Below are 57,671 nucleotides of genomic sequence, written 5' to 3'. Positions count from 1 at the left end.
CGGTGGGTGAAGAAACTGTGCTTATGTACGAGATGATGGAGTTTGCCCTGCCACTTTTGCCGGAGGGTAAACCGCGCTACGTGATGGGGATCGGCACTCCGGAAAATTTAGTAGAGGGTGTGGCGCGCGGTTGTGATATGTTTGACTGCGTTATGCCGACCCGCAACGCGCGCAACGGCAATCTGTTCACCAACTTCGGCAAGATCAGCATCAAACAGGCGAAATACCGCGAAGATAAGCAGCCGATCGATCCTGACTGCGATTGCTATGTCTGCCGCAATTACAGTCGGGCGTACCTGCGGCATTTGTTTATGAGTGGAGAAATTCTGTCATCAGTACTTAACACGCACCACAATCTTTATTATTATCAACAACTCATGGCGGGAATTCGGTCGGCTCTTGAGAGCGGGAACTTTACTGAATTTCGAGCCGAGTTTTATCGGAAAAGAAACCAGTAATTTTTTTATTTTTGCCAGTCTCTGTTTTTGGCACTGAACACGCAACGGGAGGAACTCTACTTATGGCAACAGAAGCATTCGCAATGGCAGGGAACGGTGCAGCGCAAGGTCAGCAGGGGTATGAAGGGCTGATCATGCTGGTCGCGATGTTCGCGATTTTTTACTTTCTGCTGATTCGTCCACAGCAGAAAAGGGCCAAGCAACATAAGGAATTGGTTAGTAACCTCAAGCCGGGTGATCAGATTGTCACTGCAGGCGGCATCCACGGCAAAATCTCTTCCGTTGAAGAGGCCACCATCGTCCTCGAGGTTGCCACCGGGGTGAAGATGAAAATGAACCGTTCGGCCATCACCGAGGTCAAGCAATAGTCTTTTGCCCGACCGGACGGAAAACAGATGGTCTTTTGACCAGACATGTTGATATCTAAAGGGAGATACGACGCAGATGTCCAATAGTCTAAAACTCAGGGGTGGCCTAATAATCTTCTGCCTGCTCCTGTCACTTTTCGCCATGGCCCCGACATTGATGCGGGACAGCCTGCCGCAGTGGTGGCTTAATACTTTCGACCCGATTCATCTTGGTCTCGACCTGCAGGGCGGGATGCACTTGGTGCTGGGTGTCGATGTCGATAAGGCGGTGGAAAGCCGGATCGATACCATTATTGATCAGGTTGAAACACAGTTGCGTGAGAAGGATATTGTCTTCAAGCGGATTGAGCGCCGTCAGGGCGACCGCCTGGTGATAATCGTCTATGATCAAGAAGAGGGGGCCAAGGTCGATACCCTGATGACCGAAAATTACCCGTCTTTGGAAGCGGAAACCTTCAGTGGAGTTGGCGGTTATATTGAAAAGCATTATCGCTTGAGCGACAGTGAGATCGCCAACGTCAAGGACTATGCGGTGCGCCAGGCGCTGGAAACCATGCGCAACCGGGTTGACCAGTTCGGCGTCAGTGAGCCGACCCTGCAGCGTCAAAGTGGTAACCGAATTCTGATTCAGCTGCCCGGTGTCAAGGACCCTGAGCGGGCGATCTCGCTGCTCGGTAAAACCGCGCGCCTCGAATTCAAAATGGTGGCCGAAGATGCCAATGTGCAGGATGCCATTGCCGGAAAGCTTCCGGAAGGAACTCAGCTGCTTTACGAGAGGAGCACTAATCGTTCGACCGGTGCGGTGACCGAGACTCCACTGGTGGTATACGATAAAACCGTGTTGACTGGTGACCTGCTTTCCGATGCCAACGTGCGAATTAATACCCGTTTCAACGAGCCATATGTCGCCATCGATTTTAACTCCGTCGGTGCCAAGCGCTTCGATCAGATCACAGCCGCCAATGTTGGGAAGCGGATGGCGATTGTGCTGGATGACTCGGTCTACTCGGCTCCGGTGATCCGTGAGCGGATTGCTGGTGGCAGCGCGCAGATCTCAGGCTCTTTTACCTCCCAGGAAGCGACTGACCTGGCGATTGTGCTGCGGGCAGGTTCTTTGCCTGCACCGGTGAAAATCCTCGAAAATCGTACCGTTGGTCCGTCCCTTGGTCAGGATTCGATCGACAAGGGGATCAAGTCGATCCTGATCGGTGGCCTGCTGGTGGTTGTCGCCATGATCATCTACTACCAGTTTTCTGGTGTCGTAGCTGTCGTGGCCTTGGTTCTTAATCTGCTGTTCATCTCGGCGATGCTGTCGATGTTCGGTGCAACTCTTACCCTGCCGGGTTTGGCAGGTATCGTGCTGACTGTCGGTATGGCAGTTGACGCCAACGTCTTGATTTTTGAACGGATTCGCGAGGAGCTGCGGCTCGGCAAGGCGCCTAAGATTGCTCTCGAGGTCGGCTATGGCAAGGCGTTCCTGACCATTATCGATGCCAACCTGACAACCCTGTTGGCGGCCCTGGTCCTGTTCCAGTTTGGTACTGGGCCGGTTAAAGGTTTTGCCGTGACCCTGTCGATCGGTATTATTGCCTCGCTGTTTACTGCGATCTTCGTGTCGCGGGTTATTTTCGACTTTTTCCTGCAGGGCCGCGAAGTCAAGCGGCTAAGTATATAAGGAGGCTTTTGCGGCATGCAGCTGATCAAGCCTGATACAAATTTCGATTTTGTTGGCAAACGCAAACTGGCGCTGATTGTTTCCGCGGTTTTGATACTGGTCGGACTTGTCTCGTTGGTGGTCAAAGGTGGTCCCGATTACGGTATCGACTTCGCTGGTGGTACGTTGGTGCAGGTTCAGTTTTCTGAGGATACCGATCCTGCCGCGATTAAAAAGGCGCTCTCCGGGATCGAACTCGGCAGCCTGGTCGTGCAGTCGTTCGGTGATAACCAGAACGAGTTTCTGATCCGGGTTGAGAACAGCTCCGCTGAGTTGCAAGGACTTTCGGACCAGATTGAAAAGGCCTTGGAATCAACCTATAAAGATGGCTCCGTAGATATCCGCCGGGTCGAGATGGTTGGGCCGCAGGTTGGTAAGGACCTGCGTTCCAAAGGTCTGCAGGCAATTCTCTATGCCATGCTCGGGATTCTGGTTTATATTTCCTGGCGTTTCGAATTCCGCTTCGCCGTCGGTGCGATCCTTGCCTTGGCGCATGACGTGCTGATCACTCTGGGGGCTTTCAGTGTCTTCGGTAAGGAGATCGACCTACCGATCATCGCGGCTTTTCTGGCGATCATCGGTTATTCGCTCAACGACACCATCATCGTCTACGACCGAATCCGCGAAAATCTCGGCAGACACCATAAAGAAAATTTTTCGTTTATTGTCAACCGCAGTGTTAACGAGACCCTGTCGAGAACCTTGCTGACCTCGGGGACAACCCTGTTGGTTGTACTGGCTCTGTTTGTTCTCGGTGGTGGTGTGATTCACAATTTCGCATTTGCTATGCTGGTTGGTGTGTTGGTTGGTACCTACTCGTCGATTTTTGTCGCCAGCCCGGTACTGATCTTCTGGGAGCAGCGTAAAAAGGCATCTGCCAGTTCTTAACCGATCATCAGCGGAGGTTAGAGGATGAAGAAAGAGACGATTTTACTGGTCGTCGTTTCCTTGATTGTTGGTGGCTTGATCGCAGTCATATTCACCAATATGCAGGATAAAAACCCCCAGGTTGCAGGAAACGGCGCTCCGCCTGCGGCCCCTGCGGTCAACTATCAGCAACAGATTTCGATGCTGGAAGGGATCGTGGCTAAAGAGCCGTCCAATCGTAATGCCTGGGTTCAGTTGGGGCACAACTATTTTGACTCGGACCAAGCGATGAAGGCAGTCGAGGCCTATGAAAAAGCATTGGAACTGGACCGGAACGATCCCAACATATTGACTGATCAAGGGGTTATGTATCGGCGGCTCGGTTGGTTCGATAAAGCGATCAAGAATTTCGAAGAGGCGAATAAGCTGAATCCGAACCATCAGCAGAGCCTTTACAATCTCGGCATCGTTTATCGTTATGATCTGCAGGATATCTCCAAAACGATCGAAACGTGGGAAAAATTCCTGGCGATCAACCCAAGCGGCCCGGGTGCAGCGCAGGTCCGGGCGGATCTGGAAGCGCTGAAGAATCAACCAACGACTCAACAACCACAATAAATTGATCGACTCAGGCCGGGGTTCGCCCCGGCCTGACTTCTTTCTATGACGAGACTCTTGCTGCGTCTGCTGTTTTATATTTTGCTGCTGGTTCCATTAGGTTTGCTCCCCTCTTGTGCGATGAAGCCGATCGTTCAAGGCGATTTGCAGGGACAGATCGAATGGCGGGGGGAGGTTTATCTGCGGGGGAATGTTATTTTGGTTGAAGATGCCGTCCTCACTATTGCCCCTGGCACCAAAGTTTTTTTTCTGCCGCTTGCGCCAAGCGAAGATGAGCTGAGCGAGCATCCCTATTTCCCAGGAAGTGAACTGATAGTACGCGGGAAGCTGCTAGCGGAAGGCACCGCGGATGCGCCGATCTCTTTCCAGTATATTGAAGCCAGTGCTCCGCCAGGGAGCTGGGGAGGGATCAATATTGAAGGTTCGCCCCAAGCCCGGTTTGAGTATTCCGTTTTTCGCCAGGCCGACAGTGCCGTGCATGCACGCGAGTCTTGGGTGGTGGTGGAAAATTCTCGCTTTGCTAACAACTTGGTCGGTGTCCGTTTTCATGACACGAAAATGTTGATCGAGAAGAATCTGTTTGAGAACAACGGCGCAGCCATCCGTTTCCATTTCGGTGCTCCGGTCATCTGTAAAAACCTGATCCGCAATAACGATAAAGGCCTGTTCATCTCTTCGGCGCCACAAGACTACAAGATTGAAAACAACAGTTTTATCGACAACCGTATCTACGAAGTCAGTTTGGGTGAAGGGGTGCGTAAGCAGGTGGTGCTGAAGAAAAACTTCTGGGGAGGGCACACAGCAAAAAGTCTTCCGACCCGCTTTTATGACGGCCGGATCGATGACTGGCTGGGCATCATCGATTATCTGCCGATGCGCTCAAATCCAGACCCGGATGCGAGGGATCGATGGAACCGGTGAAGGGACGGCGCTGGCAGCTGCGGGACAGCGAACCGAGCCTGGCGGAAGTAAACTTTCTGTCTGAAAAGCTCGCTATCCAACCTCTGACGGCACGAGCTTTGTTGTTGCGCGGGATTTGTACCGCTGAGCAAGGTCAGGAATTCATCCATGCCCGTCTTGGAACCTTGCCAGATCCGAGTCTGTTGCCCGACATGGCAATTGCTTGCAGCCGCCTGGAACAGGCCTTGGTGCGCCGGGAGAAAATCGCTGTGCATGGCGATTATGACGTCGATGGTATTACCGGCTGCACGCTGCTGGTCGAAACCCTGCGCCAGTTGGGCGGGCAGGTCGAATACCATATCCCGCTTCGGATGAAAGATGGTTACGGACTTTCAGCTGATGCGATCCGTCAGGCTAAGGATAACGGTTGCCAATTGATCGTCTCGGTCGACTGCGGAGTTACCGCTCACGCCGAAGCCGATCTTGTTTCCGAGCTGGGGCTCGATCTGATCATCACCGACCACCATCAGCCTCCCGATGAACTGCCAATCTGTTTGGCGCTGGTCAATCCACATCTGCCGGGTAGTCGTTTCCCCTGGACAGAGTTGTCCGGCGTTGGAGTAGCCTTTTTTCTGCTGGTCGGACTGCGGCGACGTTTACGTGAAAACGGTTACTTCAATCATCATCCCGAACCAGATTTGCGGCAAGGTCTGGATCTGGTCGCATTAGGCACGATTGCTGATATTGTCCCGCTCAGTGGCGTCAATCGAATCCTAGTGCGTGCTGGGTTGCAACTTCTTCAGCAGGGGACACGACCGGGGATGGCGGCCCTGAAAAAGGTGGCTGATGTCAATCAGGTCACCTGTGGAGCGGTCGGCTTCCGGCTGGCACCGCGGTTAAATGCCGCCGGCCGTTTGGAAGATGCTGCTCTCGGCGTCAAACTTTTGCTCGGCGACGATCTGCAGGAGGTGCAGGAACTGGCTGAACTTCTCGATAGTTTCAATCGTGACCGCCAGCAGATAGAGCAGCAGACCCTGGAGCAGGCAATCAGCCGTCTCTCAGAACTGGAGAAAAAAGAGCGCTACAGCATTGTTTTGGCCGATCCGCGTTGGCATTCCGGCGTGATCGGCATCGTTGCCAGCCGCTTGGTAGAGCGTTATCATCGGCCGACCGTGATGATCTCTTTGGAAAAGGAGCAAGGCAAAGGTTCCTGCCGTTCCATCAGTAACTTTAATCTCTATCGCGCTTTGCAGCAATGTGCCGAGCCACTGTTCGGTTTCGGCGGCCATGCAATGGCGGCCGGTCTTTCTTTATCCGTGGAAAAGCTGGAAGTTTTTACCGAGCTTTTCGAGCAGGTCGCTCGCCGGGAATTGACTGCTGAAGATCTGGTGCCGAAAATTTCCCATGACGGGCAATGCCGATTGTCCGATTTGAGCATGAGACAGGTTGCGGAGCTGGAAACTTTGCAACCCTTCGGGGCAGGAAATCCGCAGCCTGCTTTTTATGCCGAAAACTGCAGCGTGATTGCACCGAGGATTTTAGGCGAGAAGCATCTCAAGTTTGACGTCGAGCGGGATAATCTGCAACTTGGTTGTATCGCCTTCGGTATGGCCGAACGATTCGAAGAACTGTCGGATGAAGTCGATCTGTTGTTTCGGCCTGGCATCAACCGCTGGCGCGGGCAAAGTTCAGTTCAACTGCAGGTGGTCGATTTTCGTAGGGCCAACAGATGACGGAAGGACTACAGAAAATAGCTGCCGCCGGGGTCGGCAAGATCACTGAGAACGCTCCACTGGCAAAACACAACAGCTGGAAGATCGGCGGTTCTGCTGACCTGTTTGTTGAACCGGAATCGGTTGCGCAGGTTGCAACCGTAGTGAAGTTGGTGAAGGAATACCAAGTTCCACTGGTGGTGATCGGGCAGGGGACCAACCTGTTGTTCGACGATGCCGGGGTACGTGGCGTTGTAATGAAGATCGGTGCAGCGCTCGGTTCGATCCGTATCGAGGGGCAGAAGATTATCGCCGGTGGCGGAACTTGGGTTCCGCAATTGGCGCGTTTGTCGATGCGTGCCGGGTTGACCGGGCTGGAACACACGGTCGGTATTCCCGGAACCCTCGGCGGACTGGTGATGATGAACGGCGGCAGCCAGCGCAAAGGGATTGGAGAGAACATTGTGCGGGTGACGATTGTCGATGCGCAAGGAGAAGTGCGGCACTTGAACCGAGAGGACTGCGCCTTTTCCTACCGGCACAGTGATCTGCAGGGGACCGGCTGCGTTGTGGTCGAGGCTGAGCTTGAGTGCCCTCAGGGAGATTTGGATGAAGTGCGGCGTGAAATGATCGATGATTTGCGTATGCGTCGGCAGAAGTTTCCGCGTAAACTTCCGAACTGTGGTTCAGTGTTTCTCAGTACCGCTGAAATGCATGCCAGCGTTGGTCCGCCAGGGAAAATCATCGAGGATGCCGGCCTGAAAGGAACCCGCGTCGGGCAGGCGGAGGTTTCTCGCCAACATGCCAACTTTATCGTTAATCAAGGCGGTGCCAGTTCCGCTGACGTTTTGGCGTTAATCGAACTGATTAGAAAAACCGTGCATCAGCAGATCGGATTCGAACTTGAATGTGAAGTACGCTATGTCAGTCCTGAAGCCGTGCTTAAACCCGCCCATCTGCAAGCTGAAATCGGTTTTCAGAAGTCATTGTATCCTTGTTAATCTCTGAGCGGTCTGCTTGGGAACACTTTTATTTTTCTTGCACGTTGGCGAATAATCATGTAAATAATCTAATTTAACTGCTACGGAAAAGGAGCAGATGATGCCGTTTCCTCGCTTCCGCTATCCACTGAACGCTTTGCTGGTATTTTGCGTCCTGTCGATACTGGTCTCTTCTGCATGCTGTGACGAGATTGATCTGAAGAACAAAAAGATTCTGGTCGTCATGGGGTATCATGAGGATTATCCTTGGCATGAGGAAACCAGAGTCGGGATCGAGTCGGTACTCAGCACAGCGCAGCTCAATTATTTTTACATGGATACGAAAAGAAATCTGGCGGATGGGGAAGCCAAGGCCAAGGAGGCCTTTGAGCTTTATCAGGCCCTGAAACCTGATGCGGTAATCGCTGCGGAAGATAACGTCCAGTCAATGTTCGTTGTTCCTTATCTGATGAACAAGGTTAAAACACCCGTGATTTTTTGCGGGGTCAACGATGATGCAACAAAATATGGGTATCCTGCTAAAAATGTAACCGGCATCTTGGAAAAAAAGCATTATCGCGAAAGTATCAGTCTTCTGCAGTTGATTTCACCCATGGTCAAAAAAATCGCGGTACTTTATCGTGAAACACCTTCAAACAGGACCAACATCGCTCAACTTGAAAAAGAAGCAAAACTGTATAAAGCGGAAATCTCAGAATTTGTGAGGATTGAAAACGAGCACCAGCTGGTGACAGCACTGGCTGATCTTCAACTCCGTGCAGACGCCTTGCTGGTTCTGAATCTCTCCGGAACACCGGCAAAAAGTGGTAGCCCTTTGTCTTCGGAAGAGGTGATCAACCTGGTGAATCGGTACTGGGGAAAACCGACGCTCGGGGTTTCCGCCTGGGAGGTGGAAGCCGGGCTTCTCTGCGCTGTGGCAAAGCTGGGGCAAGAGCAGGGGGCTGTTGCAGCAAGAATGGCTGTCGAGCTAATGTCCGGGACCGATATAGAGTTGTTGCCCATCACCCAAAATCGCAATGGTCATCGCGTGATCAATGTTGGAATTGCCGAGCAGCTTGGACTCAAGCTGAAACCGATCGCATTAATCGGTGCCGAACTGGTGAAATAAACATCTTGAGCTGCGGGCAATCGACGTTGATGACGAGCGAGGAAGCGCCGAATGGCAAACGCGCCATTTTTTAAAACGAAACCTGCGATCATCTTTTTGCTGGTCGGAATTGCTTCGCTGACCGCAGTCGGCCTTTCCTTGGCCTATCTCGTCTACAATATCGACAGTATTCAACAGCTCATTGTCCGTGAGATGGGAAATCAGTACCAGATCATGGCACTGAATTCACCTCTGGAAAAAGTCATCTTCGATCTTGAACAGGATGTGCAGAACGTTGCTGTGCATAGTAACGAAGATCTCTCCGCCTCAGAGCGTTCCAGTCAACATTTCCTGCAGGAAATTGCCGATCTCAGAGGGGATTTTGATCTGATTGAATCAACTGAGCAACGGCAACTGAGACTTGAATTACTCAGCGATTACGGAGATGATTTCACGCGCTACGCCATGAACAATATCGGCATCAGCCAGCTGTTCTCTCGCTTGCACGAAACGCATCAGTTTTTTTTAGACCACCTTGATGCGATGGAAGAGAAAACTGGGCAGAAGATGATCGAGTATACATTGTCCGGTAAAGATCCGTTGGTGTTGCGGCAGATGTTCGCCATCATTCCGCTTTGTCGGGAACATGTGCTCAAAGCCCGCTATCTGATCGAAGTCGAAATCTCTGGCCGGGGTGGCATGAATGAACCGGAAAACGCGTCTGCAGAAGAGACGTTGTCGGCTGGAGCCTTGGAGATACTGAGGCAGGCACTCGATACCTTGACCGATGGATTTGACGAAATCTCTAGACATGCAGATGTACTGTTGGCGCGTATTCCAGCCTACGCAACTGATGTGGCGCAGTTGCAAAGTGCTCTTGTACAGCAACGGAGTCTGCGCAGCAAACTGAATTCTTCGCGGGCAGAATTGATAGCCGTTCTGCAGCAGTCACGTGACAAAATGCTGAAGAATATGGATCATTTCCCCACGGCGACCGAGTCGTTTTCCCGGCGGGCGCTGTTGGTTTCTTATGGCGTCAGCGCGGTTGTTTTGAGCATCTTCATGCTGGCCTGGCTGGTGATGAGGCGCGTTAGTAGGCGGATGGAGCGATCGATGCACGCTGCGATTGACCTCAAGCAAGAGTTGCAGGAGAAAAACCAGGCGCTACTGCAGGAGATGGCCGCTCGGGAACGCGATGAAGAGTCCCGCAAAGAATTGGAGGCGCAGCTTCGACATTCTCACAAGATGGAAGCCATTGGCACACTGGCTGGCGGTGTCGCCCATGATTTTAACAATATCCTGGCTGCCGTTCTTGGCTATACAGAGCTGGCGATTATGCGCGCCGGTCAAGGGCGGGACAACGGCGCGGCACTTGCCGAAATCAAGAAAGCCAGTATCCGCGCCAAGAATCTGATCGGGCAGATCCTGGCTTTTAGCCGGCGCAGTGAGCAGAACTTTTCGCCTGTATCATTGGGGCCGGTGATTTCCGAAGCGGTTATGCTGCTGCGTTCGACCCTGCCAACGACTATCGAACTTAAGCTGACCCTTGATGAGTCGGCGGATGGGCTAGTTGTGCTGGCCGATCAGACTCAGATCCATCAGATTGTCATGAACCTCTGTACCAACGCCTTTCATGCCATGCGGCAATGCGGTGGGCGGCTTGATGTTGACTTGAAAAAAGTGGATATCACCAGCTCATGCGTGGTTTCGGAAGGGGACAGTTTGCCTGTGGGAAGTTACTGCAGGATTCTGGTCAAGGATACCGGGGAAGGGATCGATACACATCTGGTGGAAAGGATTTTCGAGCCTTATTTCACGACCAAAGTGCGCGGTGAGGGAACCGGCATGGGGCTGGCGATGGTACATGGCATTGTCCAAGCTCATAACGGCCGGATCAATTGTCAGAGCACCCTTGGGGTAGGAACCAGTTTTGAGGTGTTGTTACCGCTGGTCTGTGCTGATCAAATAATAAAAGGCACCTACCGAGAAGAAGAGCCTATCGGAGGGCATGAGCACATTTTGCTGGTTGATGACGAGGTCGAAGTGATTGAAGCGCATCGGCAAATGCTCTGTGAGATCGGCTATCGCGTCTCGGTTGCCGTTAACGGTCTTGAGGCTTTGACCTGCTTTGAAGTACAGCCTGACCAATTCGATCTGGTGTTAACCGATATGACCATGCCGCGAATGACGGGAGCTGAATTAGCGGTCAAGCTATTGGAGATTCGGCCGGATCTGCCGATTTTGATGTTTACTGGTTTTAGTGATTCGATAGACGAACGCAGATCCCGTCAGCTTGGGATCGGGGGATTTCTGTTAAAGCCGGTGAGCTTTGAGGACATGGCACGCAATATACGACAGTTACTTGACCAGTCGTCACGGGACGCCCAGAGCAGGGCATTTTCTGCCCCGGGCGCAATAGCAGGTGCTTAGAGCCCGACCTCTTTTGCCAACTCTTCCCAGCGGGGCAGACTGCGCTCAATCATCTCATCATCAACACAGTAAGCGATGCGGAAGTAGCCTGGGACGCCGAAACCGGAGCCAGGAACCAGCAGGATACAGTACTTCTGAGCAAGTCTTATAAACTCCATTTCGTCAGTCAGCGGTGATTTCGGAAACAGGTAGAAGCCGCCACCCGGCTTGATCATCTCAAAACCAAGGGCGGTCAACTTATCGTAGAGTAGGTCGCGTTTTCGGCGGTAAATTTCGCTGTCAACGCTGCTGTGCTGCAGCTTGGTGACCAGGCGTTGCATCAGTGCTGGAGCGTTGACGAAGCCGAGCACCCGGTTACAGAAGATGGCGCCTTGCATGAACAGAGCGACATCGGTCATCGCCGGGTTGGCGGCCAGATAACCAATCCTCTCGCCCGGTAGAGCTAGGTCTTTGGAGTGCGAGGTGACGATCACGGCGTTTTCAACACAGTTGAAGATACAGGGAACCTCTTCGCCGTAACTGATCTTAGCGTACGGTTCATCGGAAATCGCTGTGATGCTAGTGCCGAAGTGCTGTTCTTTTTCTTTTAACAGCACCCCGAGGGCTTTGAGGGTTTCCTCCGGATAGATCACCCCAGTCGGGTTGTTCGGCGAGTTGATGATGATCGCCTTGGTCCGTTCGCTGATGGCGCAACCGATTGCCTTCAGGTCGGGCTGAAAGTTGTCATCAGTGGCAACGGTGACAGGAATCCCCTGGTGGTTGTCGATGTAGAACTTGTACTCGACAAAGAAGGGAGTCAGGATGATGACCTCGTCACCCGGATTGAGCAGGGTTTTCAAAACCACGTTCAGTGCCGCGCCGGCACCGCAGGTCATGACCACATGGTTGCCGGTTACCGGCTGCGTGCAGTTCTCGGCGATTACCTCGGCGACTGCGGCGCGGGTCTCGTCGAAACCGGCGTTGTTCATGTAACGATGCATGCCCGGAACTGGGTTGTTGGCGATTTGTTTCAGCTCTTCGTGGAGTTCCGCGGGTGGTTCAATGGTCGGGTTGCCGAGGGTGAAGTCGAAGACCTGGTCGGCCCCGTACTGCTCGCGCAGAGCAGCCCCTTCCTCGAACATTTTGCGAATCCAGGATGCGCCTTTGACACATTCATTGACTTTTGTCGAGATGGCCATTAATTCTGTCCTTTCAGATGTCCTGCCGGGGATACCCCGATGTTGAATCTGCAGCAGTTTAACTGCGTGTTTACAGTGGGTCAAGGAGGTTCATTTCATTGATGCTGGTTCAGCGAAAAGAAAGATTCGTTGGTGCAATTCTGGGGTGCGCTTTCGGTGATGTGCTTGGTGCTGCGGTTGAGATGCAGTCACGGCAGGAAATCCTGCTGCAGCACCCGCAACTTGTTCGTGATTTTCTTCCCTCGCAGCAGGGCCTCGGGTTCGGCTGCTATACTGATGATACTGAGATGACCCTGGCGCTGGCACGTTCGATTTTGCGCAAAAAGGAAGTTGACGGGGCTGATTGTGCAGCTGCCTACGCCGAGACGTTTACCCCGGAACGGGGATATGGGCGCAGCGCGGTGCAGGTACTGACTGCGTTGCAGCAAGGTGCAGACTGGTTGAGCAGTGGGAACATGTTATTTGCCGATGGCTCTTTCGGTAACGGCGCAGTAATGAGGATCGCGCCGATCGGTTTGCTGTATGGTCTGCTTGACCACCAGCAGCTTTACCAAAAGGTGAAGCTAGCCGTCTGGATGACCCATACCCATCCTGAAGCAATTGATGCTGCTTTACTGCAGGCTAGAGCGATCGGCCTGATGCTGGCGGCTGATGAATTGCCCGACGCGCAGGGTTTCCTCGAAAAATTGTTTTGTTTTGTGCCTGAATCGACTCTGAATGTGAAGTTACAGGGTTTGGCCCTGCTGCTGAACCGGTTCGCTACGGCGGATGAAGTGGTTGCCGAGTTTGGTTGTGGAGTGCGTAGCGCCGATTCCTGGCCGCCGGCACTTTGGGCCGCGCTACGGTTTATCGATGATCCGGAGGAAGCGATCGTTCAGGCTGTTAACCTAGGTGGAGACACTGATACAATTGGGGCGATGACCGGTGCTCTGGTTGGAGCCCTGCATGGCGACCAGTGGTTCCCGACGCGGTGGTACGAGCAACTGGAGAACGGAACGGCCGGGCGTGACGAGTTGATCGAAGTCGCTGAAAGACTGGCGGAATTTTCAGCGTGCTGAACCAAAGGTTTATTGTTGTGAAAACTACTGGATTCGTTGATTTTCAATGCTATTTAGGCTAAATTCCTGCATTCCATCATTCCTTTTAGACAGAGCAGAAAATTATGGCAAATGACAATTTGAAAAAATTGCGCGAGCAGATCGATGCGATTGACGATCAGATTCTTGAGCTACTCAATCAGCGCGCCGAAGTGGTTATCGGGGTCGGCAAGGCGAAAGAGGTCGGCGACGGAACCTTTTATGTGCCGAGTCGGGAAAAAGCGATTTACGAACGTCTGACCGGGCAGAATCAGGGACCCTTCTCGAACGAGGCGGTAGTCAAGGTGTTCCGCGAGATCATCTCTGCTTCACTGAACATGGAACTGCCGATGCAGGTTGCCTTTCTCGGGCCGCAATCGACCTTTACCCACATGGCGGCGATGCAACAGTTTGGACTTTCAGCACTGCTGGTGCCGCTCAAAAGCATTCCGTCGGTGTTTGAAGAAGTCGAGCGTGGCCGTGCCCATTACGGGGTGGTTCCGGTGGAAAACTCCACAGAAGGCGTGGTCAACCACACTCTCGATATGTTCATCGGTTCCGATCTGCAGGTGATTGCCGAGGTTATGCTGGAAATTTCACATAACCTGTTGTCGAAAACCGGCAATATCGATCAGATCAGTAAAATTGTTTCCCATCCTCAGGCGTTGGCCCAGTGTCGGCATTGGTTTGAAGCAAACCTGCCGGATGTGCCGCTGGTCGATGTCGGCAGCACTGCTGCTGCGGCACAGTTGGCCGCAGAGGATGAAACCGCTGCGGCGATCGCCAGCGAGGCGGCCGTGATTCAGTACGGTCTGAAGATTGTCAAGGCGAAGATTGAGGACAATCCGAATAATTTCACCCGTTTTTTGGTGATCGGCAAGAAAACGCCGGAAAAGAGTGGTCAGGACAAGACCTCGATCATGTTCAGCGTCAAAGATCAACCGGGAATTCTCTACCGGATGCTCGAACCGTTCAGCAAACGGCAGATCAACCTGTCGAAGATCGAAAGCCGGCCGATGAAGCAGAAGGCCTGGGAATATATCTTTTTCCTTGATCTGATCGGGCACATTGACGACCAGCCGATTTCAGATGCAATCGAAGAGTTACGAGTCCACTGCCATTTTTTAAAAGTGCTCGGTTCCTACCCGATCGCCCGTCAGGAAAAGCTAAATGGTGCGAAAGGGGAAGGGTAAGATGGCTGATGTTCTGATTCCGCGGTTGGCAATCATCGGCGTCGGTCTGATCGGTGGCTCTTTGTCGCTGGCACTGAAAGAAGCTGGCGCTGTTGGCGAAGTAGTCGGCTGCGGTCGTGGTAAGCCGAACCTGGAAAAAGCGCTCGAACTGGGCGTGATCGATTGGTATTCGCGCGATCCGCTCAACGCGGTCAGGGATGCAGATGTTGTTTTTCTGGCGACGCCGGTGAAAACGCTCGCGACTGTCACCAAAGAGCTGCTGCCCGGCTGCAAGTCAGGGGCTATCATCACAGATGGTGGTAGTGTCAAGGGGGCTGTTGCCGAGATGATTGAACCGCTGATACCGGAAGGGATCCATTTTGTTCCCGGTCACCCGATTGCCGGGACTGAAAAGAGTGGTGCTGAAGCGGCCTTTCCCACTTTGTATCGGGGGAAACGCTGCATCTTGACGCCGACGGAAAATACAGACCCGGAGGCGCTGGCGCTGGTGGAAAAAATGTGGGAGCTGGCTGGCAGCGAAGTGGTAAAGATGTCGCTGGAAAAGCATGACCGAGTGCTGGCGTCGATCAGCCACCTGCCGCATATGGTTGCATATTCACTGGTCAATGCCGTCGGTTCTTACGATCACTACGAAGAGAATATTCTCGAATATTCGGCTGGCGGTTTCAGAGATTTTACCCGTATCGCATCCTCTGATCCGACTATGTGGCGGGATATCGCTGAGACCAACCGGGATGGGTTGCTGGAAATGATGGAGCAGTTCGAGACCTATTTTGCCGAACTGAAGGCGGATATCGCCGAAGGCAACAGCGAGAAACTGTTTGAGTTTTTTAATCGTTCCAAACAGCTGCGCGACGCGATTTTATAATTCAGCGGCCGATTCGAAGAGTTGCCTGCTAGCAGAAAAAAGGTTGAAAATGCACAAATACGAAACCAGAACAATCATTCAGACGAACTCGCTGCGTGGCGAAATAGTTGTTCCTGGCGATAAATCGATCTCCCACCGGGCGATCATGTTTGCTTCGCTAGCCGAAGGTGAAAGCCGTGTCCGTGGGCTGCTACGGGGCGAAGATTGTTTATCGACACTCAAGGCATTTCAAGCGATGGGCGTTGCGGTCGAGGAGAAAGGGGATGACGAACTGATCATCCAGGGGCGCGGTATCGGTGGCTTGCTGGAGCCGGAAGACGTGCTTGATTGCGGCAACTCCGGAACCACCATGCGTCTGATGAGCGGGATTCTTGCCGCTCAGCCATTTTACTCGGTGCTGACCGGAGATCAGTACTTGCGCAAGCGCCCGATGGGAAGGGTTATTGGTCCATTGACGGAAATGGGAGCGAAAATCCTCGGGCGCGACGGTAATAAAAAGGCACCCTTAACCATCGAAGGCGGTGGTTTGCAGCCGATAGAGTACAGGTCGCCTGTTGCTAGTGCCCAGGTGAAATCGGCAATTTTGCTTGCCGGAATGCAGGTTGAGGGCACCACAACTGTTTATGAACCACATCTGTCGCGTGATCACAGTGAACGGATGCTACGTTACTTTGGCGCAAAGGTTAAATCATTCGATGGTGGCGCACGGGTGACCGGTCCGGTTGCGCTGCACGGGCGTGAGGTGATTGTGCCAGGCGATATCTCTTCGGCGGCTTTCTTTCTGGTTGCCGGCTTAATCGTCCCCGGCTCCGAGCTGCTATTGAAGAATGTCGGTATCAATCCAACTCGCAGTGGTATCATCGATATTCTTCAGCAAATGGGCGGTTCCATTAAGCCGCTCAATCAGCGGGAGGTTTCGGGAGAGCCGGTTGCAGACTTGCTGGTCAAATCTAGTCCACTTAAAGGGATCGAGATCAGTGGTGAGTTGGTGCCGCGGGCGATCGACGAGTTCCCGGTTGTCAGTGTAGCTGCCGCCTTTGCCGAAGGGGAGACTATCATCCGGGATGCGAAAGAGTTGCGGGTTAAAGAAACCGACCGGATTGCGGCGATGTGCGACACGCTCGGTAAACTTGGGGCGCAAATCGAACCGCTGGAGGATGGCATGCGCGTCATTGGCGGCAAACCGCTAACTGGTGGCATTGTCAATTCGTTTGGTGATCACCGTATTGCCATGAGTATCGCGGTTGCCGCTTTGTGTGCGAGCGGAGAGGTGCTGATCGAAGATACCGGCTGCACCGCGACTTCGTTTCCGAACTTTTGGGAACTGCTGAATGCGATTCGGGGTTGATTTTTCAACCCCGTCCTCTGCTATAGTGGCTTTCAGATAATTTCAACCGGCATCAGCTTTACAGCTTTTGCCGGTTTTCACTTGCCTGAAGGAAGAAATAATTGAGTAACCAATTGATCGTTGCCATTGATGGGCCGTCTGGGGCCGGTAAGAGTACCCTCAGCAAAGCTTTGGCCAAGCAAACCGGCTATACCAATATCGACACCGGGGCCATGTATCGTTCTGTCGCGCTGCTGGCCAAGAGGCAGAAGATAGATATCGAAGATGGGAAAGCTTTGTCGGCACTGTGTGCCGAACTTCAGATCGAATTTGTTCGTGATGGGGAAGTGGAAAAGGTGTTGGTCAATGGTGAGGATGTCTCTCGACAGATTCGTACCCCTGAGGTGAGCTTGTTGACCGCCAAGATCGCTGCGCAACCGGTTGTCCGCGAGGCGATGGTGCGTATGCAGAGACAGATGGGAGAGGCAGGTGGTGTTGTCCTTGAGGGTAGGGATATCGGGACGGTAGTCTTCCCGAACGCGCAAGTGAAATTTTTCCTGTCCGCGACCGCCGAGGAGAGGGGACGTCGCCGTTACGAGGAATTGCGCGCTAAAGGGGGCGAGGTTGACCTTCTGCAGACTATCTCCGAAGTTGAGGAGCGAGACGCTGCAGACTGTGCCCGGGAGCACGCTCCGCTGAAACGGGCCGCGGATGCGATCGATATCGATTCGACCAGCATGTCGATCGAAGAAGTCCTTGATTTCATGCTGCAGGTTATTACCAAAAGACAGGATTAGAGGGCGGCTCATGGAAATTTTTCTGGCGAAAAGTGCCGGTTTCTGTTTCGGAGTCAAGCGGGCAACGCAGATGGCTTTTGACGCGTCGTCAAAACATGAGAAGATTCATTCGTTAGGGCCGCTGATTCATTCGCCGCAGGTAGTCGAGCAGCTTGAAAGGCAGGGGGTGCGGGTCTGCAAACAGGTCTCGGAGATCCCAGGCGGTGCCGTTGTCGTGCGCTCACATGGCATCACAGCGGAAGAGATGCACGAAATTGAAGCCCAGCATCTGGATGTTATCGATGCGACCTGTCCGTTTGTGAAAAAAGCCCAGGATTTTGCCGCCAAGTTGAGCGAGGATGGTTATCTGGTTGTGCTGGTTGGCGAGGCGGATCACCCTGAGGTGCAGGGAATTTTTTCTTATGCAAAAGGGGAGGCGGTGGTGGTGACTAGGGCCGAAGAGGTGCAGGCTTTGCCGAACTATAGCAAGATAGGCATCGTTGCCCAGACGACCCAGCCGCTGGAGAATCTACAGGTGATTGTTTCGGCCTGCCTGTCCAAGGCGAAGGAACTACGGGTCTACAACACGATTTGTGACGCCACGACCTTGCGTCAGCGGGAGGCTCGGCAGATTGCTGCTAAGGTCGATCTGATGCTGGTAATCGGTGGTTTCAACAGTGCTAATACCTCGCGTTTGGCTCGGCTTTGTGAGGAACAACAACCTTGTACCCACCATATTGAAACCGCAGCGCAGCTTCAGGAGGAGTGGTTTGTCAGCAAGGAGCGGGTTGGGATTACTGCTGGTGCTTCCACGCCTGCCTGGATTATCGATGAAGTTTTGCAGCGACTTAAGAAAATTTCTAAAAGGTTAGCCTTTTAATAGGGATTAAAAAGAATAACTGCCTGAAAAATATTGGTTTGTTTTTTGTCTGAGGCTGTGTTATCGTCCGCAGTCTCGAGAGAGTCCGCCGCCGCAAGGTGTCGGGAAATACGCAAGGGGGTTTCAACCCAATGGTAGAAGAAAAAGAACTGCAAGATGATGAAATGAACGAGTTTGAAGGCGAAGAGGAAAGCTTCGAGGAGCTGCTCAAGGATTATGAGCAGGGCGGTTTTGAACTCAAGCGCAATGATGTTGTCGAGGGGACTATTGTTCAGGTCAATCCTGACTCAGTGGTTGTCGATGTCGGCTATAAATCGGAAGGGGTTATCCCGATCCGCGAGTTTGCTGACGAAAAAGGCGAAATCAATGTCAAAGTTGGTGACGTTTACGATGTCCTGTTCGGTGGCGGGGAGAGCGACAGTGGTCTGATCGTTCTCTCGAAAGAGAAAGCCGACCGGCAGAAGATCTGGAATTCGCTGGAAGAAGGTGCTGTTGTCGAAGGTAAGATCGTTAGCCGTATCAAGGGCGGTCTGTCTGTCGATATCGGCGTTAATGCCTTCTTGCCAGGCTCTCAGGTTGACCTGCGTCCGGTTCGTAACCTGGACAAGGTGATCGGTGAGTCCTTCGAGTTCAAGATCATCAAGCTGAACAAGCGTCGTGGAAATATTGTTCTCTCCCGCCGAGTTCTGCTCGAAACAGAGCGTGAATCGCAGCGTGGTGAAACCCTCAAAACTCTGGAAGAAAATCAGATTGTCGAGGGTGTGGTCAAGAATCTCACCGATTATGGTGCGTTTATCGACCTTGGCGGTATCGACGGTCTGCTGCATATAACCGATATGTCCTGGGGCCGGGTCAAGCATCCTTCCGATATCCTGGCTGTCGGCGACAAGATCAACGTCAAGGTCCTTAAGTTCGACAAGGACAAGGAGCGCGTTTCTCTGGGACTCAAGCAGATCGCTCCCGATCCGTGGCTCAATGTTGAGGAGAAGTACCCGGTTGAAGCCAAGGTCACTGGCAAGGTTGTCAGTCTGACCGATTACGGTGCATTCATCGAGCTGGAAGAGGGTGTTGAGGGCCTGATCCACGTTTCGGAAATGAGTTGGACCAAGCGGGTTAAGCATCCGAACAAGGTCTTGAACATCGGTGACGAGGTTGAATCTGTAGTTCTGGCACTCGATACCGAGAACCGGCGCATCTCCCTCGGCCTCAAGCAGGTTGAGCCGAATCCTTGGGATATTATAGGCGAGAAGTTCCCGATCGGTACCATCATTGAAGGTCAGGTCAAAAATATTACCGATTTCGGTATTTTTGTCGGTGTCGATGAAGGAATCGACGGTCTGGTGCACATTTCCGACCTGTCTTGGACCAAGCGAATCAAGCATCCTTCAGAAGCTTACAAGAAAGGTGATCTGGTCAAAGCGGTTGTGCTGAACATCGATCGCGAGAATGAGCGTTTCTCTCTCGGCCTGAAACAACTTGCTTCCGATCCTTGGGAGACCGTCCCGACCCGTTATGCTCCGGGGACCATCGTCAAAGGGATTGTCACTTCGGTGACCGACTTTGGTATTTTCCTTGAATTGGAAGAAGGGATCGAAGGTCTGGTGCATGTTTCCGAGTTGAGCAAAGAAAAGATCGACGCTCCGAAGGAATTTGCAACTGTCGGTGATACTCTGGAAGCTGCGGTGCTGCAGGTTGATACTGTTGATCGCAAGATTGCACTGTCGATCAAGAACATCGACGAGCAGAAGGAGAAGGCTGAAGTCAACGAATTCATGGGGGCACAGAAGAGTGCGACCTCGAATCTCGGGGCCCTTCTCCAAGGCGCCCTGGACCGTAAGTCTGAAGACTAATCCGTACACTTATATCAAGGGACTCCGGCGTATGTCGGAGTCCTTTTTTTTGCGTGAAGTTCGATGAAAAAACGCCCTTTTTTGATGGCTTCAATGACCATTGGAGCCATCTTCCTGTTCTTTCTTCTTGTGGTATTTACTGCAGGCATTTTCAGTGGCCGTACTGTAGTTGTGCCGGTAGGAAAAAAAATCGGGATATTGGAAGTTTACGGAACCATCATTGATGCTCAAAAGTTGATTGAGCAGATTGGTGAGTTTCGCGATAGTGCTGTAATCAAGGCAGTTGTGTTGCGAATTGATTCGCCTGGTGGGGGCGTTGCTCCTTCGCAGGAAATTCATGCGGAGTTGCTAAAACTTGCCAAGGAAAAGCCGCTGGTCGTTTCGATGGGAGCGATTGCAGCTTCCGGTGGTTACTATCTGGCTGTTGCTGGTGAGAGGCTGTTTGCTAACCCTGGAAGTATTACCGGGAGCATCGGTGTCATCATGTCGTTTCCTGATTTTCGGGAGTTGATGGGTAAGATCGGGGTGAAGACCGAGGTCGTGAAAAGTGGGCAGTTTAAAGATATTGGGTCACCATCGCGTGAATTTACCGACTTGGATCGGGAACTATTGCAAGGCATGATTGACGATGTGCATGCGCAGTTTGTTCAGGCGATCAGCGAAGGACGTAACCTGCCGGTTGATCGCTTGCGGCCTTTTGTTGATGGTCGGATATTTACCGGTCGGCAAGCTTTGGAAATCGGCCTAGTTGACGAACTTGGCACATTTAACGATGCGATAGATTATGCAGCTAAGGTGTCCGGAGTGGGAGAGAAGCCTGATTTGGTTTATCCGGATCCGGGGCGAGAAAATTTTATTGAAAAATTGATTCAGGGGGCGGCTAATCGCTATTTGGGTGTGGATGTTAGTCGAAAACCAATGATTGGCCCGCAATATTTGTGGCAAGGCTATTGAGATGATTAGCCGATTTTCGATATGTGGAAGGTGAAGATGACCAAAAGTGAATTGATTGAACGGCTTTCCGATGAGCATGAAATGCTCAATAAAAAGGACGCAGAGGCAATTATCAATCTGATCTTTGGCGGTATCGGCAATGCCCTTGCTGATGGTGATCGGGTTGAAATCCGTGGTTTTGGTTCTTTTTCTGTTCGAGAGAGGGAAGCACGTGAGGCTCGGAATCCAAAGAGTGGCGAACTGGTAAAGATCCCATCACGTAAGACACCGTTTTTCAAAACGGGAAAAGAACTGCGGGAGCGGGTTGACGAATGAGGTTCGATGCAAACCAGAAAAGCCCTGGAGTTCTCCAGGGCTTTTTTTATGGTTTCGACAATTGGCTTCGACTCTTGTCCTTGCCGACGTCCTACTCAGAAGATCCGGAACAGCCAGTGCTGGCTGTTGCGCGATCAATGTTTCGGTAGCCGACTCGCTCTACTGTGCCGAACAAGGCCGATGCCAATTGTCAAAGACGATCCGGGATGCCGGTATGGTGCGGGACAAATGACCTGAAAACTACTCTTGTCTTCGGAAATGACTTCAGGCTTCCTGCTCAAGGGCTGGCTTGCTCACCGTCATTCCACGATTTGACAGGTCAAACTGAACGTTGGTCAAGGTACCGCAACCGACCCGTGCATCCCAGAAATCAAAGATCTTTTTAAGTTACTTTGAGCATAGCAATTTTGTTTTTCTTGTCAAGAAAAAATATTAGATGCTATAAGTAATATATCTTAAAAAACAAACCCTTAGAGTGGCTTATCAGTAATGAAATGGACAATTTATCGCCCTAACGTTAGTGTGGAGAATAGCCAGCAGAGGCTAGATATTTTTCTGGCTGAAAATTGTGCGGAGATGTCGCGCACATTGGCAAAAAAAATCATCGATCTCGGTGGGGTTCATGTAAATGGGCGGCGGGTTCGTAGTTGTTCTCTGCAGGTTAAAAATAACGATCAATTGGAAATATATATCGACCATTTGCCCACCGACCCATACCGGATCACCAAGGACGATATAGTTTTTCATGATCAGTATCTGATCGTGCTGAATAAGCCTCCCTTTATTGATACTCAGCCAACCCATGCACGGTATAAGGGAACACTTTATGAGGCTTTGCTCTGGTATCTGAAAGATCCTTTTCGGCCACAACGTAAACCGGATCTCGGTATGATACAGCGTTTGGATCGTGGTACTAGTGGCCTAATCGCTTTTTCGATTCACCCTCGTGCTCACAAGCGAATGACAGAGATTATTGTGGGACACCAGGCGGAGAAACGTTATCTTGCCTTGGTTGCGGGCATTCCCACAAAATCTGAAACTGAAATACGTTCATTTTTGGCGCGGACACGTAAAGCCAACAAAGTAATGTCAGTAACTAAAGGGGGTAAGGAAGCAGTCACCAGGTATCAGCTGTACGAATCGCTGCAGGGGGCTGCATTGCTTGATATTGAGCTGTTGACTGGTCGCTCGCATCAAATCCGTGCCCATCTTTCCGAGCACGGATACCCGTTGCTTGGAGATGAACGTTACGGTGGGCCCTTGGAGATCACTGGAGTTGCTGTCAACAGACCGATGCTACATGCTGCAAGGCTTGCCTTTAACCATCCGGTGACCGGTGAACCCCTCGATTTTACAGCGCCGTTGCCGGAAGACATGAATCTGTTGCTTAATAGATTGAAGAAATAACAATGACATATCCTCAGATCGACCCAGTTATTTTCAGGATTGGACCCCTGGCTATTCGTTGGTACGGCATGATGTATCTCCTCGGTTTTATCGGCGGATATTTTGTTATGAGCCATATTGCTCGCATGCGGAAGTTCCCGATAACGAAAGAACAGATCTCGGACTTGTTGTTTTATGGCGTTATCGGTGTGGTTGCAGGTGGCCGGATTGGCTACACCCTATTTTATAATCCCGAATACTATATTTCCCGGCCGTGGGAGATTTTCTACGTTTGGGAAGGTGGGATGAGTTTCCATGGCGGATTGCTAGGGGTTTTTGCAGTTTTATTGTATTTTTGCAGAAAGTATAAATTCTCTTTATTAATGATGGGAGATTTGGTGGTCGCTGCCGCACCGATCGGCCTTTGTTTCGGACGGCTCGGCAATTTTATAAATGGAGAACTCTGGGGTCGCTCGACCGATTTGCCGTGGGGGATGGTTTTTCCCGGTGCCGGCTCCGAGCCGCGGCATCCGAGCCAGCTATATGAGGCTGGGTTGGAAGGAGTGCTACTGTTCGTTATCATCTATAGCCTGCATCGATTGAAAGTTCGTTCCGGTATTGCCTGTTTCAGTTTTCTGTTTTTCTATGGCTTGTTCCGATTTATGGTCGAATTTGTTCGTCAACCGGATGCGCATCTAGGTTTTCTTTGGGGAGGGGCAACCATGGGGCAGCTGTTATCTCTGCCGATGATTTTGCTTGGTTGTGGAGGGGTTTTTTATCTTTGGAAAAGGTCGCAGGATGAATCGGATTGAAGGAATTATCTTCGATTGTGACGGGGTGCTGTTTGAGAGTAAGAATGCAAATTTGGCCTATTATAATAGGATCATGGAAAAATTTTCCTACCCGCTGGTCACCGCAGAGCATAAAGATCTTGCCCACCTCTGTCACACGGCCAGTTCCCCGGATGTGCTATCCGCTTTAGTAAAATCGACCGATCTGCAACAAGCACTCGAATATGCGGCTACTCTCGATTATCGTGAGTTTATTCCGTATATGGAACCGGAACCGCATCTGGCTGATGTGTTGCAGCAGCTTTCCTGTAAATATCCGCTGGCGGTGGCGACCAATCGCGGGACCAGCGTCGAACCGATTTTAGAGCATTTCGGTTTTTGCGGTTATTTCCATACGGTTGTTACGAGTAAAGATGTCGCTCGACCGAAACCTGCTCCCGATATGCTATTGTTGGCTTCCGAGCGTCTCGGTTTACTTCCGGAAAATTGTTTGTTCGTGGGGGACTCGGAGCTTGATCAACGAGCCGCACAGGAGGCTAAAGTGCGTTTTGTTGGTTATGGCGGGATAGGTTCCGGAGAAATTTCGCTACAGAGTCACCTGCAACTGCTTGAGTATCTACCGATTATGCAGATACAAAAAAGGCAGGAAGTATAAGCCTCCTGCCGTCGGTTGATCTGATCTGACGGTCAATGAAGATGTTTGGTCATCTCCAAGACGTGTCCGGCGCCACTTTTCAGATACTTGACCTGATCCATCAGTTTAAAGATGATCTGCACACCCCGGCCCCCTTCGTCAGTAGCTCGAACTTTTGCTTGTGCCAGCTTTTGGATGTCGAACCCCTGTCCATGGTCGAAAACCCGTATAGTTAATTCTTTATTGCTGGCACTGATTGATACTTTCACCTCTTTACACGGGTCGCAGGCATTTGCGTGACAGATGGCATTTGCAAGAGCTTCAGTCAGTACCAAGTTGAGATGATAGGCTAGCTCCTCACGATCCCCTTCATAATTCGCTAGCGTGTGGGCAAGGCTCTCCCCAATTTTGCCGATCATCCCAAGGTACTTGGTTTGGTTGGGTACCCTGATGTCTATGTCAACCTGTTGCGACATTTATTGTCCCTTTGCGAGCAGCAAAGCCTAGGGGTCAGTAACTCTCCAAAGCCTCTTCAATCGAAGCGAAAATTTCGAAAACCCTATGCAGCCTGGTTAGTTCGAACATGGAACGAACCTGTGGCTGTAGGCAGCAGAGTTTCAAGCTGCCCTTGCGCGCACTGGCATTTTTGAAACCGGAGACCAGGGCACCAAGGCCGGAAGAATCGACAAATCTGACCTCAGACAGGTCGATGATCAGGTTACATTTTCCATCATCAAACAGTTGCAGCATTTGCTCTTTGAGATCACCACTGTTATGGGCGTCCATTCGTTCTTCCTGAACTTCTATTTTTACGATTTCACCCTGTTCGGTTATGTTTAGTTGCATGGAATCCTCCTTATATTTAGACCATTTCTGGTGTGGCCAAGATTAATAAACATTATACCTCATTTTAGGGCCTTCATCACGACTAGAGTGATATCATCATTAAAATGTCGCAGGCCGGTAAAAATCCGCACCTGATTCATTATTCGGTCGATTGTTTCCTGCGGTGAAAGCGCGTCGCATTCTTGGAGTAACTTGCCAAGGCGATCGATGCCGAAAAATTCACCTTGGGTGTCTTCAGCCTCTATGATGCCGTCGGTATAAAGGAGTAGAGTGTCGCCCTCTTCAAGGGTTTCGGCCTTTTGCTCAAAATCAACTTCTGGGCGGATGCCGAAAATCAAACCATCGGCATCGAGCAGTTCGATTCTTTTTTTATGCTTGCGCCAGAGGATCGGGGTGTTGTGGCCAGCGCTACTGTAGGTGAGACAATGTACATTCGGGCAATATTGCAGGTAGAACATAGTCACGAACAGATCTGAGCAATCCATATTGTCGAAAAAGAATCTGTTCAGGGAGTGCATCATTTTCGCCGGTTGTTTTATGTTGTCAGCACGAGCATGAATAAAAGTGCGGGTTTCCGCCATGATTAACGCCGAACCGATATTGTGCCCGGAAACATCGGCGACGATCAGGTCGAAACAGGACTCTTCCCGTGGAATGAAATCGAAATAATCCCCGCCGATCTGGTGTGCTGGAACACAGAGCCCGGAAACCGATACCTTCTCCATGGCCGGTATGTTGGTTGGCAATAGGCTGATTTGAATATTTCTGGCGATTTGCATCTCCCGTTCTTGCTCATGTACTTCAAGCAGGCTATGCAGCTGTTTGTCGTTGCGCCAAGCGATGGCTATCTGACCGGCGATATTTTCGAACAGGGCAATAAATTCTTTGGTGAAAATTCCTTTGACGGTACGCGAAAATGCCGAGAGTACTCCAACCGGCTCCCCTTCCATCGTAATTGGGGTGTGCGCAAAGCAGGTGATTCCTTCGCGGTAAATGATTTCTGCTGAGGTTGGTTTGTCGAGAAACTCAGTATCGTTGACCACGGCGGTTACATTGGATAGAAACGCTTGGCCGATATATGTCTCCATGTTCAAGTTGCGCTCAGATTGTCCGAAGTGAACTGAAGACATCCCCTGCTGACTTTTAACTGTCAGTGTCATGGTTTCTTTTTCCAGAAAACGGATAACACAGAGATCGAATTTGAACTGCGCGGAAAGCAGTTGCAGGATGTTATCGAGGATGTCCTTAAGTTCATTTCCGCTGGCAACCAACTGCGAGGTATCGTAGAGTACGCTGAGCTGTTCCCGGCTGGATGCATGGCTGATTGTGATAGAACCGAAAATGTCGAAGACATCCTCCATTTTGCTGCCGCGGGTCGACAGGTAGTTTTCCAGGATAATACGAGCCGGTGCCGCACCGACATAACCAGCCAACGTTCGTTCAGTAAAGGTCTTCAACTTTGGAATCTCATGATCGGAGAGGGTGCCGCGGGAACTGATCTCCCTGTTTTCCAGAAACTCTGAAATTGCAGCGTTGGCCGGTTTTTCACCGATAAATTTCGACATCAGCTCAACAAATTCCATAATCGTTGGGGCTTTGCTGAGTCGTTTCAATTTCGTCGGAGAGGGTCTGTCGCTACGTAGCGCATTGACAAACTTATCGGCCTGAATTTCTTCTGTTGCGCTTTGTTTGGCAAAAAAGGAGAAGGTCAAGTAGGCGGCGATATTAAACAGCAGGCTCCAGAACAGGCAGTGGGTGTACATGTCGAAGCCGTGCAGGCCGAACAGTTCTAGCGGCTTGAGGAGTTCGATACCGGACGGGCCGTGTTCCAGAATGCCCTTGTCCAACCAACCGGAGAGAACGAAAGATGGGATTAGGAGGGTATAAAACCATAAAGCGAAGCCGAGGCAGAGTCCGACTGTTGCCGCTTTTCGGTTTGCTCTTTTCCAATAGAGGCCTCCGATAACCGCCGGGGCGAACTGAGTTGCGGCCATAAAGGAGATCAGGCCCATATTCACCAGCGCATAGGAATCACCAATGATTTTGAAGTAGAAGTAACCGAGAAAAACTACACCGAGGATGCCGAGTCGTTTCAGGTTGATTAGCAGGCCGGAAAAATCCTGTCCCTTGAGTTTTATCCGCAGGAGGATCGGCATCACCAGGTGATTATGGATCATTGTCGAAATTGTGACCGAAGATACCATCACCATTCCTGCTGAAGCGGATAACCCACCTAGGAATACCAGTAGCGCCAGCCATTTGTGTCCGGCGGAAAGGGGTAGGGTCAAAACAAAGAAGTCTGCTTGGGAAATGTCGCCGGCCGTGAAGATTAATCCACCGAGGGCGATCGGGATGACGAACAGGTTGATCAGGAAGGTGTAGGCTGGGAAACGCCACATTGCTTTTTTTATCTGTAGCTCATCCGCGTTTTCCGTGACCATGATATGAAACTGGCGAGGCAGGAACATGATCGCCATCATTGACAGGAAAATCAGCGAAAACCATTTCGTGTAAGGCGTTTGCTCCGTTCCCAGTCGGAACATGTTTTGACGTTCCGGAAACTGTTCGAAGAATCTTTGGAAGATGTCTTGGAAACCGTCGAACAATCCGTAGGTGACAAAAATACCGACCGCAATAAAGGAGATCACCTTGATCAGAGATTCTAAGGCAACGGCTACGACCAAACCTTCGTGTCGCTCGGATGAATCGAGGTGACGGGCTCCGAACAGGATTCCGAACAGGCCAAGCACTAGAGCAACAAGGAAGGCAGTATCGATGTAAGATGGTATTTTTGCGGCCAGTCCCCCTAGCTGGTCAGGCGCTAAAGCCATGGGGTTGGAGAGGATGTCGATGGTGTTGGCGACCGCTTTCAGTTGCAGGGCGATGTAGGGTGTGATGCCGAACACTGCAAAAAGGGTGACGATAGCACCAAGCAGGGCGGATCGATCATAGCGGCTGGAAATGAAGTCCGCGATACTTACAATGTTTTGTTCTTTGCTGACGCGGACCATCTTGCGCAGGATGAACCACCAAGTAAAAGCCATTAACGTCGGACCGATATAGATAGGCAAGAATTCCAGGCCGCTGGTTGCTGCCCGGCCGACGCTACCGTAAAAAGTCCAGCTGGTACAGTAAATGGCAATCGCCAGAGAGTAGATATAAGAATTGGTCAGCAGGCTTCTGCCCTGTCGTCGGCGCCGGTCAGCGTAGAAGGCGACTATAAAGAGCAGGGCAAAATATAGCAGGGATATGATCAGGACAATGTGACCGGGAATCATATCAGGAGTTATTCCATCCTTTCTTCATCATTGGCAGCGCTTTCTTTGTTTATCTGTTTGACGAACAGCCAGGTTACGCCGATCGACGCTGGCCAGCCGATAAAGAAATACAGGACCAGCGGCGGAATACCAAAAATCAATCGATCATTGTCGAAAATATGGACAAATGGAAAGTTGATAAATATGACGCCGAGAATCAGGCAGAGGATCCAAGCTTCCTTGGTCGAGTCACCTTGGTGATCTTTCATCGTAAACCTCAGCAGGTGGTTCAGGTAAAATCTGCACCGTTATCCCGTGTCTGTTGCGTTCTGTCAACATGTTTGCAATGCTAACAGAACCGATCGGAAAGACAGGGATTTTATAATTGCCTTATTTTGAAATTTATCAGAGATTTCACGCCTGTAAAGTCAGAAAGGGGGCGCGGGAAAGGGTTTGACGCATTTTGTTCGTGTATGTTAATTATCAGAAGAGGCGGTGGAAAATCCACCCAGCCATTTAGCCCAGCTTGCGGGCTGTCATGAAAGATTGGACTCTCGCACCAAATGATCAAGAAAATTTCTCCGTTTTTTACTCGTTTAATCCCTGTCGCGGTCTTTCTTCTACTGCCGATCGGTTGTGCCGTAAAACAATTGCCGGAAGCTTCTGTCGAATCTGCTCCAGCATACCGCTCCGAACTGGCCGATCCTGAAGCTAAAGCTCTTTACGCTTATACGCAATACCGTTTATTGGCGGTCGATAACCGTTGGGATGAGGCAATCAACGCCTTGCGCCGAGCAGTAGCCTTCGATCCTGCCAGCACTTACTTACACATGAGTTTGGCAAAGGCTCTGTTGCACAAGGATCTGCCCGAGGAGTCGAGCGAGATTTTGCGCGAGATATTACAGCAGGCTCCGGATAATTTTGAGGCACACGAACTGTTGGGTGACCTGCTCGGTTATCAGGGACAAAATGAGGAAGCGGTCGAGCATTTTCGACAGGCGTTGACACTTGATCCCGAAAACGAAATGGTGCGGATGCGGCTGGCAATGGCGCTTGGCCGAATGGGAGAGAATGACGAAGCGATCAGTTTGCTAGAGGCGATGGTCGCGAAACAGCCGGAGGCGAAGCTGGCGCATCTGTCGCTAGCGCGCTTTTATCTGGAAAACAGGCAACCGGAAAAAGCGAAACAGACCTACCAAAGGTTACTTGATCGTCACCCCGACCAACAGCAGGCGATTCTGGAGTATGGACGCCTTCTTGAGGAGCAGGAGCTTTTTCCCGAGGCATTTGCTCTCTACCGGGAAGGAATTCGGCAGAATCCCCGCACAGTTTCGGTGCGCCAGCAGCTTGCCTTGCTTTATCTGCATCAGGGGCGCAAAGCGGAGGCGCTCGAGCAGTTACAGGCTGTAAGGCAGCTTGCGCCGTTAAACACGCAGGCGCTCAGTCGGATAGGGCTGTTGCATCTGGATTTGGAAGACTGGGCGGAAGCGGAAGCCGATTTTCATCAATTACTTCAATTTGGGGAAGATGATGGGCGCAATCGGTATTACCTCGGATTGGCTCTATTGGGACAGCAGAAGTACCAAGATGCGATCAAGGTCATGGCGCCGATCGAAAAAACGTCGCCGGTCTTTGCAGAAGCGGTCTTGCAATTGGCTTATATTTACCGTCAGTCAGGTCAATTGGAACTGGCGATTGACGCATTGGAAAAACTGCGGGAGCTGAATTTTCAACGGCCAGAGGTTTATTACTATCTGGCCTCATTTTATGGCGATGGTAAGCAGCTTGAACAAGCGTCCGCGGTGGTTGCTGAAGGGCTTTCCCGTTACCCGGAGAATATCGAACTTCTCTACCAGTCGGCGATTCTCGAAGAACAGCAGGGCCGACGCAAGGAAGCTCTCATGCTGATGGAGCAGATTTTAAGCCTTGATCCTGAGCATGCCGATGCCCTCAATTTTATCGCTTACCATCATGCCGAGAAGGGAACCGAGCTTGATTCCGCTTTGAATCAGGTACAAAAAGCTCTGTCGACAAAACGGACAGGCTATATTATCGATACTCTTGGTTGGATCTATTTTAAAATGGGCCGTTATGCAGAGAGCCGTTCGCAGTTGGAAGAAGCGACCAGTTTGTTGCCGGAGGATCCAGTGATTTTGGAACATCTGGGGGATCTTTACCGTGCACTTAACCTGTGGGAACGAGCGGCCGAGGCCTACCGTAAAGCGCTGGAACTGGATTCGTTGGCTGTGGGCGTGCAGCAAAAACTGGATGAATTGCCGCTGGAGCACACAGAGTGAAGCTTTTTTTCCCCCTGTTTTTTTTGCTGTTGCTCACTGCCTGCGCGAAACCACCGAAACCGGTTTGGACCGAACTGCCGAGCAGTGAAGAATTAGTGCAACGACTTACCTCGACTACCGGGCAGGCTTTCTCCTTGGACGGCGCCGCCACTGTGGGGTTGACGGTCAATGGCAAACATTTTTCCAGTCAGCAGTTCCTGCTGGTGCAAAAACCGGATCGGTTGCGGGCAGATGTGCTGACCGGTTTCGGCCAGTTGATTTTGCAGCTCAGCAGCAATGGCAAAGAGCTTTCGGTGTTCACCAATACTACCGTACCTGGTCATTTTTATCGTGGCCCGGCGACGGCGGAAAATATAAGTCGTTTTACCCGTATCCCGCTGGCGACAAGGAGTATGGTTCACCTGTTGCTTTACGATCCGCCGTTGATCGACTATCAGCAATCGACAGTGAGTACGGATGAAAACGGGCTGTTACTGCGGTTGGAAAATCGACAGTTGCAACAAGAACTGTTGTTTGACAATCAGTTGCAGTTAGTCGGTTGCCGTTATTTCTCCGGTAACGAATTGATGCTCGAGGTTCTCTATCAGAAATTTGATCAAGAAGAACACTTTCCGCGCACGGTGCGCCTGAACCTTTTTACCGAAAAGACCCGTGCGACGTTGAAATTTTCTGAGTTACGGACCAATATCGAGATTGCGCCCGAACGTTTTCAGTTGAAGCAGCCGGCCCATATCCCGGTTGAAAACTTGCCCAGATGATCCAGAGGACTGCCATGCGTTTTCCACTGCTCGGAGCTTTACTTCTTCTTCTTTTGGTTGCATGCGATAACCCGGAAACGACCAGTTTGCCCGGAGTGGAGCAAGCGCTTACCCCGGAGTATGGAGATACCTTTATTGAAGCATCAATCGGCGACGCCAGCACCTTGTTGCCGGTGTTAGCCTCCGATTCCGCTTCGAGTGATATTAATGGTTTGCTCTATAACGGTCTAGTTCGCTATGACAAGAACCTGGTCATCGAGGGAGAACTGGCTGAATCGTGGCAGATATCCGAAGACAACCTGACGATCACCTTCAAACTGCGCAAAAACGTTAAGTGGCATGATGGGGTTCCTTTTACTTCGGCTGACGTGAAGTTCAACTACGAGCTGTACATTGATCCCCATACACCAACAGCTTATGCCGAGTCTTTCAAGCAGGTGACTAGTGTTGAAGCGCCTGATCCCTACACCTTTATCGTCCATTACGACAAGCCGTACGCCCCGGCACTGATCAGTTGGGGAATGTCAGTACATCCGAAGCACCTTTTAGAGGGACAGGATGTGACGAAGAGCCCGTTGGCCCGCAAACCGGTCGGCACAGGACCCTATAAACTGGTTGAGTGGCAATCGGGGGAGAAGATCGTTCTGGAGTCGAACCCAGATTATTTCGAGGGACAACCGTACATCAAGCGGGTCGTCTACCGCATTATCCCCGATACGGCCACCCAGTTTCTCGAGCTGCAGACTGGCAGTCTTGATTTTATGGGACTGTCTCCGTTGCAATATGATCGCCAGACAGATACCGCGGCGTTCCGGAGGCTCTACAACAAATACCGCTATCTGAATTTTGGCTACACTTACCTTGGCTACAATCTGCGTCGCCCGCTATTTCAGGATAAGCGGGTTCGGAAGGCGCTCTCTTTTGCCATCAATAAACAGGAAATCATCGATGGGGTGTTGCTCGGGTATGGGGTGGCGGCGACCGGCCCCTACAAACCGGATACCTGGGTTTATAACCCGAATGTTCCCAGGTATGATTACAATCCGGAGAAAGCCCGGGCATTACTGGCCGAGTCAGGTTGGTCTGATAGCGACAATGATGGCATTCTGGATAAGGATGGTCAGAAATTCTCATTTGTCATCGTCACCAACCAGGGCAATGATCTGCGTTCTAAGACCGGTGAGATTATCCAGCGTCGTTTCAAGGATATCGGGGTTGAGGTCAAACTGCGGGTGATCGAATGGGCGACGTTCCTCAAGGAATTTATCAACCCCGGTAATTTCGACGCGACGATTCTTGGCTGGTCAGGGGGACCGGAACCGGACCAGTACAATATCTGGCACTCAAGCAAAACAGGGCCGCGCCAGCTGAACTTCATCAAATTTGAAAATGCCGAGGTCGATAAACTTTTGGAGGAGGGACGGAGGGTATTTGATCAGCAGCAGCGAAAAGCTTATTATGATCGCTTCCAGGAGGTTCTTGCCGAGGAGCAACCCTATACGTTTCTGTATGTCGGGGAAGCTTTGCCGGCGATCTCTAAACGATTCCGAGGGGTTGACCCCGCACCGGCAGGAATTCGTTATAATTTCACCGAGTGGTTCGTTCCCAAGGCGGAACAGAAATATTCCAGGTAAAAGCGGACTAGAGCGATGTTGCAATACCTTGTTAAACGCCTGTTGCTGTTGATTCCGTTGTTGATCGGGATTACCCTGATTTCGTTTGTCGTCATCCATTTGGCTCCGGGGGAGCCGACCGATTTGCAGACCCAGATGAATCCGCAGGCCAGCGCCGAATTGCAGGAAAGATTGCGGGTACAGTACGGTCTGGATCAGCCGCTCTATGTGCAATACGGCAAGTGGCTGTCGCGGTTGCTACAACTCGATTTCGGCGAATCGTTCGCGACCGATCGGCGCCCGGTGTTCGACAAGGTTACCGAGCGTCTGCCGGTGACCATCCTGTTGAATATCCTGTCAATTGTTCTGATCCTCGCTGTCTCTGTGCCTCTCGGGATCATTTCTGCGGTAAAGAGAAATTCCGGCTTCGATCGCACCACTACGGTGTTTGTTTTTGCCGGTTTTGCCATGCCCTCCTTCTGGCTGGCACTGCTGCTGATGGACTGGTTCGGGGTACGCCTCGGGTTGCTGCCGATTTCCGGGCTCAAGTCGCTCGGCTACGAATATCTGGGTTGGGGCGGGCAACTTCTCGATCGCCTGTCGCACCTGATTCTACCGATATTCGTCTCCGCTATCGGCGGATTGGCTGGATTTTCGCGCTATATGCGGTCCAATATGCTCGAAGTCGTGCGTCAGGATTACATTTTGACTGCACGGGCAAAAGGGCTGTCGGAGCGGGTGGTGATTTATAAACATGCCTTGCGTAACGCCCTGCTGCCGGTGATTACCATTCTCGGCCTGTCGGTACCCGGACTGATCGGTGGCAGTGTTATCTTTGAGACCATTTTCGCTATTCCGGGGATGGGGAAGCTTTTTTACGATGGCGTCATGATGCGCGATTACCCACTGATCATGGGGATACTGGTGATGGGGGCGGTGTTGACCTTGCTGGGCAACCTGCTGGCGGATATCTCTTACGCTCTGGCCGACCCGCGCATTCGTCACAGTCAGCAGGGAGAGGGATAAATAATGAACCAAAGATTGATGTGGATAGAGGGGGGAGAAAATTGAAAGCGAATCGTCTTGGGGAAATGTTATTTGAGGCAGGGTTGATCGATCAGTTTCAACTCGATTCGGCGCTTTCGATGCAGCGCAATCTGGGGGGGCGGCTCGGAAGCGCGCTGGTGAAGCTTGGCTATCTGCCGGAGGAAACCATTATGGAATTCCTCGAATCACAGTCCAAATTTTCGCGGGTTTCGCTGCATGATCTGGAAATCCCCCTGGCGGTGATGAGCATACTGCCGGCGCAAAAGCTGAAACATCTTCTTGTGGTTCCGATCGAAATGCGGCAAAGCGGGCCGGAGAAGACCTTGCGGGTAGCGATGACCGATCCGACCAACCAGCAGCTGATATCTGATTTGCAGTTCGCAACCGGTTGTCGGGTGTTGCCGGTGTTGGCCTCGGAGGATGAAATTCGCCAGGCGCTAGAGAACAACCTGCCCGCCGAAGTGCCACAACTTCCTAAAAGCAATGGGCCGACCGGCTACGGCGATTCGCATATGGTAGATTTCGGTGATGCGGGGCAAGTCGATTTTGAGGGCGCGGGTCCGGTTGCGTTTGATGAGTCGCTGCTAGGTGGTTTGTCGGGGAGAGATCCGCGCCTCGATAAGCTGCTTGATATCCTGCAAAAGAAGGGAATATTAAGTGCTCTCGATGTTGAAAGGGTAAAGTTCGATTGACCATGCTCAGGACACGAAGTGCATTTATCCGAGACGTTGTCTGGCAGCGGTTACGCCACAATCGGATGGCTTTGTCAGGTGGGGTGATTGTCCTCTGTATGTTCCTGATGGCTTCTATTGCCTCCTTTGTCAGCGACGATCCTTCGGTGATTAATGTCGGTGAAAGTTTATTGCCGCCAAGCTGGGCGCATCTTCTCGGGACTGATGACTTGGGCCGTGACGTACTGGTGAGGATGCTTTACGGGGCGCGTATCTCCCTACTGGTCGGATTTGTCGCCGTTGGGATCTCCTGCCTGATCGGCATTTTTTTCGGAGCATTGGCCGGTTATTATGGTGGCTGGGTTGATGCTCTGATTATGCGCTTTGTCGACATTATGCTTTGCTTCCCGACTTTTTTTCTGATTCTGGCGGTGATCGCGTTCCTCGATCCTTCCATCTGGAACATAATGATCGTCATCGGCCTGACCAGCTGGATGGGGGTGGCCCGATTGATCCGGGCAGAATTCCTCACCCTACGGCAGCGCGATTTCGTGCTCGCGGCGCAGGCGCTCGGTTCGTCCGATTTCCGTCTGATTTTCCGTCACATTCTACCGAATGCCATGTCGCCGGTTCTGGTTTCCGCCACTCTCGGCGTAGCCGGAGCAATTCTGACTGAAAGCGCCCTTTCTTTTCTCGGCATCGGGGTTCAGCCTCCGACGCCTTCCTGGGGGAATATGCTGATTGCCGGCAAGCAGACCCTCGGTAGCGCCTGGTGGCTGTCGGTGTTCCCCGGTCTGGCTATTCTGATCACTGTGCTTGGCTACAACCTGCTCGGTGAGGGGATTCGTGATGCCCTCGATCCAAGGTTGAAAGAATGACCGCAGAAAGATTATTGGCAAAGCGTTTTGCTGCTTTAGAGGCTGGAGATTTCGCTACAGTATATGCCACGTATCACAAGGACTCCCCTTTTACTCAGCAGTTTTCCAGTCGTGGGACCTATGTCCGCTATGCCGAACAGAACCTAAGTGCGATCCGGGTGAAAAACTGGTGTCCGTTGCGGCAACGGCAACTAGATGATAAACAGCTGGAGTACCTGTTGGTTATGGAATTGGAGGTTGCCGGCGAGACGAAACACTTTTACGAACTGGCCTTGCTGATTAATACCTCAGACGGCTGGCGCTACCATTCGGCCCAGAAACTGACTGTCGAGGATTACCCCGGTCCCCCCGAGCAGATTCAGTTTTCCCATTTCGATCAGGTCGAACAGAAAATTCGCTACTGAAGCTCTGGAGCCCCTTTCCTTGCCTGAACTTCCCGAAGTCGAAACCACTCGTCGCGGAATTGCTTCGCTCATTACGGGTTGTCAGATCGCAGAACTGGTCTTGCGGACGGACAAGCTGCGCTGGCCGCTTGAGCAGAGCCTCTGTGATACCCTTCCTGGACAGTCGATCCAGTCCGTTGACCGACGTGCCAAGTACCTGCTTTTGAAATGCAGCCAGGGAACGCTGATCATCCATTTGGGAATGTCGGGCAACCTGCGGGTGGTTGACGCCGAAACAACCGAAAACAAGCACGATCATGTTGATCTGCTGTTCACCAATGGCAGTTGCCTGCGCTTTAACGACCCCCGCAGGTTCGGCACATTCATCTGGTGCGCAGGCGATCCGAACCTGCATCCGTTGTTGGTGGATTTGGGGCCAGAGCCGCTGTCGGAACGGTTTTCCGGCGATTACCTGTGGACTTTATCCCGTAAGCGGAAGATTGCTGTCAAACCGTTTATCATGGACCAAAAACTGGTGGTCGGGGTTGGTAATATTTATGCCAGCGAGGCGCTGTTCCGTGCCGGGATCCGTCCCGATGCGAAGGCGGGCAAAGTCAGTCGGGAGCGTTACCGAAAGTTGGCGGCGGCGATCAGGGAGATTCTTGTGCAGTCGATAGCCGCTGGCGGAACCACTATCGCAGACTTTCGCCAAACTGATGGCAAACCGGGATATTTCAAACAGGAGTTGCAGGTTTATGGGCGGGAAGGGGAACCCTGCCCAGTATGCGCCCAGCCGATTGAAATTGTCCGCCTGGGGCAGCGTTCCACTTTTTTTTTGTCGAAACTGCCAGCGGTGTTGATTTTCCCATGACGGTCGGAGCGTATTTCTGGATTTTTGAGTGGGATTTCCGCTAATGTCAGATCTTTTCTCGCTCAGCCTTTACTTCTGATAAAACAGGGCTTTCTCCTTGACGAAACGAGTCCGCAAGGGGTATGGTGCGCAGCAAAAAAATAGACCGTTTAAGGAAAGCTAAATATGGAAGAACTTAACGAATTATTGCAGCAGCGCCGTGCTAAAATAGATAACTTCCGGGATGTCGGAGTAAACCCGTTCGCTAACGACTTCAAGGTGACCCATACCACCGCTCAGGTTGTTGAGGCACACGCTGCGGACGATAAGGATAAACTGGAGGATTGTGAGCTGGAATACCGTATCGGTGGCCGGATTATGGCGCGACGCGATTTCGGTAAAGCAGCTTTTTTGCAGCTGCAGGATGGCGGCGGCCGGCTGCAGGTTTATGTTGCCAAAAATCAGGTTGGTGACGAGGCGTTCGAGCAGTTCAAAAAATACGATATCGGTGATATTGTCGGTGTCTTAGGGGCACCATTTCGCACCAAGACCGATGAGCTTTCCTTACGCGCCGGCGAGATTCGCCTGCTGACCAAGTCGCTGTTGCCGCTGCCGGAAAAATGGCACGGTCTGACCGATGTCGAAACCCGCTATCGTCAGCGTTACCTCGATCTAATCGTCAACCCCGATGTACGCGATACTTTCCGCAAACGCAGCCAGATTGTCAGCATGATTCGAGAGTTTATGATCGACAACGAGTATCTCGAAGTCGAAACTCCGATGATGCATCCAGTTGCCGGCGGTGCCACCGCTAAACCGTTTGTCACCCATCATAACACCCTGAAAATGGACCTCTTCCTGCGCATCGCGCCAGAGTTGTACCTGAAGCGCTTGGTGGTTGGCGGCTTTGACCGGGTTTTCGAGATCAACCGTAACTTTCGCAACGAGGGGATCTCGATTCAGCACAACCCGGAATTCACCATGATGGAATTCTACCGGGCTTACGCCTCCTATCATGACCTGATGGATTTTACTGAAGAGTTGGTCTGTCATGTCGCTGATAAGATCTGTGGCGGACTGGTGATCCCGTATGGCGATAAGGAGGTTAACCTGACCCCGCCATGGGATCGCTTGACCTTGAAGGAATCGATCGTCAAGTATGGTGAGGTCGAGATGGCAGTGCTCGATGATCACCAGCAGGCGCTCAATTACGCGAAGTCGGTCGGGATTGAGATTGAAGGCGAGATCGGTCATGGCAAACTGCTGACCGAAATCTTCGATGAAGTGGTCGAGCCGAAGCTGTGGCAGCCGACCTTTATCACAGAGTACCCGACTGAGGTCTCACCGCTGTCGCGCAAGAACGACGAGCGTCCTGAAGTGGTCGATCGCTTCGAGTTGTTTATCGTCGGTCGCGAACTGGCCAATGCTTTCTCCGAGTTGAACGACCCGATTGATCAGAAGGAACGCTTCGTTAAACAACTAGAAGAGAAGGCGGCCGGCGATGAAGAGGCGCACGATATGGACGAGGATTATATTCGTGCTCTTGAATATGGTTTGCCGCCGACTGCCGGTGAAGGGATCGGCATCGACCGGCTGGTGATGTTATTGACCAATTCTTCGTCGATTCGTGACGTGATTCTTTTCCCGCAACTGCGCCCCGAAGTCGGCTGAAATCAAGCCGGAACGGACGAAAATGTCTTATGAGTGGTTTGTCAGCCTCCGCTACTTAAGGGCGAAGCGGAAGCAGACCTTTATCTCTGTCATTTCATTTATCTCCATCGCCGGGGTTACTCTTGGCGTTGCCGCACTGATTCTGGTGTTGGCGGTGATGACTGGGTTTACCGATGGCGTGCGGCAGCAGATCCTCGGTAATGTCCCACATGTGCTGGTGCAGAAATTTGGCGAAGGGCTCAACGACCCGGATAAGGTTGTCGCCGCAGCGGGAAAAATAGATCATGTGGTTTCCGCGACACCCTTTGTCTCGAAAGAGGCAATGCTGCTTTCGCACGGTAACGTTGCCGCAGTCACGGTGAAAGGCGTCGGGAAAGGGCATAAAATTTTCGGCCAGCCGTTGTTGACAATTGATGGTCAGCCGATTGCTGACAGCTTTTTCGATGAAAATACCGATCGGCCGGGGATCATTATCGGTGTTGATACGGCGACCAGCGTCGGCGTTACGGTCGGCGATTCGCTCAATGTTATCCCGCCGATGTTTAATATCACCCCGTTCGGCATGGTCCCTAAGATGAAACCATTTCGGGTGGTTGGTATTTTCGAGAAACAGAGCAGCATAGTCGATAGCTTCTTCGCCTACATCCCGCTATCGGTAGCACAGAAATTTCTCGACTCCGTAGGGATTGTTAGCGGGGTAGAACTAGAGGTTGAACGTTTCGATCTGGCTCCTCAAGTCGCAGAAAAGCTAAGCGCCGAGCTGCCTTTCCCATACGTGGTGAGACCTTGGCAGACGATCTATGGCTCCTTCCTGTCCGCTCTCAAACTGGAAAAACTTGGTTTATTTATTGTGCTAGGGATTATCGTCCTTGTCGCAGCCTTCAATATTGCCACGACATTGATTATGGTGGTGATGGAGAAAAGTCGGGATATTGCCATTCTGAGGGCTATGGGGGCGAATTCAAGCAGCATCATGAAAATTTTTGTCCTTGAGGGTTTCATCATCGGCTCAGTAGGGACGGGCCTCGGGGCATTGCTGGGGGTGGCGCTTGCTCATTATGCTGATGCCGTTATCAAGTTCCTGGAGCGTACTTTCCATATCCGGATCTTCGATCAGGCGGTTTATGGGATGGAGCATTTTCCCTCCGATATCATTGTCAGCGACGTCATAACAGTGATGGTCATGGCGATGAGTATTTCGTTGCTGGCGACCATCTACCCTGCATGGCGTGCCTCCAAGATGGATCCCGCTGAGGCGCTGCGTTATGAGTGAGCGGGCGATGATCGAAATCCGCGACCTTGACAAGAGCTTTGCGACTCCCGGGGGGGAAGTTAGCGTGCTGCGGCAGGTCAACTTGAAAATCGTCGCCGGTGAGCGGATCGCTGTGGTTGGCACCTCTGGGGCGGGGAAGACAACTCTTATGCACATTCTTGGGGGCCTAGACCATCCAACTTTCGGAGAGGTCCTGTTTGAGGGGGAGAGCATTTTCGCTCTGCGTGGCGCTGCACTCGATCGATTCCGCAATCGTACGGTCGGTTTTGTTTTTCAGTTTCATCAGCTGTTACCTGAATTCACCGCTCTGGAAAATGTCATGATGCCGTTGCTGATTGGTGGCTTATCCAAATCCGAGGCTGCCGAGAAGGCCGAGACTCTGCTGGCGGAAGTTGGTTTGGCGCATCGCCTGACCCACAAGCCTGGAGCATTGTCAGGCGGTGAACAGCAGCGGGTCGCGATCGCCCGGGCGCTGGTGCGGGAACCGCGATTGTTGCTCGCCGATGAGCCTACTGGGAACCTGGATAGCAAGACTTCCGATGAAATCATTCACCTCCTCAATCAGATGCATGAAGCGCGTGGTTTGACCATGATTATTGTTACCCATAATCGTGAGTTGGCGTCCAGTCTCGACCGGGTTTTGCAGATAGAAGACGGACATTTGGCCGACGATATTTTAAATTGAACTCCCTTGGGTGATTTCCTATAATCCCCCTTTTGGTTTTCTAATTCAAAGCTGAGGGAAGCGAATGCTGAAAAAATTGTTGCTGACACTTTGTCTGTTGCTGATCGCGGCGGTAGCAGGAGCCGAAGGGTTCAAGGTGTCCGATGTCCAGATTGAGGGGAACGACCGAATCGAAACCTCTACCATTCTGGCCGTTACACCGATTAAGCCCGGCGATCAGGTGACACTTGAGGATGTCGATGCAGCGTTACATAATATTTTTTCCCTCGGTCGCTTCGAAGATATCTCCGCGGAGTTGACGGAAGTTCAAGGAGCCAAGGTCATCACTTTTGTTGTGGCTGAATTGCCGCTGGTGCGAAATGTCTTGTTCGAGGGGAATGAAGAGCTTTCGGATGAAAAGCTGCGGCCGCTGGTCAGCGTGAAAATTCCGGAGATTTATAACCACGCCAAGGTCAAGCAGAGTGTTTTAGAAATCGAGAATGCCTACGCTGAAGATGGCTACAATGCGGTGGTTGTGGAGCCGGATGTGGATGTGGATGAAAAGAACGAGGCGGTTCTGACCTTCAAAATCAAAGAAGGGGAAAAGGTTCTGATCGACGAAATCCGTTTTGTTGGCAACACCGCGATCGACGCGGATGACCTGAAAGATGTCATGGAGACCCAGGAGCGCTGGTGGCTTTCTTGGTTGACCGACCGTGGTGTTTACCAGGAAGAGGTCATGGAGCTAGATATCGAGCGGATCAAGGCTGCTTACAAAGATAAGGGCTACATGGATGTCAAGGTGAAACAGCCGGAACTGACCTTGATTAAGGAGAATAAATATCTCGATATCCTGATCGAAATTGATGAAGGTTCGCAATATACTGTCGGTACACTCAGGGTGAAAGGGGATTTGCTAAAGGAAAGCGATGAACTTTTGAAGCTGGTCAGCATGAAGACGGGGGACATCTTTAATCGTTCGGAATTGCACAAAAGTATCGAGCGGTTAACCGATCTTTATGCTGATGAAGGATATGCGAACGTTAATGTTGCGCCGTTGAGCAGTAAAAATGAAGAAGATTTGGCGATCGATTTGATGTTCGATATCGATCAGGGCACCAAGGTTTATATCGAGCGGATTCAGGTTCGTGGCAACACCCAGACCCGTGATAAGGTTGTGCGTCGGGAGGTGACGTTGGCCGAGGGTGATCAGTACAGTGCCAGCAAGATCAAGGAGAGTAATCGTCGGGTTCGTAACCTTGGCTTTTTTGAAGAGGTGAATGTAACCACTGAGCCCGGTTCAGATAAGGGTAAGTTGGTTCTCAATGTAGATGTCAAAGAACAACCGACTGGCACCTTTTCCGTTGGCGTCGGTTATTCTTCGGTCGATCAGTTTATCACCCAGGGATCCGTATCTCAGGACAACTTCCTGGGGCTCGGTCTGAAACTCAAACTTTCCGCCGCATTAAGCGGCTCCAGCCAGACCTTTTCCCTTGGCCTGACCGACCCTTACTTCCTCGATACCGATTGGACCATGGGTTTCGAGGTTTATAAAACTGAGCGGGAATACGACGATTACGACGAAGCTCGAACTGGTGGCGCGATCAAGGCGGGCCACCAGATAGGGGAGTTCACCAAGGGCTTTGCTACCTATCGTTATGAACAGAGCGAGATCCTGAATGTCGATCCGACGGTTACCAGTCAAATTATCAGGGATGCAGAAGGCAAGTCGACTCATTCGTCGATCATGGGGGAAATCGTTCGCAACAGTACCGATTTTCATCAGGACCCTTCACGGGGCGGGATTTCAAAATTCACCTTGCAGTATGCGGGATTGGGCGGTACAGAAAAATTCCTAAAAACAATCCTTGAGCATCGCCAATTCTGGTCTTTGTTTTGGGGGACGGTTTTCTCCATTCACGGTGAAACCGGGTATGTGTTGGAAACAGGCGATGATGGACTGCCGATCGGTGAAAAATTCTACCTGGGTGGCATCCGGACCATGCGTGGTTTTAAAACCCGTGAGGTCGGTCCTCAGGATGATGATGGTTCCTTCATCGGTGGTGAGGTGATGGGTTATTTCAATTTTGAGTTTCTGTTCCCGATTTCCAAGAGCATTGGTTTAAAAGGGTTGTTGTTCTACGATGTCGGTAATGCCTGGCTTGATAGTGGCGACTATTTTTCCGATCTGCGGCATAGTGTCGGTGCCGGAATCCGTTGGCGTAGTCCGCTTGGTCCTTTACGTTTCGAGTGGGGTTACAACCTTGATCCTAAGGAAGATGAAAAGCAATCGGTTTTCGAATTCTCAATTGGTACGGCTTTCTAAGACTGCTTAACAGGAGGAAGTAAGAATGAAAAAAATTGTTGTTGTATTGATCGCGCTGCTGATGCTGGCAGCTCCGGCGTTGGCTGAAGTTAAAGTTGGCTATGTCGATCTGCAGAAGGCACTGAACCTGTCGAAAGCGGGTGTCAAGGCGAAGGGCGAAATCTCAGCCCAGGTTAAGAAGTATGAAGAGGAATTCAAAACCAAGCAGGAAGATCTGCAAAAGCTGAAAACCGATCTGGAAAAGCAGGCTGTTTTGCTTTCCGACAGCGCCAAAGAGCAGAAAGAGCGTGACTTTCAGCAGAGTGTGAAAGAACTGCAGCGTTTCCAGAAGGATGTTAAGGAAGAACTGCAGCAGCGTGATGCAGATGCGACCAAGCGGATCTTGAATGAACTGTTTGATATCCTGCAGAAGTTGGGTAAAGATGGCGGTTACCAGATGATTATTGAGAAGAACGAAGGTGCTGTAATTTATGCTGATGAGAGCGTTGATCTGACCGACGATCTAATCAAGGCATTCGACGCTGCCCAGTAAATTATGTCAGCGAGTCTCCAACAACTGGCCGAAGTGGTCGGCGCGCAACTGAAAGGGAACCCCGAACAGACGATTAATAGGGTGTTTCCAATCGATCTGGCTGAGGAAGGCGACATCACCTTTGTCGCCAACCCGAAATATCTTTCCAAGCTGGAAGAGTGCCGGGCTTCAGCGGTGATCGTCGCTCCGGGGATCGACCTGCCGGGTGCCAACCTGCTGATCACGGCAAACCCCTATCTGGCGTTTGCGAAGATTCTGACTTTCCTGCAAGGGGAACCCGACGCCGCTAAAGGAGTGTTGCCAGGAGCGCATGTTGCCGATTCGGCTGAACTGGATGAGTTGGTGACCGTTCACCCAGGCGCTGTTGTCGGCGAGAATGTCAAAATTGGGGCTGGCAGTGTCATTCATCCGGGTGTGGTACTCTACGCAGATGTCGAGGTTGGTTGTGACTGCATCCTGCACGCGGGAGTAATTGTCCGTGAAAGGTGCCGGCTAGGCGACCGAGTCATTTTACAACCTTCGGCGATTATCGGTGCCGACGGTTTCGGTTTTGCTCCGGATGGCAGTCGGTATTACAAGATACCTCAGGTCGGTATTGTCGTTCTTGAGGATGATGTCGAAATCGGTGCCTGCAGTTGCATCGACCGGGCCGCCCTCGGTGAAACCCGGATCCGGCGTGGCACCAAGCTCGATAACTTGGTGCAGATCGGTCATAATGCAGAAGTGGGTGAAGATACCATTATCGTTTCGCAGGTGGCGGTGGCCGGTAGCAGCAAGATCGGCAATCATTGTACTTTTGGTGGACAGGCTGCAGTGGCCGGCCATGTCACCGTTGGGGATAATGTTACCATCGGTGCTCGTGGCGGAGCCTCGGGAAATGTTGAATCGAATCAGGTCCTTTCCGGAGTCCCGCTGATCCCCCATAAGGAATGGCTGAAGATGACCATGTCTTTGCCGAAGGTTCCTGAAATGCGCAAAGAATTGCAGCAATTGAAAAAACGGCTCGCTGAGTTGGAGTCGTTGTTGAAGGAGAAATGAACCTATGCTGAAGTTGAATACAACGGAGATTATGGGGGTTTTGCCACATCGTTATCCGTTTTTACTGGTCGACAGTCTAGAAGAAGTAGAGGAAGGGCAGAAGGTTATCGGTTATAAAAATGTGACCATCAACGAGCCCTTTTTCCAAGGACATTTTCCGGGCCACCCGATTATGCCGGGGGTATTGATCATCGAAGCGATGGCCCAGGTCGGTGGTGCCTACACCTCTGTCGTCGATGGAGTCGGCGAAGGTAAGGTGACCTACTTTGTAGGCATTGATAAAGCGCGTTTCCGCAAGCCGGTTTTGCCAGGTGATGTTCTGCGGATGGAGTTGGAAATCATGTCGAAGCGCCGTGGCATCTATCAGTTCGAGGGCAAGGCTTATGTCGGGGAAACCTTGGTCGCGCAAGCTGAACTGAAAGCTACTTTTGCCGACAAGTAACAGATCGGAGATGCAGATGATTCATCCGACAGCGATTATCGCTCCGGGCGCCAAACTGGACCCGACGGTCAAGGTCGGTCCCTATGCTGTGATTGGTGAGGATGTCAGTATCGGTGCCGGTACTACAGTTGGTTCCCACGCGGTCATCGAAGGACGTACCGAAATAGGTGCGGATAATCAGATCTTCCAGTTTGCTTCGATCGGAGCAATCCCTCAGGATCTTAAATTCCACGGTGAAGAATCGACGCTGAAAATCGGCGATCGGAATAAGATTCGTGAATTTGTGACCATACATCTTGGTACCGAGGATGGTGGCGGTATAACCACTGTTGGCAACGATAATCTGTTTATGGCCTATTCGCATGTGGCCCATGATTGTATCGTTAAAGACCACATCATTCTCGCCAACGGGGCTACTCTAGCGGGGCATGTCGAAGTTGATGATTTCTCCATTTTGGGCGGTTTATCAGCGGTTCACCAGTTTACCCGGATCGGTTGTCACGTGATGGCCAGCGGGGGCTCGATGATTGCCCAGGATGTTGCTCCCTATTCGATCGTGCAGGGGGATCGGGCTACGACGGTAGGCATCAATCTGACAGGTTTGAAACGACGAGGTTATTCGCAAGAAGCTCTGGGTAATATCAAGCAGATGTATAAAACGGTTTTCCGTTCCAACCTGAAACTGGAAGAAGCTATTGTGAAAATCGAGAGGAACCTGGATGTGGCTGCTGAAGAAGTTGCCACCTATCTAGATTTTTTGAGGAAGAGTACTCGCGGATTGGCCCGGTAAAGGATGCCTGTTCAGATTCGATGGAGAAGCGAGAGACCGATCGGCTCTCGCCTTTTCATTTTTAGGTCGGTCGTTCAATGTCGCAGGTTAGTACTGAATTGAACAAAAAAATCATGATCGTGGTGGGAGAATCCTCCGGCGACCTGCACGGCAGCAATCTGCTCCGGGCAGCAGGAGAAGCATACCCGCACCTGAAATTTTTCGGAGTCGGCGGTGAGCGGATGCGCTCGGCCGGTTGCCGGATTGTTTTCCCCTCCGATGAATTGTCGGTAATGGGTCTAGTCGAGGTTTTTGCTCAGCTACCTAGCTTGATTGCTCGCTTCAGGCAATTGAAGAAAATTTTACATGGGCCGGAACGGCCAGATTTACTGGTGCTGATCGATTTCCCCGACTTCAACCTGCGGCTAGCTAAAGTGGCCAAGCAGGTTGGGGTGCCAGTTCTCTACTATATCAGTCCCAAGGTCTGGGCTTGGCGCAGCGGTCGGGCGAAAGTCATTGCCGAGCGGGTTGATCGAATGGCGTTGATTTTCCCTTTTGAACCACAAATCTACCACTCCTTTGGTGTCTCGGCAGAATATGTCGGTAATCCACTATTGGATGAATTCGCAGCGAATCAGCCGAGCAAAACTTTGCGGTCGCGACTCTGCATCGGTGAAAAAGAGCAGGTCGTAGGGATATTTCCCGGCAGCCGGAATAGCGAACTGAAATATATTTTTGCTACCTTGCTGGAAACTGCTCGGCAGCTGCAACTGCGCAAACCCGATATCAAATTTTTGTTGCCAGTCGCTCCTTCGTTGTCGAAACAGTATTTTGTCGAGCAGTTGCGAGACAGAAATTTGCCGATCGAGATTGTTGAAGAGAATATTTATGAGACCGCCGCGGCTTGTGATGCTGTTCTGTCGGTTTCCGGAACGGTGACCTTGCAGATCACGCTTGTCAAGACTCCGTTGGCAATCGTGTATAAAATGGCGCCGTTGAGCTTTGCCATCGGACGGCGCTTGATCAAGGTCGCCTATGCTGGCCTGACCAATATTATCGCTGGTAAAGAAGTGGCGCGGGAATTTATCCAGGATGACGCCAGCCCAGAAGCCCTGTCTGATGAAATAATTCGTTTGCTGGATGATCAAGATTATCGCCAAAAAATGCAGCAAGAGCTTACGGCGGTGGGGGAACAGATGGGTGCGCCTGGTTGTTCGGTCAAAGTTGCACGGATCATTGCCGAAATGACAGCCGCTACCTCATAGATCGGACATATTACGTGTTGTTGGATGAAAACCAAAAAAACATCTATTTGCGCTTGGTCCGCTATGCGCTCCCCTATAAAGGACGGATTGCACTGTCGATGCTGGCATCTCTAGGGGTCGGCGGATCTGATGCCATTATTGCCTATCTGGTCAAACCGTTTGTCGATGAGTTGATCATTGCCGGAAATGTCACCATGGCGAAGATGATTCCTTTTCTGGTGATCGGTCTGGCCGCTTTCAAAGGAGCGTCCCGCTATATCCAGCAATACAATATCCGCACCGCCGGGCAGGCGGCGATTCAGGATATTCGTGATCAGCTTTACAGCCATTCGATAAAGTTATCGATGCGCTTTTTTGTCAGCAATTCTTCCGGCACCTTGATGTCGCGCATCCTGAACGATGTCAACGTGATGCAGGCCGCGCTCTCCGATGTGCTGGTAACGATCCTGCGCGAAGCGACCACTATGATCGCCCTGACCGGATATGCCTTTTATGCTGACTGGAGGATGGCCCTGATGGCGTTCGTGGTCATCCCCGCTTCGGTGTGGCCTGCGGCTGCCATCGGCAAAAAAATCAAAAAGTTTTCCCGCCGCGGGCAGGGGGCGATGGGGATTGTCACCGCAGCGCTGGAGCAGACCTTCTCCGGCATCAAGGTGATTAAAGCGTTCGGTACCGAAGAACTGGAAAATCGGAAATTCAAGGCTGAGAATGCCTGTTTTTTCCGATTTATCTGCAAAACTTTCAAATATGATGCCGTCTCCTCTCCGGTGATTGAGCTGTTGACTTCATTTGGCGTCGCGGCCGTCCTCTGGTATGGCCTTGACCGGGTGATGGCGGAAGAGATCACCAAGGGGGACCTCTTCTCGATTTTGGCGGCAATCTTGTTGATGTATACCCCGTTAAAGAGACTGACTCGGGTGAACAACATCGTTCAACAGGCACTTGGGGCTGGGGAACGGGTTTTTGAAGTGCTCGACCAGCGATCGGAGATTGTCGATGAGGTTGATGCGGTGGAACTGCCGCGTAGTCACGGGCGGGTCTGTTTTGAGCAGGTTGATTTTGCCTACGATGACGAACCGGTGTTGCGGAACTTTTCGGTTCAGACCGAAACTGGAGAAGTGGTTGCGCTGGTCGGTCCGAGCGGTGCCGGTAAGAGTACGATTATCAGTCTGTTGAACCGGTTTTACGACCCGCAGACCGGGCGTATTCTGATCGATGGATACGATATTTGCAATGTGACCCAGAAGAGCCTGCACAAAAACCTTGCTTTGGTCGATCAGGAAACCTTTCTGTTTAACGATACGATATTGAACAACATCAGGTACGGTCGTCAGGATGCCGATCCGCAAATGGTTGAAGCTGCAGCGCGAAAGGCCTATGCAGATGAGTTTATCCGTTTGTTGCCGGAAGGGTATCAGACAATGATCGGTGACCGCGGGGTGCGATTATCCGGTGGCCAGCGCCAGCGGATCTGCATCGCGCGGGCGATTCTGCGCGATGCGCCGATTTTAATGCTCGATGAGGCGACCAGTGCCCTTGACACCGAAAGTGAAGCGATGGTGCAGCAGGCGCTAGGCAACCTGATGCGTAATCGCACGACTTTTGTTATCGCTCACCGCTTATCGACGGTGATGCATGCCGACAGAATTCTGGTGTTGGAGGATGGCGAAATCAAGGAACAGGGCAGTCATCAGCAGCTGCTCGAAAAAGGCGGGCTCTATAAACGCCTTTACGATATCCAGTTTCAGGAGCAGGATTGATGCGTTTGGGGGATCGGCTCCTGGTAACGATTGGCCCGTTTCTGGCTTCCATAATCATTCGGCTGCTGTACCGACTGAACCGGATTGATTTCATCGGCGAGCAGCATCCAAAAGCGATCTGGCAGCGCGGAGAACATCTGATCCTCGCTTTCTGGCACGATCAGCTTTTGCTGATGGTGAAAGGTTATCGTGGCCCGGGGAGCAAGATCCTTATCAGCGCCTCCAAAGATGGCGAACTGATCGCCCGGGTGATGCAGTACTTCGGTCAGCAGGCGGTACGCGGTTCCTCCTCGCGAGGTGGTCGGGCTGCCTTTAAAGAGATGGTTGCGCTGGCGAATGAAGAGGTCGATCTGGTCATTACCCCGGATGGTCCCAAGGGGCCGCGCCACGAGCTGAAAGATGGTGTTGTGCAATTGGCTCGCATGGGGAACCGACCGGTGGTGCCGATGGCGTTTGCCTGCAGCAAAGGGCATCGTTTTGCCTCCTGGGATAAATTTCTTTTGCCCTATCCATTCGGTCGGGGGGTTTTTTCCTTCGGAGTACCGGTCTGTTTCAACAAGGACGAAGGCGTGGAACTGTTTCGCGAAAAACTGATTGCGGCAATTGCTGAAAATCAGCAGCAAGCCCTGGCTCATTTGGAGGGATACGGTGTATCTGCTGTATGATTTGCTGCTGCTGATCGCTGCTGTCCTGCTTATTCCCTATTATGTGCTGCGGGGCTACCGTTATGGGAAGAGCCGACGCGGCATCCGGGAGCGGCTCGGATATTTTTCCGAGGAGCAGTTGCAGCGCTTTCAGGGACGAAGGATTCTCTGGGTGCATGCGGTGTCGGTTGGTGAAACGCGGGCGGCGGGCCCATTGTTGCGGGAGCTGAAAAAACAGAATCCCGAACATCTGATTCTGTTGACCAATGTTACCGAAACCGGACATGCGATGGCTTTGGAAAATTCCGATATCGACTTCTGCCTGTTTTTCCCTTTCGATTTTTCGTGGGCGGTGAGGCGGGTGCTGCAAATAATCAATCCCGATCTGGTGGTCATTGTCGAAACCGAAATCTGGCCGAATTTCGTTCGCCAGGCGAAGCGACTGTCTATCCCGTTAGTACTGGTCAACGGGCGGATTTCTGATCGTTCATACCCACGTTACCGTTTTTTTCGCCCTTTACTGCGTCCGGTGCTGGAGTGTTTTTCTGCGTTCTGTATGCAATCTCAGTTGGATGCCGAGCGGATCAACCAATTGGGTGCGGAAAGTTCGCGCGTTGAAAATACTGGTAACCTGAAATTCGATCACCAGTTGAAAGACTTGTCTGAAGAGGATGTGGTAAAGGCAAAACATCGATTCGCACTGCCAGAGAATATGCCTGTTCTGGTGGCTGGCAGCACCCATGCCGGGGAAGAGGAACAGGTAGTTTCCGTATTTAAGCAACTGTTGGAGAGTGGTCGGGAACTGCTGCTGGTATTGATACCGAGACATCCGGAACGTTGCCGAGAAGTTCAGGGACAACTACAGGAAGCCGGTTTGGAAAGTCGCTTGCGGAGTCAAATAAAGGTTGGCGCTTCCGATTTAAAGTCGGGGCAGGTGCTGCTGGTTGATACATTGGGGGAAGTTCTTGATTTTTACGCTGTCGCTGATCTGGTATTTGTCGGCGGCAGTTTGGTACCAGTTGGTGGCCATAACTTGTTGGAGGCCGCTTTACTAGAAAAGCCGGTGCTGTTCGGTGCACACGTACACAATTTCCGGGAAATTTCCGCCAAGCTGATCCGTGCTGGTGCAGGGATAAAAGTTCATAACCAACGAGAACTTCTGCAGCAATGCTGTAAATTGCTGGATGATCCGATCCGTCGTCGGGCGATGGGGCAGGCGGGTCGCTCATTGATCGCAGAAAATGCCGGGGCGACTGAGCGGACCATGCGACGAATTGCGCGCTACGTGAAGGACTGATGAATCGCTTGTTGCAATATCACCGGCGTTTAGCTGTTGCCGGACCGAATGATCTGCTCGACAGCAGCCTTTTCTTGTTGCTGCTGCCTTTTTCTCTCCTTTATGGAGTGGCCGGCTTGGTTCGGGGTTGGTGTTACGATATCGGGGTCTTTTCGAGCTATCGTGCGCCGGTACCGGTCGTTTCGGTCGGCAACCTGGCTGCTGGAGGGACTGGCAAGACCCCGGTTGTCGACTGGTTGATCAAGGAATTTATCCAACAGGGGAAAAAGCCAGCTGTCGTCAGTCGTGGTTACGGCGGAAGCTTTGTCGGTTCGGTCGGTGTTGTTTCAGAAGGGTATGGTTTACTGCTTGATGCCACGGAGGCTGGCGATGAACCCTGCCTGTTAGCCCAAAGGAATCCTGGTGCTGTTGTTCTGATTGCGCGGAAACGGGCTGATGGAGTGCGTTTCGCAATCGAAAAATATGCAGCAGATGTTGTTATCCTTGATGATGGGTTTCAGCACAGGGCAGTTAGGCGTGATCTCGATCTGGTACTACTTGATGCGAAACGACCTGTTGCGAATGGCTGTCCACTCCCTGCGGGGTTGTTACGCGAGTTCCCTGCCGCACTGAAACGGGCGGACCTGTTGCTGTTGACGCGCGCCGAGCGGCAGAGTGATTTTGATTTTGGGCGCCCAGTTTATTGTAGCCGGCATCAATTGGCAGATACAGCTGTTGCATTGACCGGTGAGACAATTAAGTTCACACAGTTAAAAAACATGCGACTGTGCGCTTTTGCTGGCATCGCCAATCCCGAAGGGTTCTTTGCCGGGTTGCGGGCAAGTGGGTTAACAGTGGAGAGGCAACTTTCGCTTGGTGATCACTGCCAATTTGATTCCCAGATGTTGCAGCAAATTAGAGCTGCCAGCAGTGGTTGCGATGCCTTAATCACCACGGAAAAAGATGCCGTCAAACTGAGGGGTGACTTTTTTGACCTGCCATGCTATCAAGCGCCGATGGATATTCTGATAGAGAACGAGTCCGCATTTAGAACCGAAGTTCAGCGGAGATTATGGAGTAAATAATGGCTGTACGTGCAGAATTAATGGACATACTTGCCTGCCCGAAATGCAAGCAGAATGTCGAGCTGGCCGAAGACGGAAAGTCGATTACATGCTCTGCCTGCCGATTGCGCTTTCCGGTGCGGGACGATATTCCGGTGATGCTGATTGAAGAAGCGGAAGAATTTTAGGGGATAACGTGCAAGGTCGCTTATTGATCATCAGCGACGGCAAGCCTGGGCACTTGAATCAATCGATCGCTTTTGCCAAACATTTGGGTTTCGATTACGACATCACAGAGATTCGGTTTCGTAGCCGATTGGCGAAAGCCCTCTCGTATTTGGCAGATCGATTGTACCTGAGCATTCCCAGCCTGTTTCAAGCAGAAACAGTTTCCGGGGACTATCAGGCCGTCGTCTCGACCGGCTCGGAAACTTACTATGCAAACCGGGTGTTGGCCTCGCAGAGGAGGATAAAATCTATAGCGATCATGTTGCCGAAGGGCTATCGCTATGATTTTGACCTGATTGTTGCGCAGCAGCATGATGACCCGCCAACGCAGGAAAATATTATCAGCCTGCCCGTTAATTTAGCCTATGTCGAGCCGCAAGGATTAGTGAGTCCGGAAGAAGGTCACAAGTATATTTCGGTAATTATCGGCGGCGACAGTAAGCAGGGACGGATGGACCCGACTTTTTTGGCGGCCCAACTCGAGAAAATCTTCTCGTTGCTTCCCGGCTACGATTTCTGGCTGACTACCTCCCGCCGAACACCGGCGTCGGTCGAAACGGTTCTGCGGAAATTTACATGGAACCGGGCAATCTTTTATTCTCAGGAGCAGATTAATCCGATTCCCGATTTCTTGGCCCATAGCGAATATGTCTTTTTGACCGCCGACTCAACTTCCATGATCAGTGAGGCGGTCAGTTTTGGAACGGCGGGGGTGGAAGTGTTGCTGCCTCAAAATATGACGGTAACTAAGGGCAAGTTTGGCAGAATGTTGACAGAATTGCAGAAAATAAATGCTGTCCACTTATTTGATGGGCAAGTGGGGGGTGAAAAGCAAAAGATCGATCAATCGGCTGAACTAGGAGGGGGGAGGCTTTGAGGGTCGTGCAATTGCTGCCAGAATTGAATGAGGGAGGGGTTGAGCGGGGGGTGGTTGAGCTCAATCGCGAATTTGTTAGGCGAGGAATTGAGAGTGTTGTCATCAGTGCTGGTGGCAAGCAATCGGCCCAGATAATTGTCGATGGTGGCAGGCATATTCAGCTTGATGTTTGCAGTAAAAACCCTTTCACCGCTCCTGCCAGGGTGTTGCGTTTGCGGTCGATTCTGAGACGTCTCAAGCCCGACATAATTCACGCTCGCAGTCGGGTTCCTGCCTGGCTTGCCTATTTGGCGAACAAAAAGCTGCATCTACCTTTTGTCACGACGGTGCACGGATTCAACAGTGTTAATGCCTATAGTCGGGTTATGACCTATGGCGATAGAGTGATCTGTGTCAGCCACGCAATCAAGAATTATGTTCAGCATCATTATCAGGTTCCAGATGAAAAAATTGTGGTGATCCCTCGTGGTGTCGACTTGGACTTGTTTGACCCGGCGAATGTCGATCAACAATTTGTCGAAACATTTCGGGAACAGTATGGTCTGAACGGTCGCATTGTGGTGAGTGCCGTTGGGCGAATTACCCAATTGAAAGATTATGAAACTTTCATTCGGTCAATTGCTTTGGCAAAAGACAGCCTGCCAACGATCTGTGGCTTGATTGTTGGAGGCGTGCGATCAGACAAGCAGGATTACTACAAGACTTTACTGTCGATGGTCGAAGAACTGGGGCTGGAAGAGTGTATCCGTTTTGTCGGAAGCCAAAGTAAGATTGCTGAAATATATGCGTTGAGCAGCTTGCTGGTGTCCTGCTCCAAAAAGCCGGAAAGTTTCGGGCGTACAGCTGCTGAAGCGCTCGCAATGAACATACCGGTCATAGCGACCAATCATGGTGGCGTTGTCGATATTGTCAAGGTTCCACTGTGTGGGCAACTGGTTGAACCGGGGGATGAAAGTGGTCTTGCAGGCAGGATGCTGGAATTGCTCAATCGGGATTCGCAGGTTCTGCGCGGTTGGGTTGAGCAGGAATTTAGCTTGGAGTCTATGGTTGCCAGGAATTTGCAACTGTATCGTTCTTTCGGGGAAAACTGACTGGCATGTTTCGGGCTGTAGATGTGAATGCACCAACTGACATTTTTGAGGTTTCTTCATGAAGGTTTGTCATTACATAGCCTCCAAGGGGCTCGGCCGGGGAGAGGCATACATAGAACTGGTCAATGCTTTGTGCTCGCAGATTGATATTGTGTTGCTGGTGCCGAAGGAGGCCCTGTTTCTTCCTCGCGTTGATAGCAGGATAGAGGTCATTGAGTATGTGTCCCGTGATAGCAGAAGAAATCCTTTTCTGCTGGCAGAACTCTATTGGCTGCTGAAGAAGATGCAGCCGGATATCGTGCATACCCATTTTGCCAAAGCGACGGAAATATTTCACGGTATAAATAAAATGCTTAAGCTGAGGCATGTCGCAACAAAGCATAATCCGAGGAAAGGCAAGATCTTCAACCGTCTGGAGAATGTGATTGCAGTCTCGGAAGGGGTCAGGAAGAGTGTTCTCAGCGGCAAGGCAACGGTCATTTATAATGGGATTGCTGTCGAAGAAATAGAGGCCAAAGAAAAAAACTCAACCTTTAAAATGATTGCCGTCGGCAGGCTGGATAAGATTAAGGGCTTTGACATCCTTATTAACGAGGTCGCAAAACTTGATTTCGACTTTGAACTGAATATCGTTGGCGACGGCGAGGAGCGTGGACGCCTTGAAAGCTTAGTTGTTTCTCTGCAGCTTGGTGACAAGGTAAAGCTTCTTGGTTTTCGCAAGGATATCCCGGAACTGTTGTCGGAGGCGGACTTGCAGGTCATGAGTTCTCATTCCGAGGGGTTCAGCCTGGCGATGATAGAGGCTGCTTTTTACTCAAAAGTTTTTGTCAGTACCAATGTGGCGGGAAGTAATGAAATCTTGCCTGAAGAACTATTGATAGATGATTTCGATATCTCAGAAAAACTCAGTTCCGTTTATAATAATTATGTAAATTATTGTAACATATTTGATTTAGTCAAAAAGAAATATGCAGGAGTTCTTTCAATAGATGCTTGCTCGAGAAACTATATTGAATATTACGGAAAGATATATGGAATTAGTTAGTAGTGAAAGGTTTGGAAAATTTACTAAGGATGGATTTGCTTCTGGATTTGTTGCAATGATGCCACTTTTTATTTATTTAGGAAGGGCTCTTTTTTACATTCATTTTTTTTGTTTGATAATTTTAATGGTTGCATTTTTTAGAGCTGAAATCTTTAAAATAAAATATTCAAGGTTTGTGTTTTTTGTTGTTTTTTATTTTATATTGATGCTTGTTGTTAATACTTTACCATCAGATTTTTCTTCATTGAATAACAGTGTTAAAGCTTTTTCAGTTGCTCTGATGACTTTGTTTATATGTCTGGTTTCTGAATATTTGTTTTTACACTCTTTAAGGAGAAAAGAAAATCAAGAAATTGCAATTAGGATTATATTTATCTCGTCAATTTTAATTTCACTTGTTGTCGTGATTGGTTATTTTTTCGATTTTAATATTGTGCAGTCAGTTAAGCACTTGAAAAATGTTAAATATGAATATTGGATGTACCATTCTTTGCATAATTTTGTGGCTATTGGTTCTGGATTTGTTTTTTATTTTGCCTTGAAGAATAAAAATAATTTGAATTTTTTTCTTTTATTTCTCTTTTTTATAGCGGCTTTTTTTTCTCATGGCCGAACCGCAATTATTGTTACTGCATTTTCAGCTGCCGTTTACATTGGTCTCGTTTTTGGCGTTAAAAAAAAGAAATTTGTACTTTTGGTTGTTGCCTTGTTGTTTTTGGCTGCTCTTTTTTCAGTGAGCTATATCAGTTCAGGAAATATTTTAGCTTTCTCAAAAATCAACACATCAAGAAGAATAGATGGCGGATTTAAATATGTAAATTATGTGCTTGAACACAGTCCAGTTATAGGGCTCGGAATTGATGGCCCTGATTTTTTACGCGAACAGAAGGTTCTCCGTTATGGCAGTCCGCACAATATTTTTCTTGATGCATTTGTTGTCACGGGTTTTGTTGGGTTGGCGATTTTTGTAGCTTTTATCGGGGGGATATCCTTTATTGTATACTGCGTTGCTGCAACCAAGGGGGTTGATCGATATGCTCGTGCATTGGTTGTAACCGTTCCTATAGCTTGTTGGGTTGATGGGCAGGCTTTTATGTCGATCTGGTCAAAGCACAATATGATGTTGATTTTCTTTTACATCACTCTAGCGATAGCTATTGCAAAAACCTCGATTAAGGAAGCTGCCCCTGTTAAGGCATCTGAATGACTTTGGGCCAGTAAATTTTCGGTGAATAGGAATCAGATTTTGACGCAACAACAGACTTATAATGTCATTTGTATAAAATGGGGCACTGCTTATAATGCAGAATACGTGAATCGTTTATACCGAATGATCAAACGTAACACGACCAAACAATTTAATTTTTATTGTTTTACAGATGACGTAGAAGGTTTGAGTTCTGAGATTATTACTCAGCCGATGACCTCTCTGAATGTGAAACCTGAGGAGAACAAGTACGCTTACAGAAAAGAGGCGGGGCTCTGCGATAATAATTTGGGTGGGCTGAATGGTCAGCGGGTTCTCTATTTCGATTTGGATGTTGTCATTGTTGACAATATAGACTGTTTTTTTGAATTTCCTTCCGGAAATGAATTCGTGATTATAAACGATTGGAATACCAGGGGGGATCATGTCGGGCAGGCCTCTTGCTACTCTTGGGTCGTTGGCGAACTTGGGTTTGTAAAAAAGTACTTTGAGGAACATCCACGCGAGGTAGTGGAAAAGTATTTCACTGCCAGCCAGGAATTTCTGTCGGACCAGGTTGTTGAGCACTACGGGAAGTTGAACTTTTGGCCCGAGAGTTGGTGCCGAAGCTTTCGTTTCCACTGCCTTCCGAAAGGGGTTTTGCGACATTTTTTTACAGCCAAAATTCCTGTTGGTGCGAAAGTATTGGTTTTCCACGGTTCACCGAACCCGCATGAAGCAATTCAGGGGGTGTGGTCAACTGTTGTTAAAATCCCAGCATGGAAACGTCTTTACAAGGTTGTCAAACCGACTCGTTGGATTGAGGATTTTTGGAAATAAAGCGTTTACTGACTCAGTATAGAAGTTGGTTTGTTAGTTTGTAGTGCGCCGTTGGTTTATGGCTTGGCGTCGGGGATTAATCGTGATGTGCTTTGTTGACGGGATAAAAGTATGGCTGTGGGTACCAAAAAAATCAAAGTAAAACTGAGTACCTTCTTTCCGGAACTTTGGTTACGTCAGTTCCCCCATGGTGAGCCAGAATGGGGAGGTTGTCGGTTCATTTTCAATCCAGATGAGAGGGATTATGATTGGCTCGTCATCTATAATGATTTTCCCCAGACCTATATGGAGGAAAAGCTCCCCTGTCCGCAAAATCAGACGATTCTCGTGACAACAGAGCCCCCTTCGATCAAATCTTATGGGAACGACTTCACGAAACAGTTCGGCGCGGTTCTGACCAGCCAACCGGCCTGGGCACTGCCACACAATGATAGAATTTATTCTCAGGCCGCTCTACATTGGTTCTATGGCTGGGGGAAGGAGAGGGTGCTTTCTTACGAACGGATTAAGTTTTTGCACCCTTCAGATAAAAGTAAAGTGATTTCCACGGTCTGTTCGAGCAAGCGGCAACGTCATACATTGCACAATCATCGCTACCGCTTTACTCAAGGGTTGAAACAGCATCTCCCTGAATTGGATATCTATGGGCACGGGGTCAAGCTGATGGACGACAAGGCCGAGTCCTTGGATGATTATC

Annotated in this window: 54 protein-coding genes and 1 pseudogene (1 of these 55 running past the window's edge); 50 read left to right on the top strand and 5 right to left on the bottom strand. The window is 50.8% G+C overall.

Features of this window, described 5'->3' with window-relative positions; translation table 11 throughout:
* The 10 genes from tgt to Q7J88_RS06100 form a co-directional block, all read left to right on the top strand.
* A protein-coding gene (tgt, locus tag Q7J88_RS06145) for a tRNA guanosine(34) transglycosylase Tgt (protein WP_303721278.1) crosses the window boundary here: on the top strand, window positions 1-458 show its final stretch. It extends 661 nt beyond the left edge of the window; only the last 458 of its 1,119 coding nucleotides appear in the window; its start codon lies beyond the left edge, outside the window; the stop codon is at window positions 456-458.
* A gap of 62 nt (window positions 459-520) precedes the next feature.
* Window positions 521-826 (top strand): preprotein translocase subunit YajC, encoded by a 306-nt coding sequence (yajC, locus tag Q7J88_RS06140; RefSeq protein ID WP_303721277.1) that lies wholly within the window; start codon window positions 521-523, stop codon window positions 824-826.
* 76 nt (window positions 827-902) lie between these two features.
* The gene (gene secD / locus Q7J88_RS06135; protein WP_303721276.1) at window positions 903-2,501 is read left to right on the top strand and encodes a protein translocase subunit SecD; all 1,599 of its coding nucleotides are present in this window, start codon (window positions 903-905) and stop codon (window positions 2,499-2,501) included.
* A 15-nt stretch (window positions 2,502-2,516) separates the two neighbouring features.
* Window positions 2,517-3,428 carry a protein translocase subunit SecF gene (secF, locus tag Q7J88_RS06130; RefSeq protein ID WP_303721275.1) on the top strand — a complete coding sequence of 304 codons (912 nt, stop codon included), beginning with the start codon at window positions 2,517-2,519 and terminating at the stop codon, window positions 3,426-3,428.
* A gap of 24 nt (window positions 3,429-3,452) precedes the next feature.
* Window positions 3,453-4,025: a tetratricopeptide repeat protein gene (locus tag Q7J88_RS06125; RefSeq protein WP_303721274.1), complete on the top strand. Its 573-nt coding sequence runs from the start codon at window positions 3,453-3,455 to the stop codon at window positions 4,023-4,025.
* Window positions 4,026-4,070: 45 nt separating this feature from the next.
* Entirely contained in the window at window positions 4,071-4,946 is an 876-nt protein-coding gene (locus Q7J88_RS06120; protein WP_303721273.1) for a right-handed parallel beta-helix repeat-containing protein, read from the top strand.
* The gene (recJ, locus tag Q7J88_RS06115) at window positions 4,934-6,658 is read left to right on the top strand and encodes a single-stranded-DNA-specific exonuclease RecJ (RefSeq protein WP_303721272.1); all 1,725 of its coding nucleotides are present in this window, start codon (window positions 4,934-4,936) and stop codon (window positions 6,656-6,658) included. Before Q7J88_RS06120 ends, recJ begins: the two co-directional genes overlap by 13 nt.
* Window positions 6,655-7,638: a UDP-N-acetylmuramate dehydrogenase gene (gene murB, locus Q7J88_RS06110; protein WP_303721271.1), complete on the top strand. Its 984-nt coding sequence runs from the start codon at window positions 6,655-6,657 to the stop codon at window positions 7,636-7,638. The genes recJ and murB overlap by 4 nt, the downstream gene beginning before the upstream one ends.
* Window positions 7,639-7,735: 97 nt before the next feature.
* Window positions 7,736-8,746 (top strand): ABC transporter substrate-binding protein, encoded by a 1,011-nt coding sequence (locus tag Q7J88_RS06105; RefSeq protein ID WP_303721270.1) that lies wholly within the window; start codon window positions 7,736-7,738, stop codon window positions 8,744-8,746.
* A gap of 51 nt (window positions 8,747-8,797) precedes the next feature.
* Window positions 8,798-11,155 carry an ATP-binding protein gene (locus Q7J88_RS06100; protein WP_303721269.1) on the top strand — a complete coding sequence of 786 codons (2,358 nt, stop codon included), beginning with the start codon at window positions 8,798-8,800 and terminating at the stop codon, window positions 11,153-11,155.
* Here the strand turns inward: Q7J88_RS06100 and Q7J88_RS06095 are convergent.
* Window positions 11,152-12,333 (bottom strand): pyridoxal phosphate-dependent aminotransferase, encoded by a 1,182-nt coding sequence (locus tag Q7J88_RS06095; RefSeq protein WP_303721268.1) that lies wholly within the window; start codon window positions 12,331-12,333, stop codon window positions 11,152-11,154. The genes Q7J88_RS06100 and Q7J88_RS06095 overlap by 4 nt on opposite strands.
* 101 nt (window positions 12,334-12,434) lie before the next feature.
* Here Q7J88_RS06095 and Q7J88_RS06090 point away from each other — a divergent pair, with 101 nt between their 5' ends.
* The 12 genes from Q7J88_RS06090 to Q7J88_RS06035 all read left to right on the top strand — a co-directional run bounded on the left by Q7J88_RS06090 (window position 12,435) and on the right by Q7J88_RS06035 (window position 24,404).
* On the top strand, window positions 12,435-13,391 hold the full coding sequence (locus Q7J88_RS06090; protein ID WP_303721267.1) for an ADP-ribosylglycohydrolase family protein: 957 nt from the start codon (window positions 12,435-12,437) through the stop codon (window positions 13,389-13,391).
* Window positions 13,392-13,495: 104 nt separating this feature from the next.
* Window positions 13,496-14,602, top strand: coding sequence for a prephenate dehydratase (gene pheA, locus Q7J88_RS06085; protein WP_303721266.1), 1,107 nt, complete (start codon window positions 13,496-13,498; stop codon window positions 14,600-14,602).
* A 1-nt stretch (window position 14,603) separates the two neighbouring features.
* Complete coding sequence (locus tag Q7J88_RS06080; RefSeq protein WP_303721265.1) at window positions 14,604-15,470, top strand: prephenate dehydrogenase/arogenate dehydrogenase family protein; 867 nt, start codon at window positions 14,604-14,606, stop codon at window positions 15,468-15,470.
* Window positions 15,471-15,519: 49 nt separating this feature from the next.
* The gene (gene aroA, locus Q7J88_RS06075; protein WP_303721264.1) at window positions 15,520-16,818 is read left to right on the top strand and encodes a 3-phosphoshikimate 1-carboxyvinyltransferase; all 1,299 of its coding nucleotides are present in this window, start codon (window positions 15,520-15,522) and stop codon (window positions 16,816-16,818) included.
* Between the two features lie 101 nt (window positions 16,819-16,919).
* On the top strand, window positions 16,920-17,594 hold the full coding sequence (gene cmk / locus Q7J88_RS06070; protein ID WP_303721263.1) for a (d)CMP kinase: 675 nt from the start codon (window positions 16,920-16,922) through the stop codon (window positions 17,592-17,594).
* Window positions 17,595-17,604: 10 nt separating this feature from the next.
* Window positions 17,605-18,453, top strand: coding sequence for a 4-hydroxy-3-methylbut-2-enyl diphosphate reductase (ispH, locus tag Q7J88_RS06065; RefSeq protein ID WP_303721262.1), 849 nt, complete (start codon window positions 17,605-17,607; stop codon window positions 18,451-18,453).
* 131 nt (window positions 18,454-18,584) lie between these two features.
* Complete coding sequence (locus Q7J88_RS06060; protein WP_303721261.1) at window positions 18,585-20,303, top strand: 30S ribosomal protein S1; 1,719 nt, start codon at window positions 18,585-18,587, stop codon at window positions 20,301-20,303.
* A gap of 63 nt (window positions 20,304-20,366) precedes the next feature.
* Window positions 20,367-21,257: a signal peptide peptidase SppA gene (gene sppA / locus Q7J88_RS06055; protein WP_303721260.1), complete on the top strand. Its 891-nt coding sequence runs from the start codon at window positions 20,367-20,369 to the stop codon at window positions 21,255-21,257.
* A gap of 36 nt (window positions 21,258-21,293) precedes the next feature.
* Window positions 21,294-21,572, top strand: coding sequence for an integration host factor subunit beta (locus tag Q7J88_RS06050; RefSeq protein WP_303721259.1), 279 nt, complete (start codon window positions 21,294-21,296; stop codon window positions 21,570-21,572).
* A 489-nt stretch (window positions 21,573-22,061) separates the two neighbouring features.
* Window positions 22,062-22,979 (top strand): RluA family pseudouridine synthase, encoded by a 918-nt coding sequence (locus Q7J88_RS06045; RefSeq protein ID WP_303721258.1) that lies wholly within the window; start codon window positions 22,062-22,064, stop codon window positions 22,977-22,979.
* 2 nt (window positions 22,980-22,981) lie between these two features.
* Window positions 22,982-23,770, top strand: a complete 789-nt coding sequence (gene lgt / locus Q7J88_RS06040; RefSeq protein WP_303721257.1) for a prolipoprotein diacylglyceryl transferase — start codon at window positions 22,982-22,984, stop codon at window positions 23,768-23,770.
* The gene (locus tag Q7J88_RS06035; protein WP_303721256.1) at window positions 23,757-24,404 is read left to right on the top strand and encodes an HAD family hydrolase; all 648 of its coding nucleotides are present in this window, start codon (window positions 23,757-23,759) and stop codon (window positions 24,402-24,404) included. Before lgt ends, Q7J88_RS06035 begins: the two co-directional genes overlap by 14 nt.
* 32 nt (window positions 24,405-24,436) lie before the next feature.
* Here the strand turns inward: Q7J88_RS06035 and Q7J88_RS06030 are convergent, their stop codons facing one another.
* Genes Q7J88_RS06030 through Q7J88_RS06015 form a run of 4 tightly spaced genes read right to left on the bottom strand, consistent with a single transcriptional unit; the run spans window position 24,437 to window position 28,755 of the window.
* On the bottom strand, window positions 24,437-24,859 hold the full coding sequence (locus tag Q7J88_RS06030; RefSeq protein WP_303721255.1) for an ATP-binding protein: 423 nt from the start codon (window positions 24,857-24,859) through the stop codon (window positions 24,437-24,439).
* A 34-nt stretch (window positions 24,860-24,893) separates the two neighbouring features.
* Window positions 24,894-25,229: an STAS domain-containing protein gene (locus tag Q7J88_RS06025; protein ID WP_303721254.1), complete on the bottom strand. Its 336-nt coding sequence runs from the start codon at window positions 25,227-25,229 to the stop codon at window positions 24,894-24,896.
* 59 nt (window positions 25,230-25,288) lie between these two features.
* Window positions 25,289-28,507, bottom strand: coding sequence for a SpoIIE family protein phosphatase (locus Q7J88_RS06020; protein ID WP_303721253.1), 3,219 nt, complete (start codon window positions 28,505-28,507; stop codon window positions 25,289-25,291).
* 8 nt (window positions 28,508-28,515) lie between these two features.
* Window positions 28,516-28,755, bottom strand: coding sequence for a hypothetical protein (locus Q7J88_RS06015; RefSeq protein WP_303721252.1), 240 nt, complete (start codon window positions 28,753-28,755; stop codon window positions 28,516-28,518).
* A gap of 294 nt (window positions 28,756-29,049) precedes the next feature.
* Between Q7J88_RS06015 and Q7J88_RS06010 the strand changes: the two genes are divergently transcribed.
* The 28 genes and pseudogenes from Q7J88_RS06010 to Q7J88_RS05875 all read left to right on the top strand — a co-directional run.
* Window positions 29,050-30,783, top strand: a complete 1,734-nt coding sequence (locus tag Q7J88_RS06010; protein WP_303721251.1) for a tetratricopeptide repeat protein — start codon at window positions 29,050-29,052, stop codon at window positions 30,781-30,783.
* The gene (locus Q7J88_RS06005) at window positions 30,780-31,541 is read left to right on the top strand and encodes a DUF4292 domain-containing protein (protein WP_303721250.1); all 762 of its coding nucleotides are present in this window, start codon (window positions 30,780-30,782) and stop codon (window positions 31,539-31,541) included. Before Q7J88_RS06010 ends, Q7J88_RS06005 begins: the two co-directional genes overlap by 4 nt.
* A gap of 14 nt (window positions 31,542-31,555) precedes the next feature.
* A complete protein-coding gene (locus tag Q7J88_RS06000) occupies window positions 31,556-33,175 on the top strand; it encodes a peptide-binding protein (protein WP_303721249.1) in 1,620 nt (539 codons plus the stop codon).
* 15 nt (window positions 33,176-33,190) lie between these two features.
* The gene (locus tag Q7J88_RS05995; RefSeq protein ID WP_303721248.1) at window positions 33,191-34,180 is read left to right on the top strand and encodes an ABC transporter permease; all 990 of its coding nucleotides are present in this window, start codon (window positions 33,191-33,193) and stop codon (window positions 34,178-34,180) included.
* Window positions 34,181-34,221: 41 nt separating this feature from the next.
* On the top strand, window positions 34,222-34,893 hold the full coding sequence (locus Q7J88_RS05990; protein ID WP_303721247.1) for a hypothetical protein: 672 nt from the start codon (window positions 34,222-34,224) through the stop codon (window positions 34,891-34,893).
* A gap of 2 nt (window positions 34,894-34,895) precedes the next feature.
* Window positions 34,896-35,750 (top strand): ABC transporter permease, encoded by an 855-nt coding sequence (locus Q7J88_RS05985; RefSeq protein WP_303721246.1) that lies wholly within the window; start codon window positions 34,896-34,898, stop codon window positions 35,748-35,750.
* A complete protein-coding gene (locus tag Q7J88_RS05980) occupies window positions 35,747-36,154 on the top strand; it encodes a hypothetical protein (protein ID WP_303721245.1) in 408 nt (135 codons plus the stop codon). Before Q7J88_RS05985 ends, Q7J88_RS05980 begins: the two co-directional genes overlap by 4 nt.
* Before the next feature lie 19 nt (window positions 36,155-36,173).
* Window positions 36,174-37,004: a bifunctional DNA-formamidopyrimidine glycosylase/DNA-(apurinic or apyrimidinic site) lyase gene (gene mutM / locus Q7J88_RS05975; protein ID WP_303721244.1), complete on the top strand. Its 831-nt coding sequence runs from the start codon at window positions 36,174-36,176 to the stop codon at window positions 37,002-37,004.
* A gap of 165 nt (window positions 37,005-37,169) precedes the next feature.
* Complete coding sequence (lysS, locus tag Q7J88_RS05970) at window positions 37,170-38,654, top strand: lysine--tRNA ligase (RefSeq protein WP_303721243.1); 1,485 nt, start codon at window positions 37,170-37,172, stop codon at window positions 38,652-38,654.
* 22 nt (window positions 38,655-38,676) lie between these two features.
* Window positions 38,677-39,927, top strand: a complete 1,251-nt coding sequence (locus Q7J88_RS05965) for a lipoprotein-releasing ABC transporter permease subunit (protein WP_303721242.1) — start codon at window positions 38,677-38,679, stop codon at window positions 39,925-39,927.
* Entirely contained in the window at window positions 39,920-40,612 is a 693-nt protein-coding gene (locus Q7J88_RS05960; protein ID WP_303721241.1) for an ABC transporter ATP-binding protein, read from the top strand. The genes Q7J88_RS05965 and Q7J88_RS05960 overlap by 8 nt, the downstream gene beginning before the upstream one ends.
* Before the next feature lie 64 nt (window positions 40,613-40,676).
* Window positions 40,677-42,917, top strand: coding sequence for an outer membrane protein assembly factor BamA (bamA, locus tag Q7J88_RS05955; RefSeq protein WP_303721240.1), 2,241 nt, complete (start codon window positions 40,677-40,679; stop codon window positions 42,915-42,917).
* Between the two features lie 25 nt (window positions 42,918-42,942).
* Entirely contained in the window at window positions 42,943-43,449 is a 507-nt protein-coding gene (locus tag Q7J88_RS05950) for an OmpH family outer membrane protein (protein ID WP_303721239.1), read from the top strand.
* A gap of 3 nt (window positions 43,450-43,452) precedes the next feature.
* Window positions 43,453-44,487, top strand: coding sequence for a UDP-3-O-(3-hydroxymyristoyl)glucosamine N-acyltransferase (lpxD, locus tag Q7J88_RS05945; protein WP_303721238.1), 1,035 nt, complete (start codon window positions 43,453-43,455; stop codon window positions 44,485-44,487).
* A 4-nt stretch (window positions 44,488-44,491) separates the two neighbouring features.
* Window positions 44,492-44,929: a 3-hydroxyacyl-ACP dehydratase FabZ gene (fabZ, locus tag Q7J88_RS05940; protein ID WP_303721237.1), complete on the top strand. Its 438-nt coding sequence runs from the start codon at window positions 44,492-44,494 to the stop codon at window positions 44,927-44,929.
* 16 nt (window positions 44,930-44,945) lie between these two features.
* Window positions 44,946-45,719: an acyl-ACP--UDP-N-acetylglucosamine O-acyltransferase gene (lpxA, locus tag Q7J88_RS05935; protein WP_303721236.1), complete on the top strand. Its 774-nt coding sequence runs from the start codon at window positions 44,946-44,948 to the stop codon at window positions 45,717-45,719.
* Window positions 45,720-45,796: 77 nt separating this feature from the next.
* Complete coding sequence (gene lpxB, locus Q7J88_RS05930) at window positions 45,797-46,963, top strand: lipid-A-disaccharide synthase (protein WP_303721235.1); 1,167 nt, start codon at window positions 45,797-45,799, stop codon at window positions 46,961-46,963.
* Between the two features lie 14 nt (window positions 46,964-46,977).
* Window positions 46,978-48,723: an ABC transporter ATP-binding protein gene (locus tag Q7J88_RS05925; RefSeq protein WP_303721234.1), complete on the top strand. Its 1,746-nt coding sequence runs from the start codon at window positions 46,978-46,980 to the stop codon at window positions 48,721-48,723.
* Window positions 48,723-49,388, top strand: coding sequence for a lysophospholipid acyltransferase family protein (locus Q7J88_RS05920; protein WP_303721233.1), 666 nt, complete (start codon window positions 48,723-48,725; stop codon window positions 49,386-49,388). The genes Q7J88_RS05925 and Q7J88_RS05920 overlap by 1 nt, the downstream gene beginning before the upstream one ends.
* Complete coding sequence (locus Q7J88_RS05915; protein ID WP_303721232.1) at window positions 49,372-50,664, top strand: 3-deoxy-D-manno-octulosonic acid transferase; 1,293 nt, start codon at window positions 49,372-49,374, stop codon at window positions 50,662-50,664. Before Q7J88_RS05920 ends, Q7J88_RS05915 begins: the two co-directional genes overlap by 17 nt.
* On the top strand, window positions 50,664-51,728 hold the full coding sequence (gene lpxK / locus Q7J88_RS05910; protein ID WP_303721231.1) for a tetraacyldisaccharide 4'-kinase: 1,065 nt from the start codon (window positions 50,664-50,666) through the stop codon (window positions 51,726-51,728). Before Q7J88_RS05915 ends, lpxK begins: the two co-directional genes overlap by 1 nt.
* Window positions 51,728-51,895 carry a Trm112 family protein gene (locus tag Q7J88_RS05905; RefSeq protein WP_303721230.1) on the top strand — a complete coding sequence of 56 codons (168 nt, stop codon included), beginning with the start codon at window positions 51,728-51,730 and terminating at the stop codon, window positions 51,893-51,895. Before lpxK ends, Q7J88_RS05905 begins: the two co-directional genes overlap by 1 nt.
* A gap of 8 nt (window positions 51,896-51,903) precedes the next feature.
* A complete protein-coding gene (locus tag Q7J88_RS05900; RefSeq protein WP_303721229.1) occupies window positions 51,904-52,812 on the top strand; it encodes an ELM1/GtrOC1 family putative glycosyltransferase in 909 nt (302 codons plus the stop codon).
* 5 nt (window positions 52,813-52,817) lie between these two features.
* Window positions 52,818-53,903, top strand: a complete 1,086-nt coding sequence (locus tag Q7J88_RS05895) for a glycosyltransferase family 4 protein (protein ID WP_303721228.1) — start codon at window positions 52,818-52,820, stop codon at window positions 53,901-53,903.
* Between the two features lie 58 nt (window positions 53,904-53,961).
* Window positions 53,962-54,948, top strand: coding sequence for a glycosyltransferase (locus tag Q7J88_RS05890; protein WP_303721227.1), 987 nt, complete (start codon window positions 53,962-53,964; stop codon window positions 54,946-54,948).
* Complete coding sequence (locus Q7J88_RS05885) at window positions 54,893-56,155, top strand: O-antigen ligase (RefSeq protein WP_303721226.1); 1,263 nt, start codon at window positions 54,893-54,895, stop codon at window positions 56,153-56,155. The genes Q7J88_RS05890 and Q7J88_RS05885 overlap by 56 nt, the downstream gene beginning before the upstream one ends.
* Window positions 56,156-56,194: 39 nt before the next feature.
* Complete coding sequence (locus tag Q7J88_RS05880; RefSeq protein ID WP_303721225.1) at window positions 56,195-56,974, top strand: hypothetical protein; 780 nt, start codon at window positions 56,195-56,197, stop codon at window positions 56,972-56,974.
* 111 nt (window positions 56,975-57,085) lie between these two features.
* A pseudogene (locus Q7J88_RS05875) lies at window positions 57,086-57,671 on the top strand (glycosyltransferase); the annotation flags it as partial.

It is taken from the genome of Malonomonas rubra (assembly GCF_003247215.1).
In the GTDB taxonomy this organism is placed as follows: Bacteria; Desulfobacterota; Desulfuromonadia; order Desulfuromonadales; family Geopsychrobacteraceae; genus Malonomonas; species Malonomonas rubra_A.
The sequence above is the reverse complement of the archived record's forward strand: the minus strand, read 5'-3'. Positions and strand labels throughout refer to the sequence as shown.

What these genes read in the sequence shown, in the direction of transcription:
- fabZ (WP_303721237.1), top strand. Translation starts at nt 44,492, where the DNA reads ATGCTGAAGTTGAATACAACGGAGATTATGGGGGTTTTGCCACATCGT.
- Q7J88_RS06010 (WP_303721251.1), top strand. Translation starts at nt 29,050, where the DNA reads ATGATCAAGAAAATTTCTCCGTTTTTTACTCGTTTAATCCCTGTCGCG.
- Q7J88_RS06020 (WP_303721253.1), bottom strand. Translation starts at nt 28,507, where the DNA reads ATGATTCCCGGTCACATTGTCCTGATCATATCCCTGCTATATTTTGCC.
- ispH (WP_303721262.1), top strand. Translation starts at nt 17,605, where the DNA reads ATGGAAATTTTTCTGGCGAAAAGTGCCGGTTTCTGTTTCGGAGTCAAG.
- Q7J88_RS06025 (WP_303721254.1), bottom strand. Translation starts at nt 25,229, where the DNA reads ATGCAACTAAACATAACCGAACAGGGTGAAATCGTAAAAATAGAAGTT.
- yajC (WP_303721277.1), top strand. Translation starts at nt 521, where the DNA reads ATGGCAACAGAAGCATTCGCAATGGCAGGGAACGGTGCAGCGCAAGGT.
- Q7J88_RS05980 (WP_303721245.1), top strand. Translation starts at nt 35,747, where the DNA reads ATGACCGCAGAAAGATTATTGGCAAAGCGTTTTGCTGCTTTAGAGGCT.
- Q7J88_RS06090 (WP_303721267.1), top strand. Translation starts at nt 12,435, where the DNA reads ATGCTGGTTCAGCGAAAAGAAAGATTCGTTGGTGCAATTCTGGGGTGC.
- recJ (WP_303721272.1), top strand. Translation starts at nt 4,934, where the DNA reads ATGGAACCGGTGAAGGGACGGCGCTGGCAGCTGCGGGACAGCGAACCG.
- Q7J88_RS06030 (WP_303721255.1), bottom strand. Translation starts at nt 24,859, where the DNA reads ATGTCGCAACAGGTTGACATAGACATCAGGGTACCCAACCAAACCAAG.
- sppA (WP_303721260.1), top strand. Translation starts at nt 20,367, where the DNA reads ATGAAAAAACGCCCTTTTTTGATGGCTTCAATGACCATTGGAGCCATC.
- Q7J88_RS06095 (WP_303721268.1), bottom strand. Translation starts at nt 12,333, where the DNA reads ATGGCCATCTCGACAAAAGTCAATGAATGTGTCAAAGGCGCATCCTGG.
- lpxB (WP_303721235.1), top strand. Translation starts at nt 45,797, where the DNA reads ATGTCGCAGGTTAGTACTGAATTGAACAAAAAAATCATGATCGTGGTG.
- Q7J88_RS06050 (WP_303721259.1), top strand. Translation starts at nt 21,294, where the DNA reads ATGACCAAAAGTGAATTGATTGAACGGCTTTCCGATGAGCATGAAATG.
- lpxA (WP_303721236.1), top strand. Translation starts at nt 44,946, where the DNA reads ATGATTCATCCGACAGCGATTATCGCTCCGGGCGCCAAACTGGACCCG.
- Q7J88_RS05885 (WP_303721226.1), top strand. Translation starts at nt 54,893, where the DNA reads ATGCTTGCTCGAGAAACTATATTGAATATTACGGAAAGATATATGGAA.
- Q7J88_RS06060 (WP_303721261.1), top strand. Translation starts at nt 18,585, where the DNA reads ATGGTAGAAGAAAAAGAACTGCAAGATGATGAAATGAACGAGTTTGAA.
- Q7J88_RS06035 (WP_303721256.1), top strand. Translation starts at nt 23,757, where the DNA reads ATGAATCGGATTGAAGGAATTATCTTCGATTGTGACGGGGTGCTGTTT.
- Q7J88_RS06120 (WP_303721273.1), top strand. Translation starts at nt 4,071, where the DNA reads ATGACGAGACTCTTGCTGCGTCTGCTGTTTTATATTTTGCTGCTGGTT.
- lgt (WP_303721257.1), top strand. Translation starts at nt 22,982, where the DNA reads ATGACATATCCTCAGATCGACCCAGTTATTTTCAGGATTGGACCCCTG.
- aroA (WP_303721264.1), top strand. Translation starts at nt 15,520, where the DNA reads ATGCACAAATACGAAACCAGAACAATCATTCAGACGAACTCGCTGCGT.
- Q7J88_RS06045 (WP_303721258.1), top strand. Translation starts at nt 22,062, where the DNA reads ATGAAATGGACAATTTATCGCCCTAACGTTAGTGTGGAGAATAGCCAG.
- pheA (WP_303721266.1), top strand. Translation starts at nt 13,496, where the DNA reads ATGGCAAATGACAATTTGAAAAAATTGCGCGAGCAGATCGATGCGATT.
- Q7J88_RS05995 (WP_303721248.1), top strand. Translation starts at nt 33,191, where the DNA reads ATGTTGCAATACCTTGTTAAACGCCTGTTGCTGTTGATTCCGTTGTTG.
- secD (WP_303721276.1), top strand. Translation starts at nt 903, where the DNA reads ATGTCCAATAGTCTAAAACTCAGGGGTGGCCTAATAATCTTCTGCCTG.
- lpxD (WP_303721238.1), top strand. Translation starts at nt 43,453, where the DNA reads ATGTCAGCGAGTCTCCAACAACTGGCCGAAGTGGTCGGCGCGCAACTG.
- Q7J88_RS06080 (WP_303721265.1), top strand. Translation starts at nt 14,604, where the DNA reads ATGGCTGATGTTCTGATTCCGCGGTTGGCAATCATCGGCGTCGGTCTG.
- bamA (WP_303721240.1), top strand. Translation starts at nt 40,677, where the DNA reads ATGCTGAAAAAATTGTTGCTGACACTTTGTCTGTTGCTGATCGCGGCG.
- Q7J88_RS05965 (WP_303721242.1), top strand. Translation starts at nt 38,677, where the DNA reads ATGTCTTATGAGTGGTTTGTCAGCCTCCGCTACTTAAGGGCGAAGCGG.
- Q7J88_RS05890 (WP_303721227.1), top strand. Translation starts at nt 53,962, where the DNA reads ATGAAGGTTTGTCATTACATAGCCTCCAAGGGGCTCGGCCGGGGAGAG.
- Q7J88_RS06105 (WP_303721270.1), top strand. Translation starts at nt 7,736, where the DNA reads ATGATGCCGTTTCCTCGCTTCCGCTATCCACTGAACGCTTTGCTGGTA.
- lysS (WP_303721243.1), top strand. Translation starts at nt 37,170, where the DNA reads ATGGAAGAACTTAACGAATTATTGCAGCAGCGCCGTGCTAAAATAGAT.
- Q7J88_RS05960 (WP_303721241.1), top strand. Translation starts at nt 39,920, where the DNA reads ATGAGTGAGCGGGCGATGATCGAAATCCGCGACCTTGACAAGAGCTTT.
- Q7J88_RS06000 (WP_303721249.1), top strand. Translation starts at nt 31,556, where the DNA reads ATGCGTTTTCCACTGCTCGGAGCTTTACTTCTTCTTCTTTTGGTTGCA.
- murB (WP_303721271.1), top strand. Translation starts at nt 6,655, where the DNA reads ATGACGGAAGGACTACAGAAAATAGCTGCCGCCGGGGTCGGCAAGATC.
- Q7J88_RS06100 (WP_303721269.1), top strand. Translation starts at nt 8,798, where the DNA reads ATGGCAAACGCGCCATTTTTTAAAACGAAACCTGCGATCATCTTTTTG.
- Q7J88_RS05920 (WP_303721233.1), top strand. Translation starts at nt 48,723, where the DNA reads ATGCGTTTGGGGGATCGGCTCCTGGTAACGATTGGCCCGTTTCTGGCT.
- Q7J88_RS05985 (WP_303721246.1), top strand. Translation starts at nt 34,896, where the DNA reads ATGCTCAGGACACGAAGTGCATTTATCCGAGACGTTGTCTGGCAGCGG.
- secF (WP_303721275.1), top strand. Translation starts at nt 2,517, where the DNA reads ATGCAGCTGATCAAGCCTGATACAAATTTCGATTTTGTTGGCAAACGC.
- Q7J88_RS05950 (WP_303721239.1), top strand. Translation starts at nt 42,943, where the DNA reads ATGAAAAAAATTGTTGTTGTATTGATCGCGCTGCTGATGCTGGCAGCT.
- Q7J88_RS06015 (WP_303721252.1), bottom strand. Translation starts at nt 28,755, where the DNA reads ATGAAAGATCACCAAGGTGACTCGACCAAGGAAGCTTGGATCCTCTGC.
- Q7J88_RS05905 (WP_303721230.1), top strand. Translation starts at nt 51,728, where the DNA reads ATGGCTGTACGTGCAGAATTAATGGACATACTTGCCTGCCCGAAATGC.
- Q7J88_RS06125 (WP_303721274.1), top strand. Translation starts at nt 3,453, where the DNA reads ATGAAGAAAGAGACGATTTTACTGGTCGTCGTTTCCTTGATTGTTGGT.
- lpxK (WP_303721231.1), top strand. Translation starts at nt 50,664, where the DNA reads ATGAATCGCTTGTTGCAATATCACCGGCGTTTAGCTGTTGCCGGACCG.